We start from the raw sequence: 53,520 nt of genomic DNA on the forward strand, positions 1-53,520 counted from the left end.
TGTTCTCCGGCCCGGTGAACGGCTGGATCGCCGGACCGCTCGCGGTGGCCCTGGTGGGTGCGGCCGTGGTGTGGCGGGAGGCGGACGAGGCGCAGCGCCGCCGCTGGCGGGACGGCGCCCGGTCCGGGTTCATCGGCACCGGGCGGACCACCGTGGTGCGCGTGCTCGCGGGCGTCGCGCTGGTCGCCATCGGCATCGGCGTGCTGCTGGTCAACAGCTACGGCATCGACCAGCTCCGGTTCGCGCTGCTGGCCGTGGTCGCCACGCTCGGCGGCGTCGCGGTGCTGACCGTGCCGCTGTGGGTCAAGCTGATCAACGACCTGGGCGAGGAGCGGCGGGCCCGCATCCGCACCGAGGAGCGCGCCGAGATCGCCGCCCACCTGCACGACTCGGTGCTCCAGACGCTCGCGCTGATCCAGAAGCAGGCCGAGCGGCCCCGCGAGGTCAAGCGCCTGGCGCGCGGCCAGGAGCGGCAGCTGCGCGAGTGGCTGTACGGCAGGGTCGTGGAGGAGAACAACCTGCCCACCACCCTGTCCGCCGCGATCGCCAAGGCCTCCGGCGAGGTGGAGGACGCGTTCGCGCTGGCCGTGCAGCAGGTGGTGGTCGGCGACTGCGAGCTGGACCCCAACCTGCACGCGCTGGTCCAGGCGTCCCGCGAGGCGATGGTCAACGCGGCCAAGCACGCGGGCGTCGCGGAGATCAGCGTCTACGGCGAGGTCGAGCCCGATCGGGTGACGGTGTTCGTGCGCGACCGGGGCAAGGGCTTCGACCCGGAGACCGTGCCGGAGGACCGGCATGGCCTCGCGGACTCGATCCGGGGGAGGATGGACCGGCACGGCGGCGAGGTCCGCGTCCGCACCGCGCCGGGTGAGGGCACGGAGGTGCAGCTGATGATGCCGAGGAAGACAGCGGACAAGTGAGGGACGGGGGCCGAACCGTGGCCGTACGGGTGTTCCTGGTCGACGACCACGCGCTGTTCCGCGCGGGTGTGCGGGCGGAGCTGGAGTCGATCACCGACGAGATCGAGGTGGTCGGCGAGGCGGGCTCGGTCGGCGAGGCCGTCGCGGGCATCGCCCACCACCGCCCGGACGTGGTGCTGCTGGACGTGCACATGCCCGACGGCGGCGGCGCGGAGGTGCTGCGGCAGGTCCGCACCTCGCTGCCCGAGGTGGTGTTCCTGGCGCTGTCGGTGTCGGACGCGGCCGAGGACGTCATCGCGGTCATCCGCGCGGGCGCGCGGGGGTACGTGACGAAGACCATCTCCAGCCAGGAGCTGGTGAAGGCGGTCGTGCGGGTCGCGGAGGGCGACGCGGTGTTCAGCCCGCGCCTGGCCGGGTTCGTGCTGGACGCGTTCGCCGACCGGCCCGGCGCGGCCCCGATCAGCGACCCGGAGCTGGACCTGCTGACGCCGCGCGAGCGGGACGTGCTGCGGCTGCTGGCCCGCGGCTACGCGTACAAGGAGATCGCGTCCGAGCTGTTCATCTCGGTGAAGACGGTCGAGACGCACGTGTCGAGCGTGCTGCGCAAGACGCAGCTGTCCAACCGGTACGAGCTGTCCCGCTGGGCGTCGGACCGCAGGCTCGTCTGACGGAGGGCTCGTCCGACGGCGGGTTCGTCCGGCCGCGGGTTCGTCCGACGGCGGGTTCGTCCGACGGCGGGTTCGTCCGGGGTCAGCTCGCCGGGGCGGTCGCGCCGGGCAGCTCGTCGGCCGCCACGATCCGCGGTCGGCCCTCGTAGTGCTCGACCCGCAGCAGGTAGTTCCCGTTGGTCGTCTCACCGCCGCGCACGAACGTCACCGCGACGTGCACCCAGACCCGCGCGCCCTCGGCCCGGGTCTGGACCGGCGTCGCCCGCACGTCGTCGTACTGGCCCCAGAACGCCAGGTACTCCTCCAGCGACTGGCTGTAGGTCGGGGTGAGGTTGTCGTAGGCGACCCGCGGGTTCTCCGGCAGCAGGTCGTAGTGCCCCCTGACGAGCGCCTCCGCGTCCTGGGCGCTCACCGGGGTGGGAGCGGTGGTCTGCGGCTGCCGGGCGCCCTGGGCGCCGCTGTCGGACCCGTCGGGCAGCAGGGACACGGCCGCGACCGACCCCGCCGCCGCGACCAGCACGATCGCCGCCACCAGCGGGGCGAGCCACCGGCGCCGGCGCCCGACCGGGCCCTCCTCCGAGGCGGGCCGCTCCTCCGGCTGCTCACCGGGCGGTTCCGGCCGTTCCGGCTGTTCCGGTCGCTCCGGCTGCTCCGCCGCGAGTTCGGCGAGCAGCGCCACGGCCTCCTCCGCCGTGGGGCGGCGGTCCGGGTCCGTGGCGAGCATCCTGGTCAGCAGGTCGGTGAGCGGGCCCGACCGGGTGGGCGGCTGGACCTTGCCCGCGGCGGCCCGGTACAGCAGGCCGAAGCTGTTGTCGGAGGTGCCGTACGGCGACCGGCCCTCGGCCGCCGCGTACAGCGTCGCGCCGAGGGAGAACACGTCGGAGGCGCCGCTCGGCTGCTCTCCGCGCGCGACCTCGGGCGCGAGGTACGCCGGGGTGCCGGTGATCATGCCGCTGTCGGTGAGCGTGCCGTCCCCCGCGGCGCGCGAGATGCCGAAGTCGGTGAGCTTCACCGTGCCGTCGTGGCCGATGAGCACGTTCGACGGTTTCACGTCCCGGTGCACGATGCCCGCCGCGTGGGCCGCGGCGAGCGCTGCGGCGACCTGGCCGCCGATCCGGGCCGCCTCGTCCGGTTCCACCCTGCCCCGCTCCGCCAGGAGGGCGGACAGGCTCCGCGAGGGCAGGTGCTCCATGACCAGCCAGGGCCGGTCGTCCTCCACCACCACGTCGAAGACCGAGATCGCCCCCGGGTGGTGCAACCGGGCCGCGTTGCGCGCCTCGCGCATGGCCCGCGCCCTGGCCGTCGCGGCCTCCTCGGGCGTCAGGTCCGGCAGGCGCAGCTGCTTCACGGCCACCTCGCGGTCCAGGAGTTCGTCCCGGGCCCGCCAGACGACGCCCATGGCGCCGCTGCCGATCCGCTCGACCAGCGCGTACCGACCGCCCACCGTCCCCCCGGCCCCCGTCACAGCTTCAGAGGGTAGGCGACGGGCGGGTTGGCGCCGCCGTCAGTTGGTCGAGACGAGCTTGGCCAGCTCGCGGTCGAAGTCGATCCACAGGTCCTCCTCGCCGGGCTGGACCACGTCGTAGGTCAGGTCCAGGAACTCGGCGATGTGCTCGGCCTCGGCGGACAGGATGGCGAAGCCGGTCGGCGCGTTCAGCTCCAGCAGGACGCGCTCCGGGTCGTCGGCGGCCGGGCGGATGAGGATGTCGCCCTCGCCGGACGGCGTCAGCAGGCCGTCGGCGAGCAGGTCGCGGGCGAAGATCCACTCCACCTTGCCCTGGCCGGTGTGGAACAGCACGGCGACCGCGTACGGGTCCTCCGGCTCGTAGTGCAGCTCGGCCTGGACGGGCGCCGGGGCCACTCCCGGGACGAGGAGGTGGAACGTCGTCGTGGTGGTGATGCTCTCGTTGCTCATGGCTGTGGGGTTCCCTCCTGGTTCGAGTCCTTTCATCTGAGGAGACGTCCGAAAGTGCGTTCCAGGACGCGTATCGCCTGAACACCACGCGATCGGGGGAGACCTGCGTCGCAATACCACCCGTTTGCCCAGGAGCGATGTCTCAACAGGTCCGTACCGGCGGGTAACCCAGTGTTATCGCAGGTCACTTGAGCGTAGTTAGAGTGACCGGGGTCACCGGCGCGACGGCCGGAACGGGCCGCCGGCGGGTCAGCGCGACGCCCGCGAGGACCACCACCATGCCGATCACCACCCGGATGCCGATCTCCTCGCCCAGGAACGCCGCGCCGAGCAGCACGGAGACCACGGGCAGCAGGTAGCCGACGGTCGTGGCGTTGGTCGGGCCCTCGTCCTCGATGATCCGGTAGTTCAGCACGAACGCGACGCCCGTGCCGAGCACGCCCAGGATCGACACGGCCACGACCGGCCCCCAGGACAGGTGCACCGGCTGGAGGCCGCCGGCGGGCACCACGAGCGCGGTCAGGCCCGCCGCGCCGACGAGCTGCGTCGAGGAGATCTGGATGGGGGTCAGGCCGCGCCCGGAGATCGTGCGGCCGATGTAGGTGTAGCAGACCGCGTAGGACGCGGCGGCGAGCAGGCAGGCCAGCGCGCCCCAGCTCGCCAGGCCGGCGCGCTCCCACGGCGCGAAGATCAGCAGCACGCCGACGAACCCGAGCACCAGGCCGACCAGCCGGGCCGGGTCGCGCTGCCGCTCGGTGCCCAGCACCAGGCCCAGGACCAGCGCCCACAGCGGCGTGGTGGCGTTGAGCACCCCGGCGACGCCGGAGTCGACGGTCTGCTCGCCCACCGCGAACAGGGCGAACGGCACGACGCTGCCGAACACGGCGGCGACCAGCAGGTGGAGCCAGGAGCGGCGGTCGCGCGGCAGCCGCTGCCCGCTCACCCGCAGCACCGCCACGAGCACCAGCGCGCCCAGGAGGCTGCGCGCGAAGGCGATCTGCACGGGGGAGAGGCCGGTGAGCGCGATCTTGATCCACAAGAAGCTCGACCCCCACAGCAGGGCGAGCACACCCATCCTGACCAGCGTGCCTGAACTGTTCACGGTCATACACTGAGCCAGGCGAAGTATCAGGACAAGTGAATAGAACTGCACGACCTTTAAGCAGAGCTGTAAGGTTCGGTCATGTTGGACGTGCGACGCATGCAGGTGCTCCGGGCCGTGGTGACCACCGGCTCCATCACCGCCGCGGCGGTCAACCTGGGCTACACGCCCTCGGCGGTGAGCCAGCAGGTCGCGGCCCTGGAGAAGCAGGCGGGCCTGCCGCTGCTCGACCGCGTCGGGCGCGGCGTCCGGCCCACCGCCGCGGGCAGGCTGCTCACCGAGCACGCCGCCCGCATCACCGACCGGCTGGCCGAGGCCGAGGCCGAGCTGGCCGACCTGCGCGCGGGCCGCACCGGGCGGCTGCGCGTGCGCTACTTCGCCACCGCGGGCGCGGCGCTCGTGCCGCCCGCCGTGGCCGCGTTCCGCGAGCGGCACGCCGACGTGGGGCTCGACCTCAAGCTCACCGAGCCCGACGACCCGATGGTGGAGCTCCAGGCGGGCCGCGCCGACGTGGCCCTCGTCGTCCGCGGGCGGGACACCGAGCCGCCGCGCGGGGTGCGCGTCGTGCACCTGCTCGACGACCCTTACGTGGCGGTGCTGCCGCGCGGCCACGAGCTGGCCCGCAAGCGCGTGCTGGACCTCGCGGACCTGTCCGGGCAGCCGTGGGTGGACTCGGTGGTCACGCCCGGCGCGTGCCGGGACATCGTGCTCGACGCCTGCGCGGCGGCCGGGTTCGCGCCGAACGCCGTCGTCGAGGCCGACGACTACCCGACCGCGCAGGGGTTCGTCGCCGCCGGGCTCGGCGTCACCATCGTGCCCAAGCTCAGCCTCGACGTGGTGCACCCCGGCGTGGTCGTGCGCAAGCTGCGCCACCCGGAGCCGACCAGGACCATCGGCGCCGCCGTGCGCGAGGACGGCGCGGGCGGCCCCGCGGCGGCCAGCCTGCTGGCCGCGCTGCGGGACGCCGCGAACCGCTGAGGGAACCCATCGGGGGGAACCCGCCGGGGGTTCCGGGACCGCCGCAGGGCTACGGCTTGCCCAGGTTCTGCTCGCTCTCGATGAAGAGGCTCTGCTGCGCCCACTGGAGCACGATGAGCTTCTTCTCCTCGCTGGTCGTGCCGTCCTTCATGTGGAAGGTGACGTCGATCACGTAGGCGAAGTCCTCGTTGTACTCGACCTCGTCCAGCTCGACCGACTCGACCCGGTCCCACCAGTTCTTGTAGCTCTCGAACCCGCCCTGCGCGCCCTGCAGGGACGGCGCCAGGCGCGCCCAGCCGTCCTCCAGGTTGCCCGGCACCAGCTCGTAGTAGTCGCGGACGGCCTGCTCCTGCTGCTGGCGCGTCGGCGTGGAGGTGTAGGTGGCGGGCGGCCCGACCGACTTCTTCGTCTGCGTCGTCGACGGCTCGCCGCCCGCGGCCTGCGCCGTGGTGGTGACCGTGACGTCCGCGGCCTGGTCGGACGGGTTCTCCCCGTTGTCGGAGAACACGCTGGCGAGCATGATGCCCACCACGGCCGCGCCCGCGATCGCCAGCGCCGTGATCACGGCCGACCGCTTGTTCTTCAGCTGGCCCGACCCGCCGGGGCGGGACGAGGCCACGGGTCTGCGCGGCCGGTCCTGGACGGCGGCCGGCCGCTGTTGCTGAGCCGGCACCGGCGCCACGCGCGTCGCCGGGTGGTTCGCCTGCCGGCCGCCCTGGTTGGCCGGGGCCACCGGGGGCATCGCCCTGGTCTGCGCGGGCGCCTGCACCGGCGCGCCCTGCCACGACGGCGGGTGCGTCTGCGGCAGCGGCACCGGGAAGTCCGGCGCGGCCCGGCCGGCGGCCACCGCGGCCAGCGCCTCGCGCGCCTCCGCCATGGTCGGCCGGTCCTCCGGCTCGGCGCGCAGCAGGCGCATCAGCAGCGCGGTCAGCGGGCCCGCCTGCTTGGGCGGCACCACCTTGCCCGACGCGACCTGGTGCAGCAGCGCGATGGTGTTCTCGTTGAGGCCGAACGGCGGCGCGCCCTCAACCGCCGCGTACAGCGTCGAGCCGAGCGAGAACACGTCCGACGGCGGGCCCGGGTCGTAGCCCTTGGCCACCTCGGGCGCCAGGTAGGCGGGCGTGCCCGCGAGCATCCCGGTCGCGGTGACCGTGACGTCGCCGGTGGCCCGGGAGATGCCGAAGTCGGTGATCTTCACCGTGCCGTCGTTGCCGAGCAGGATGTTGCCCGGCTTGATGTCGCGGTGCACGATGCCCGCGTTGTGGGCGGCGGCCAGCGCCGAGGCCACCTGCGAGCCGATGGAGGCGACGTCCCGGGGCGGCAGCGTGCCGCGCTCCGAGAGCGCCGTGGACAGGCTCTTGGACGGCAGGTACTCCATCACCAGCCAGGGCTGGCCGTCGTCCTCCGCCACGTCGTACACGGCGATCGCGTGCGGGTGTTGGAGGCGGGCCGCGATCCGGCCCTCCCGCATCGCCCGGCGCTTCGCCTCGTCGGTGTCGGACTCGGCGAGTCCGGGCTGAAGCAGCAGCTGCTTCACGGCCACGGTCCGGTGCAGGCGCTCGTCGTGCGCCTGCCAGACGATGCCCATCGCTCCGCTGCCGATCCGCTGGCCGAGGCGGTAGCGGCCGGCGACCAGGCGGCCATCGTCGGTCACGGCGTGCTCCCAGTTAGCTGCTAGGGATCTTCAGTGGCGAAGTGCAGGACGCCACTAGGACAAAGACGTTGCATCACCCGATCGGGTTCGACGCCCACCTTACGAGGTTCACTGCTGTTCCGGTGCAGTGGTGGTCGTGGTGGTCGTCGTGACCGGCGTGGTGGTGGCCGGCGGCCGGGTCGTCGTGGTGGTGGTCGTGGTCGTGGTGGTGGGCTCCGGCGGCTCGGTCGTGGTGGTGGGCTCGGGCTCCGGCACGGTGGTCGTCACCTCGACGGTGACCGTCTCCGTCTGGACGGTGGTGGTCACCTGGGGCGGGGTGGTCGTCGTGGTCGGCACGGGCCTGGACGAGCTGCTCGGGTCCGTGGCCGGCGTCGACGGGTTCCGGTTGTCGAACACGTCCAGCGCCACCAGCAGGATGCCGAGCAGCAGGATCACGCCCAGGACCACGGCGGTGATCACCAGCGGCCTGGTGCCGCCCTTGTCGGGCGCGGGCGCGACCGCGGGCATGGCGCCCGTGCGCGGGCCCACCGTGCGCGGGCCCACCGTGCGCGGGCCGGGCCGCACCACGCGGGTGCGGTCGGGGTCCACCACGGTCGTGGCGCCCGCGCCGACGACCGGCGCGATGGCGGTCGCGGTGCTCGCCGGCAGACCGGTGAGGCTCGGGTTCCGGCCCTGCGCCACCGCGTTGAGCAGGTCCCGGGCCTGGGCCATGGTGGGCCGGTCGGCCGGGTCGTAGTTCAGCAGGCGCAGCAGCACGTCGGTCAGCGGGTGGTCGACCGTCGGCGGGTTGATCCGGCCCGCGGCGACCGCGTGCAGGACGCCCAGCGTGTTGTCCGACAGCCCGAACGGCGGCTCGCCCTCGACCGCCGCGTACAGCGTCGAGCCGAGCGAGAACACGTCCGAGGCGGGCGTCGGGTCCTGGCCGCGGGCGATCTCCGGCGCCAGGTAGGCGGGCGTGCCCGCGATCAGCCCGGTCTTGGTGACCGTGACGTCGTCGCTGGCCCGCGAGATGCCGAAGTCGGTGATCTTGACCAGGCCGTTGTCGGCGAGCAGCACGTTGCCGGGCTTGACGTCCCGGTGCACGATCCCGGCGGCGTGGGCGGCGGCCAGCGCGGCGGCGGCCTGCCCGCCGATCTGCGCCACCTCCACCGGGTCGAGCGGGCCGTGCTCGGCCATCGTGTCGGCCAGGCTGTAGGACGGCAGGTACTCCATGACCAGGCACGGAGCGCCGTTCTCCTCCACCACGTCGTAGACCGCGATGGCGTTCGGGTGGTGCAGCTTGGCGGCGATGCGGCCCTCGCGCATGGCGCGCTGGATCGCCTCGTCCTGCTCGCGCTCGTCCAGGCTGGGTTGGAGCAGGAGCTGCTTGATGGCCACGATGCGGCCCAGGCGCTCGTCCTGGGCGCGCCACACGACGCCCATCGCGCCGCTGCCGATCCGGTCCAGGAAACGGTAGCGGTCGGCGATGACGCGACCGTCGTTGCTCACCGGACCACCTCGCTGGGGCGCTGCGTGACCGCGGCAATGGCAGCTGGTCTCACGCTCGGGCTCCTCGTCGTGCGGATCGGTGCGCGGAACAGGCTAGGCCACCGCTCGCCCGCAGAGCCTACCCCGGCCCGGACTGCCGCTTGGGCACCGTTGTGCAGGTCACGTGAGCCGAGGGGTGACCTGGAAGGGATACCCGATACCGACCCGGAACGGCACCCATTCGAGTGAAGATCACGGGTATTGCGGCCGAACGGCCCAATCCCGGCGCGTCCTCCGCCCGGGCACCGCGTGTCCTCCGCTCCGGCATCGCGAGCCCTCCGCTCCGGACGGGCGCCCCGACCGGTCGGGGCGTTCAGCTCGACGGGGCGAAGAAGTCGAACCCGCCGATCGGCTCCAGGATCCCGCCGAGGTCCAGGCCGATCCCGAGGCCCGGGGCGGGCTGCTCGGACGACGGGGGCGGCGTGCTCGGGTCCGTGGAGGACGGCGCCGACGGCGCGGACGACCTGGACGTCGAGGGCTTGGAGGAGGACGACGGCGGTGGCGGCGGGGTGCTGGTGTCGACGGGCGGCGGCGTCGTGGTGCTCGTGCTCGGCGGGGTCGTGGTGGTCTGCTCCGCCGTGGTGCTCGGTGCCTGCGCGGTGGTGTTCGGCGCCTGCGGGGCGGGGGCCTGGGCCTGCCGCTGCTGCGGCTGGTTGGCGCGCGGCGCGCGCTGCTGGGTGGTCTGCTCCGGCGCGGCGGTCGTCGTCTCCGCCTCCGCCTGCCGGACCTCCTGCTGCTTGGTCGCGGCGGTGAGGTCCTTGGTCAGCGTGTTGGTGGCCCGCGCGGCCTGCCGGGCGTCGAAGCGCACCTCGGCGAGCGGCCGCTCGTCCGGGGAGGACACCAGGCTCGACGCGGTGAACGCGACCGCGCCGGCGAGCACCACGCCGCCACCGGCCATCGCGACGAGCTTCGGCACGGGCAGCCCGCCGCCGCGCTCCTCCTCGCCGGCGCGCCCCTCGCGGCGCAGCAGCTCGGTGATGTGCAGTTCGCGACCCGAGAGGTTGGCGGCCGGCTTGAACCGCACCGTCTCCGGCTCCACCTCGGTGATCCTCGGGATGGGCTGCGTCTCCGCCTCGCGCCTGGCGATCAGGTCGGCGACCGACAGCTGCTCCGTCGAGCCATCCCGTCGACGGCGTTTGTCGTCGTTCGACACCGCTGGACACCTTTCCCGGGGAGTGCGTTGCGCTACTGACCGGGATCATGGATACCGAATCGTGACCGAGTTTGTAACCCCTTCGGGGGAAGTTTGGAATAGAAACACAGTTGACATAGACGTTCTGTCATGAGACGAGCGCGCAAAGTAACGCAAAGTCAATTCCGCTGAGCGGACAGGACCTCGGTGCCGACGATGCGCGGGACGGTCGTGTCGGACAGCCGGAACACCTGCTCGACCCGCATCCACCGGCCGGTGCGCTCCTGCATCGACACCACCGCGAGCACGGTGCCGTCCTCCTGGAGCGTGGTCGACTCGATGGTGATCGCCTGCACGCGGCCCCACGCCGCCGCGAACTCGCGGGCGTCCTCGCCCACCAGCTCCGGCGACAGCAGCCGCGCGGCCTCGGCGGGCCTGGCGGGCAGCATCTCGTAGAACCGCCGCACCACGTCCACCCGCGGCTTCGGCCCGGGGCGGGGCTCGACGGGCATCACCACGGCGTCGCCGACCTGCGAGTCGACCTGCGCGTCGAGGGCCGGCGGCGCGATCGCCCGGTCCACCGCGGCCGGGTCGACCAGGCCGCCCAGCTCCGCCGACAGCAGGTCCGGGCGCAGCGCCGAGACCCCGTCGAGCCGCGACGGCGCCTCGACGGACGGCGGTGGCGGACCGGCGTCGCGCCGGCCCGCCAGGACCGACGCCGCCACCACGGTCGCCAGCAGCACGACCACCCCGGTGGTCACGCCCGCGAGCTTCGCCGCCCGCTTGGGCGGCTGCCGCGCCGGTGACGCCGGCGGTCGTTCCGCGAGCAGGTCGCGCACCAGCTCGTGCGCGGCGGTCCGCTCCCGGGACCGGAGGCGCAACGGCGTCGGCTGCTGCCTGATCAGCTCGGCCACGCTCACCGAGCCCGCGCGGTTGTGCCTGTGACCGCTCGTCGTAAGGCGCTGCACTGGCGACTCCCTCGCTGTCTCGTCGCCAGCACTCGTACCGTCTTCGACCAGCGGAAAGCCAGCTCCAGCCAGGACTTCACCCGTTCGTGGCGACCAGTGGTCAACCACGCCATTCGATCGGGTGAACGACTACGGAATGACGTACCGCTTCACGTTCGCGAACGACCGCTGGACGGTCTCCGCGGGCCGTTCGGCATTGATCAGAGGTTCACCCGTGGTAGTGAACTCCAGCTGTCGCTCCTCGGTGACCTTGGCGCCGTCCTTCCGCGTCACCTGCAAGGTGCTGAGCGTGACGCCCTTCGTCGGGTCCACCTGGATGGCGGTCACCTCGATCAGCGACACGTCGGCGAACTGCTGCGCCAACAGCTCCTCGGCGCCGGGTCGGAAGGAGTCCGACACCATCGCCATCGCGGTGCCGCTGTCGAGCACCGCCGCCTCGTAGAACTTCTCCGTGCGCGTGGCGATCGCCGCGCCGTCCACCAGCGGCGGTCCGTCGCCGCGCGGGACGGTGGTGACCTCCGGCAACCCGGTCCGCGCGGCCGGGCCGGTGGTGGCGGGGCCGGCGGTGGCGGGACCGGCGGGCTCCTCCGGCGACTCGCCGCCGGCGGCCCGGCGCTCGGCCTCGGGCGCCCGCAGCTCCTCGGGCTCGTCCACGCGCTCGGGCACGCGGGTGTTCGGCGCGGGGGTGCCGGGGGTGTGCGGCGCGGGGGTGGCCCGCGGCGGGGGGGTCTCGGTGGCGAACCCGGGCAGCAGCGGCACGCCGGTCGGGTAGCCCGGCAGCCCGACGCGCTCCGCCGGCTCGCCCGTGCCGACCAGCTTGGACGCCGCCAGGGCCAGGCCGACCAGCACGCCCGCCGAGGACAGGACCGCGAACCAGGCGGCCCGCTTCCACGTCCCGGGCGGCGTCGCCGAGGCGGGCACCAGGCCGATGTTGAACTTGCGCAACCCCACCGCGTCGCTGTCCGTGAACGGGTCGTGGGCTCGCGGCGCGGGCGGGGACGGGTGGCCCGCGCGCCGCACGGGCGAGGCCGGCTGCCGGGACGGTCGCGACGGCGGCTGCGGTGCCGGCGGTTGTGGTGCCGGCGGCTGTGCCGGTCGGGGCTGCGGTGGTTGGGGCAGCGGTGGTTGGAACAGCGGTGGCCGGGGCGGTTGCTGCTGCGAGGGCCGGGGGAGCGGTGGCTGCGAGGACCGGGGCAGCGGCTGCTGTTGCCGCGGTGGTTGCGGTGGCGGTGTTCGCGGGGGTGGTTGGGGCAGCGGCGGCTGCTGCTGCCACCGCGACCGCTGCGGCGGCGGCAGTGACCTCGACGGCGGCGGCTGCTGCGGCACCTGCTGCTGCGGCACCTGCTGCGGCGGCACTCGCCGTGACGGCGCCCGCGACGCCGGCGAGCGGTCGTGCTCGCCCCCCGCGGGCAGCCGGGTCGCCGCCCCGCTGTCCCGCCGATGCCGCTCCGGTTCCCCGATCTCCATGCGTGTGGATCCCTCCACCCCGCCCTCACGACCCTCGCGACTCCGCACCTGTTGGGCTCAAGTGGCGCGGGGTGGGGGTGGGACGTCGAGGGGCCCCGCGGCTACCTCAGAGTAGGCGGAGGGGCCACGGCGGACCGGCCAAATCAGCCTCGCGTGGGCAAGTGGTACTCGGAAGAGTGAATCTTCAGCTTCCGCTGTCCAGCCGCTTGCGCGTGCCCTGGAGCGAGTTGGCGGCGGCCAGGCCGGCGCCACCCGCGATCAGCGCGCCGATGATGTCGCCGGACACCCCGCCGCCCGCCGTGATCAGCAGACCCACGAGGGCGATGATCGTCGTCACCCCGGCGAGGGTCCACCGGCTGCGCACGTACTGGACGATGGGCGCGCCCGCGGCGCGCTTGGACTTGGCAGCCGAGCCGAGCATCGCGAGGTAGCCGTCGTGCGCCAGCGTGGCCAGCACACCCACGATCGCGATCAGGCTCGTGATGAGACCGATGACCATGGCAACAGTGTGCCCAGGCTCAAACCCGCTGGACCATGGGTGATCGCCCTGATATCCACCCCGGGTGGAGGTCTTCTGGCACGACGCCTGCCTTGAGCACGACACCGGCACGGGGCTGTGGGAGCTGCCCGGCCGGTGGGACTGGCTCGACGTCGCCGAACCGCACCCGGAGAACGCCGCCCGGCTGCGCACGTTCCGGCACGCCCTGCGGCACGGCCCGGTCGCGCCGCACCTGACCTGGTCGGCCGGGCGGTTCGCGGACGAGGAGGAGCTGGCCCGCGTCCACACCCCCGACTACCTGGCCCGCCTGCGCGAGGCGTGCCGGGAGCGCACGAACGTCGAGGTCAACACGGTCGTCGGCCTCGGCTCGTGGGACGCGATCCGCGCCGCCGCGGGCACCGCCCTGGCGGCCTGGGAGGCGGTCGCCGCCGGCCGCACCCGCCTGGCCTACGCCCTGGTCCGCCCGCCCGGCCACCACGCCCAGCCGGACCTGCCGGACGGGTACTGCCTGGTCAACAACGCCGCGCTGGTCGCCGAGACCGCCCGGCGCGCGGGCCGGCGGGTCGCGGTCCTGGACTGGGACGTGCACCACGGCAACGGCACCCAGGAGGTCTTCCGCGCCGACCCGGACGTGCTCACCGTGTCCGTGCACATGCGCCACGGCCCGTGGGGCGCCAACCACGCGCAGACCGGCGCGCCCGACGAGAGCGACCGGGCCAACGTCAACGTCGAGCTGTCCCTCGGCGCGGGCGACCTCGCCTACCGGCGGGCGCTGGAGGAGGTCGCGTTCCCGGCCCTGGCCGAGTTCGGCGCGGACTTCCTGGTGTGCGCCTCCGGCTTCGACGGCTCGGCGTTCGACCCGAACGGCAGGCACAACCTGACCGCCGGCGGCTACCGGTGGATCGGCGGGGCGGTGTCGGGGCTCGGCCTGCCGACCGTGCTCACGCAGGAGGGCGGCTACCTGCGCGGCTACTCCGCCCTGTGCCTGCACGCCCTGGTGGAGGGCCTGCTCGGGCTGGAGCTGCTGGAGGACCCGCTCGCCTACGTGCCCGACGACACCCAGCTGGTGGACGCGGACCTGGCCCGGGCCAGGTCCGCGCTCACCGACTGGGCGTTCGCGGCTAGCGCCCCAGCGCGCCGCGACCGAGCTTGAGCAGGATCAGGGCCAGGTCCCGGCCCTCGGGGCCCAGCTCGCGGTAGCGGTTGAGCACGTCCAGCTCGCGGTTGTGCACGATCTTCGTGCCGCCGGCGGCCATCCGCGCGGCGCCGATCAGCTTGGAGACCTCGATCCGCCGCTTGACCAGCCGCAGCAGCTCGGCGTCCAGGTGGTCGATCTCCTGGCGCAACGCGTCGATGTCCTGGGCGGTGTCGGTGCTGTTCATCGTGGAGACCTCTCGGGGTGGTCTGCGGAGTCCCGGCCCCGGCAGCGACGAAGCCCCGGGTCCGAGGACTCCGGGGCTTCGTGGTGGCTTGGTCGCGCTAGCGGTCCACGGGAGCCGGAGTCCGGTTCCCGTAGAAAAAGTAGAAGTTGGCCGCGAGCACGACCACATCATGCCACAGCCACCGGGCTGTCGGGGGCAACGGGTAACGTGGACAGGCGATGAGCGCCTTGTTCGACTTGCCCTCAAGTCCCCCCTCCTCCCGCACCGCGCGGCTGCTCGACGACCTCAACCCGTCCCAGCGCCGGGCCGTCGAGCACGCGGGCACGCCGCTGCTGGTCGTCGCGGGTGCGGGGTCCGGCAAGACCCGCGTGCTCACCCGCCGCATCGCCCACCTCCTCGCCGAGCGGGGGGTGCACCCCGGCGAGGTCATGGCGATCACGTTCACCAACAAGGCCGCCGCCGAGATGAAGGAGCGCGTGGCCGACCTGGTGGGCCCGCGCGCCCGCTCGATGTGGGTGTCCACGTTCCACTCGATGTGCGTCCGGCTCATGCGCCGCGAGGCCAAGACCCTCGGCATGTCGTCCAACTTCTCGATCTACGACTCGGACGACACGCGCCGGCTGATCACGCTGGTGGCCCGCGACCTGGACCTCGACCCGAAGCGCTACCCGGCCCGCACGCTGGCCGTCCACATCTCGAACCTGAAGAACGAGCTGGTGGACGCCGCGACCGCGAAGGACCGGGCCGCCAACGACCTGGAGCGCCGCGTCGCCGAGGTCTACGAGAGCTACCAGCGCAGGCTCGTCGAGTCGAACTCGCTGGACTTCGACGACCTCATCATGCGGACGGTCGAGCTGCTCCAGGACCACCCGGACGTGGCGGAGCACTACCACCGCCGGTTCCGGCACGTGCTGGTCGACGAGTACCAGGACACCAACCACGCGCAGTACACGCTGGTCCGGGAACTGGTCGGCACCGGCGCGGACGGCGTCCCGCCCGGCGAGCTGTGCGTGGTGGGCGACGCCGACCAGTCGATCTACGCCTTCCGCGGCGCGACCATCCGCAACATCGTGGAGTTCGAGCGGGACTACCCGCAGGCCACCACGATCCTGCTGGAGCAGAACTACCGGTCCACGCAGACCATCCTGAGCGCCGCGAACGCGGTCATCTCGCGCAACCCGGACCGGCGCGACAAGCGGCTGTGGAGCGACCTGGGCGACGGCGAGAAGATCGTCGGCTACGTCGCGGACAACGAGCACGACGAGGCGCAGTTCGTCGCCAACGAGATCGACCGGCTGGTCGACTCCGGCGAGGCGAACAACGGCGAGATCGCCGTGTTCTACCGGACCAACAACCAGTCGCGCGTGTTCGAGGAGATCTTCATCCGCCTCGGCCTGCCCTACCGGGTCGTCGGCGGCGTGCGGTTCTACGAGCGGCGCGAGGTGCGGGACGCGCTGGCGTACCTGCGGGCGCTGGCCAACCCGGACGACACGGTCTCGCTGCGGCGCATCCTCAACGTGCCCAAGCGCGGCATCGGCGACCGCGCGGAGGCGTGCGTGGCCGCCCACGCCGAGCGGGAGCGGGTCGGCTTCGCGGTGGCGCTGCGCGACGCGGTGGCGGGCAAGGTGCCGCTGCTCAACCCGCGGTCGCGCAACGCGATCGCCGGGTTCGTCGAGCTGATGGACGAGCTGGGGCAGCTGGTCGAGCGCGGCGACGACGTGGCGGACGTGCTGGAGGCGGTGCTGGAGAAGACCGCCTACCGGGCCGAGCTTGAGGCCAGCGACGACCCCCAGGACCACTCCCGCGTGGAGAACCTGAACGAGCTGGTGACGGTGGCCCGCGAGTTCACCGACCTGGGCGCGGCGGTGCCGGTGCCGGAGGAGGACGAGGGGCTGCCCGCGGAGGGCTCGCTGGCGGCGTTCCTGGAGCGGGTGTCGCTGGTCGCCGACGCGGACTCGGTGCCGGACGCGGAGTCCGACGGCGTGGTCACGCTGATGACCCTGCACACCGCGAAGGGCCTGGAGTACCCGGTCGTGTTCTGCACGGGCTGGGAGGACGGCGTCTTCCCGCACATGCGGGCGCTGGGCGACCCGGTGGAGCTGGCCGAGGAGCGCCGGCTGGCGTACGTGGGCATCACGCGGGCGCAGCAGCGGCTGTACCTGTCGCGGGCGCTGGTGCGCTCGGCGTGGGGGCAGCCGGCGGCGAACCCGGCGTCGCGGTTCCTCGACGAGATCCCGGCCGACCTGGTCGAGTGGCGGCGGCTGGAGCCGAAGCGCTCGGCGCCGTCCGCGCCCACGTCGTGGGGCCGCTCGGCGACGTCGTCGCGGCCCGCGCCGTCGAACGCGCAGTGGAAGGACACGCCCGCGATCAAGCTGGACGTGGGCGACCGGGTGAGCCACGACAAGTACGGGCTGGGGCGCGTGGTGGCCGTGGACGGCTCCGGGCCGCGCGCCACGGCGACGATCGACTTCGGCGGGGCCGGGACGGTCCGGCTGATGCTCATCGGCGGGGTGCCGCTCGTGAAGCTCTGAGGAGCTCGGGCGGGCCGGTGGCCGGGCTCGGTGGCCCGGGTTGGCGGCTGAAGGGCTGGTTCGCAGGGCTGGGTCCGCAGGGCCTGATCGCCCTCGTTCGGGTCGGTTTTTCACTTGTTCGGGTTGAGCCGGATTCCGGGGCAACCCGGATCAACCGTGCGCGTCTTTAGGGGTGCCACAAGCGGGATGGCCGGGCGTTCGGGGCGTTCGGTGATCGGGGAGCCGCTGTCGTGGTGAGGGGGAACGCGGGACCCGTGTCGGGGCGGCTACCGCAGCGGGGATCACGGGTGGGACCACGGTGGGGATCACCAGGGGGCGGTTCCACGAGGGGTGGGCCGGGTCGCTTCGGCGGCCCGGTTTCTCCCGTTCGGCCGGCCCGGTTTCCTGGGTAGCCCGGTTTCCCGGTCGGCCCGGTTTCCGCGTGGCCCGGTTTCCCGCGTGGCCCGGCTTCTTGGCCGGCCCGGCTTTCGGGGTGACCCGGCTTTGGGGGCGGCCCCGCTGCTCGCGCCGGCACCCGGTCCTTGTTTCCGCAGCTCCGCCCGGCGACGTCCGGGAATTGTCGGTGCTCGGGTGTTTGATCCACACCTGAGCGGACGACGTGGAGGTGCGCGGTGTGGACGAGGTCTTGGCCCGGCTCTTGGACGAGCGCGTGGAGGGCTACCTGGACGCGGTTGACCGACTGGGTGCGCGCGGTGGTGCGCTGGGCTTGGAGGCCCGGCGGTTGGCCGCGGCGTGGCGGGCTCTGTTGCGCGTGCACCGGCGCACGCCCGCCGGACGGTGCCGGCGGTGCGCCGAGCGCGGTCGCATGTGCGCGGTGTGGCGGGTGGCCTGCGCCTACTTCGTGCACCGGCACCCACTCGACCGCTGGGTCGCGACGCCCGGCCGCGGTGCCGACCACGATGTCGACCGCGGCGCCGGGGCGTTCGACCGCGAGGTCAGAGGGTGATGCCCTTGGAGTTCAACCAGTTCATCGGGTTGATCTTGCGGCTGCCCGCGTCCCAGACCTCGAAGTGCAGGTGCGGACCGGTGGAGAAGCCGCGGTTGCCCATCCGGGCGATCTGCTCGCCCGCCTTGACCCGCTGACCCCTTTCCACCGAGTAGGTGTCCACGTGCCCGTAGACGGTGACCGTGCCGTCGGCGTGCTCGACCTTGACCCACAGGCCAAAACCGCTTGCCGGACCGGCCTCGATCACGACACCATCTGCGGCGGCGAGGATCGGCGTGCCGATGGGGCCCGCGATGTCGATGCCGTAGTGCATGGTGCCCCAGCGACCGCCGAAGCCGGAGGAGAAGACCCCTGCGGCGGGGCGGGCGAACTTGGGGCGCGCCGCCTCGGCGGCGGCGGCCTCGCGGTCCTGGGTGATCTGCTGGCTCTTGACGAGCTTCTGCGCCTCGGCGGCCGCGTCGACCGTCTTCGCGACGGGGAGGACCTGCGGAGCGGCGGGGGCGGTGCCGCCGACGCCGAACGCGGCGGCGCCCTCGGCGGCGTTCGCGAGGGGGGTCACCTCGTCCGAGGTGCTCGGCGAGTCGGAGCCCAGCGCGTGGAGCGTCTGCCCGGCGCCTGCGGCGGCGAAGGCGCCGACGGCGACCGCGGCGACCATGATCCGTCCGCGCAGCGCCGAAGGCGGCGGCGGGAGCCGGTGCGTGGCCACCGCACGCGTCGAGGCGTGTTCCACTGCCTCTTCGAGCGCGATCGAGCTCGTATGGCCGCCGGGGGAGCGGTGTCGAGACAAAACCTGACCTTCCGTCTTCGGGGAGTCCGGTCGGACACCGGGCGGGGGATCCCGGGTGAGCCGGTCGGGGTACCGACTCGTTGTCCTGGTTGTGACCAGACCGTGACAACGGACCCGGGGACAGTAACGGGGCGGAGCCCTTAAGGGCAATCCCCGGTGCCGATCTCTACCGATTAGCGGTCAGGTGGACTACTCGGCATACGGCCGGTGACTTTAGGTCATGACAGCGCTACTAAACCCCGAGCGTGCAGGCACGATGGGGTGATTGTGGTTGTCACGCGAACGTGTGATGGCGCTCACAATGAGGTGGGGGTGGTGCTGCCAAATCGTGAGGGGAAGGTGACCTGAATCACGTATCCGGTGCTCCGGGGCGACCAACACCGAGTGCTCCAACCGGGTGGCGCGGCGGCCGCTCGCCGAGGAGGCGTGCGCTGCTCTGCCGCGAGGGGCGTGTGACGCCCTGCGGTGTGGTGCCCCGGTGTGTAGTGACCCCGGTGTGTAGTGACCCCGGCTCTGTAGTGACCCCGGTCTGTGGTGACCCGGTTGTGCGCCCCGGTCTGTCGTGCCCGCTTCGTCCTGCCCCGAAGTCCCGCCTCCGCAGCACCCCCGACAGCACTGCGAAGGCGGATGCGTCGTCCCCGTATGCCGTGCACCGGCACGATCGGGGTGCCCGTCCGGTTCGCGGCCGAAACGGGCGGGCGCCGGCGCGGCGTCGCGCCGTGGCGGCTCCGGATGGCCCTCGACCGGCAATTGCTGATTGGCAACTGCTGGTGGGCGGGTGCCGGCGCGTGGTCGGCGCCCTGGGCCTCACCAGGCGGAACGGTGGTTCGAACAACACCCCCAGGTCTTCGAACGCTCCCCCGAGCGCTGCCACCCCGGGCCGGCTCCTGCCCCGACCAGTCGCTGTCCCGGATCCACCCATACGAGTGAATGAGGTGGCAGGCGGTCCAACCCGTGGAGGCGCGCGGTCTATTCCCGGGGGCACGTCGCCTGGGGTTTGCCGGGGTCAGGCCCCGCTCGAACGCCCGCGCGGGCCCCGTTCCGCCTTTGCTAGCGTCCGACCGGTGATCCGATCCGGAACCGCTGAACCGGTCACCCCGACGCTCACGAGGCTCCGGGCGGCGGTGGGGCTCGCCGCGCTGGGCTCGGTGCTCGCGGCGGTGGCCCCGGTCGTGGGGGTGGTCGAGGACTCCGCTCCTCCCGCGTTCACCGCCTGGCCGCTGCTGGCGGTCCTCGCCCTGGCGCCCGTCGCCCTGTCCGCCGCCCTGCTGGCGCGCGGCCAGGAGACGACCTCGGCGGCCGTGCTCGTCGCGCCCGCCGTGTTCGGGGTCGGTCGCCTGCTCAACGACCTCCAGGTCGTGGTCGACGCCGTCGACACCTCGCGCCCCGAGCTGTTCCTCCCGACCGACCTCGGGCCGTTGACCCCGGCGGTCGGCGCGTGGCTGCTCGTCGCCGGCCACGTGCTGGTGGTCGCGGGCGGCGCGGTGGCCGCGACCACCCTGGTCGAACCGGACGTGCGCAGCGAGCGCGCGGGGTTCGTCCTGCCGGCCACGGCGGGTCTGGTCGCGGCGGTCGGCCTGTTCACGGCTCCGTTCACCTCCACCGACGCCTTCATCCCGGCGCGCGGCCCGTTCGAGTCGGCGGTCCTGCCGATGGTCGGCGGCCTCCTGCTCACGGTCGCGGCGCCCGTCCTGGCGGTGCTGGCGGCGAGCGCCACCACGCAGGAGGTCCGCCGGGGCGGCCTGCTCGGCCTCGCGGCGGTCCTGGTCGCGGTGGCGCTCCCGCCCGTGGTGACGGGCTTCGCCGTGGACCGGGTGGGGTTCGCGCCCGGTCCGTTCCTGGTGCTGGCCGCCGCCGTGGCGCTGGCCTGGCCGCAGTCCGCCAAGGCGGAGGGCGGCGAAGGGGTCCACGAGCCCGAGCTGCCCGGTCCGCGCCGCCTGCACGTCATCACCGCCGGCCTGGGGCTGGTCGCCGCGGTCGCGGCCCTCGCGGGCGCCCTCACCGACCAGCTCGTGCTGCCCGAGGGGCTGTCGGCCCCGACGGACTACGCCACCCGCCTGCTCTGGCCGGCCGCGGTCGTCACCGGTGGCCTGGCCGTGGCCCTGCTGGCGAGGGCGCCGGTCCGGCCGACGCTCGCCGTCGCGCTGGCCACCGTTCCACTGGCGGCCGCGGGCGCGCTCGACGCCGTTTTCGCCGCCACGCAGGTCGAGACCGTCGAGCCGGGGCCGGGGGTGTGGTTCACGGTCCTCGCGGTGGTCGCGGCCGGGGCCGCGGGTCTCACGGCGGCGTTGGCGGGGTCGGTCGAGCGGGACGAGGCGGGTTCGGCGGTCGGCGAACCGCCGTTGCCGCTGATCGCCGGGACGCTGATCGCCGTCCTGCTGGCGCTGGGCGCGTTCGGCCTGCCGGTGCTGCGGGCCGAGGACTACGTGCCGGTCGGGGCGTTCAGCTTCCAGGCCGGGGCCTGGGGGCTGCTGCTCGCGGTGGTGTGGGTGGTCGTCGCGGCCGGGATCGCCTTGAAGGCCCGGCCGAACCAGGGCGCCGGGTTGTTGTTGGGCGCGTCCCTGGTGACGGCGGTGCGGGCGCTGGAGTACCCGTTGACGGCGGGGAGGGCGGTCGACGCCGCTCCCGGGCCCGGGCTCTGGTTGGCCGCCGGGGCCGCGGTCGCGTTCCTGGTGTCGGCGGCGCTCCGCACGGCTCGTTGAGCGCAAAAGACAAGAAGTAGGGGAAAACGGTCATTCGCCGCTGGGCAGGCCATGCGGGAGGACACGAGCGGGGCTCGTCGTTTGCGCCGGCGCGCGTCGTGCTGAATCGGTGTGGTGATCGACCTCACCACCTCTATGACCGACTTCACGGGCGTGGGGTGCGGAGTAGTCCTGGCAGGTCGATAGTGTTCTGCGCAGCCGCGTCGAGCCGGTCCCCCACGGCTATGCCGGCGTTCCAGGTGATGCCTGGTACGTGGTGCACCAGGCACCAGCCTGGAGCGCCGGACCTTCGAGGACCGCACCAGCGAGGACGCGGTGTCCGACACCGACGTCGCAGGAGACCCGAGTGGACCTGTACGAGTACCAGGCGAAGGACCTCTTCGCCGCCCACGACGTCCCGGTACTGCCGGGCGACGTGGCCAGCACCCCCGCCGAAGCGAAGGCGATCGCTGAGCGCTTCGGTCAGACCGTCGTGGTCAAGGCCCAGGTCAAGACGGGTGGCCGGGGCAAGGCGGGTGGCGTCAAGCTCGCCGAGAACCCCGATGAGACCGAGACCAAGGCCGAGGCGATCCTCGGTCTGGACATCAAGGGTCACGTGGTGCACCGCGTGCTCGTGACCCCCGCCTCCGACATCGCGGAGGAGTACTACTTCTCCTTCCTGTTGGACCGGGCGAACCGGACGTTCCTCGCGATGGCCTCCGTCGAGGGCGGCATGGACATCGAAGAGGTCGCGGCGACCAAGCCCGAGGCCCTGGCCAAGGTGCCCGTCGACGCCATCAAGGGCGTGGACCGCGCCAAGGCCGACGAGATCGTGGCGGCGGCGAAGTTCCCCGCCGAGGTGGCCGACCAGGTCGCCGACGTGATCGTCAAGCTGTGGGACACCTTCGTGTCCGAGGACGCCACGCTGGTCGAGGTCAACCCGCTGGTCCGCGACCCCGAGGGCAAGATCGTCGCCCTCGACGGCAAGGTCACGCTCGACGAGAACGCCGGCTTCCGCCACCCGGAGCACGAGGCGCTGGTCGACAAGCAGGCCGAGGACCCGCTGGAGGCCAAGGCCAAGGAGAAGGGCCTCAACTACGTCAAGCTGGACGGCCAGGTCGGCATCATCGGCAACGGCGCCGGCCTCGTGATGTCCACCCTCGACGTGGTCGCCTACGCCGGCGAGAAGCACAGCGGGGTCAAGCCCGCGAACTTCCTCGACATCGGCGGCGGCGCGTCCGCCGAGGTCATGGCCAACGGCCTGGAGATCATCCTGAACGACCCGGACGTCCGGTCCGTGTTCGTCAACGTCTTCGGCGGCATCACCGCTTGCGACGCGGTCGCCAACGGCATCGTCAAGGCCCTGGAGATCCTGGGCGACGAGGCCTCCAAGCCGCTGGTCGTCCGCCTCGACGGCAACAACGTGGAGGAGGGCCGCCGGATCCTGGCCGAGGCCGACCACCCGCTGGTGACCGTGGTGGACACTATGGACAACGCGGCCGACAAGGCCGCCGAGCTCGCGGCTGCGGGGGTCTGACGATGGCTATCTTCATCAACAAGGACAGCAAGGTCATCGTCCAGGGCATGACCGGCGCCGAGGGCACCAAGCACACCAAGCGCATGCTGGCCTCCGGCACCACCATCGTCGGCGGCGTCAACCCGCGCAAGGCGGGCCAGAAGGTCGACTTCGACGGCCACGTGCTGCCGGTGTTCGGCACCGTGTCCGAGGCCATGGAGGCCACCGGCGCCGACGTGACCGTGATCTTCGTGCCGCCGGCGTTCGCCAAGGCCGCCGCGATCGAGGCGATCGACGCGGGCATCGGCCTGGCCGTCGTGATCACCGAGGGCATCCCGGTGCACGACACCGCCGCGTTCTGGGCCCACGCCGTCGCCACCGGCAACAAGACCCGGATCATCGGCCCGAACTGCCCGGGCCTGATCAGCCCCGGCCAGTCCAACGCGGGCATCATCCCGGCCAACATCTCGGGCGCCGGCAAGATCGGCCTGGTGTCGAAGTCCGGCACGCTGACCTACCAGATGATGTACGAGCTGCGGGACTTCGGTTTCTCCACCGCCATCGGCATCGGCGGCGACCCGATCATCGGCACCACCCACATCGACGCGCTGGCGGCCTTCGAGGCCGACCCGGACACCGCGGCGATCGTGATGATCGGCGAGATCGGCGGCGACGCCGAGGAGCGGGCCGCGGCCTACATCAAGGAGAACGTCACCAAGCCGGTCGTCGGCTACGTGGCGGGCTTCACCGCCCCCGAGGGCAAGACCATGGGCCACGCGGGCGCGATCGTGTCCGGCTCGGCCGGCACCGCGCAGGCGAAGAAGGAGGCCCTGGAGGCCGCCGGCGTCAAGGTCGGCAAGACGCCGTCCGAGACCGCCGCCCTGATGCGCGAGATCATGCAGTCGATCGGCTGACATTCGCTCGTTCGTGGCAGACACTGGAGGCCACCTCCCGAGGGGAGGTGGCCTCCAGTGCGTACAAGAGCGCATCCGGGGGAACCACAGGAGTCCGGTCGTCGTCGGAGAGTGCGCATCGGCTAGCGTTCTGTCGACGACCTGATCAGTCCAGCAGTTGGAGGAGACACCACCATGTCCCAGCCGTACGGCGCCCCTCAGCAGCAGCCGGGACCGGCGCAGCCGGCGGTGGGCGTCAACCTGAACCTCATCCTCCCGCTGGTCGCCGCGGGCCTGGGCCTGATCGCCTACCTGCTGGCGTTCGCGGACGACGTCGCCTCGTCGCAGATCCAGTTCCTGCTGGCCGCCGCGGTGCTGGCGGGCCTGTCCGTGCTGCCGAAGGCGCCGAGGCTGCTGCCCGCGGCCGCCGTGCTCGCCGCGGTCACCACGCTGCTCCTGCTCCAGGACATCGTGAAGACCGAGGCCGACGTCGAGGGCATGCAGATCGTGCTGCTGATCGTCGCGCTGCTCCAGACCGCCGCCGTCATCGTCGCGGTCCTGCTGGACGCGGGCGTGGTGAAGCTCCAGCCGAAGCCCGCGAACCCGTACGGCCAGCAGCCGGGCGGCTGGAACCCGCAGTCCGGCGCGTTCCCGCAGCAGGGCCAGCACCCGCAGCAGTTCGGCCCGCCGTCCGGCCAGTTCGGCCAGCAGGCGCCGCCGCAGCAGCAGCAGGGCCAGCAGCCCAACCAGCCGCAGCCGACCTCGTACATGCCGCAGCCCGGCCAGTTCAACCAGCCGCAGCCCGGCCAGGGCACCCCGCCCAGCGGGTTCGGCGGCCCCCAGCAGCAGGGCTGACCAGGCGTGGGAGGGGTGGCACCGGGACACCGGGGCCGCCCCTCCTCGCATGTCCGGCGTGCCTCACCCGAACGGCTCATCACGACTGCGACAGTGGACAGGTGCCGGTGCTGCAGACGACTTCCCACGGCGCGGTGACCGACTCCGTGCGCCCGCCCGAGTTCTCCCGCGCGGAACGGGTGCGGGTGCTCGCCACGACCGCCGCGGGCTCCGTGGTCGTCGGCTACGCCGCGGTCGCCGCGCTGCTCGCGCTGATCTCCTCCACCGCCGCGCACGCGTCCTTCTCCACCACCGGGGTGCTGACCGCGGCCGCGCCCGGCTGGCTGGCCGCGCACCACGTGCCGCTGCGGTTCGACGGCGGCCAGCTCGGCCTGCTGCCGCTGCTGCCGACCGCGCTGGTGATGCTGCTGGTGTACCGGGCGGCGGCGGGCACGGCCGACCGGTTGGGCCTGTTCGAGCCGCTCCAGGCGCGGTCGGTGGTGTTCAGCATCGCCGGCGCGCACGCCGCGGTCGGCGCGGTGATCTCGTTCCTGATGGGCGACGAGGGGCCGGTGCGCGCCACACCCGCGGTGGCGTTCTTCGGCTGCGCGGCGGTGTCCGGGCTGGCGGCGGTGGCGGGCGTGGCGCAGCGCTGCGGCCTGGTGGAGGTCGTGTTCGAGCGCGTCGACCCGGTGGCCCGGCGCGGCCTGCGCACGGGCGCGCTGGTGCTGTTCGCGCTGGCGGCGGCCGGTGCGCTGGTGCTGGCGCTGGGCCTGGCGCTCTCCTGGACCACCACCGCGTCGCTGTTCGACCAGAGCGGCGGCACCATCGGCACGGGCCTCGGGATCTGGCTGATGTGCCTGGCCTACCTGCCGAACGCCGTGGTGGGCGCCCTGTCGTACGTCGTGGGCGCCGGGTTCTCCATCGGCCCGGTCGTGGTGACGCCACTGGAGTTCACCGGCGGCGCGGTGCCCGCCGTGCCGCTGCTGGCCGCGCTGCCCGAGGAGCAGGTGGCCTGGCTGCCGCTGGTGCTCGTGCTGCCCGGGGCGGTCGGCGTGCTGGCCGGGTTCACCCTGCGCGACGCCGCCCCGGCGCCCCGGTCGCGGGTGCGGGCGGTGCTGGTCGCGGCGATCACGGCGGGCGTGGGCGCGCTGGTGCTGGCCGCGGTGGCGGGTGGTCCGCTGGGCGGTGGGGTGTTCGACCCGGTGACCGTGCCGGCCGGGTTGCTGGCCGTGCTGACGGTGGGGTGGGTCGCGGTGCCGGGCGGGGTCGTCGCCTGGTTCTCCGGGCCGCGCCCGCCGCGCGAGGTGGAGCCGGCGCCGGTGCTGGAGCCCGCGGTGGAGGACGCCGCCGAGGACGAGGTGGTCGAAGCGGGCGACGAGGAAGAGGAGTACGACGAGGACTACGCCGACGACGAGTACGGCGACGAGGACTTGGAGTACGACGACGAGGACTACGACGACGAGTACGAGGAGGACGGCGCCGAGGAGGACGGTGTCGAGGAGGACGGCGCCGAAGTCGATCCGGACGAGGTCCTCGCCGACGATGACGACGACGCTGACCGCGCCGGTTCCGGCTCGGACCCCGGTCCCCGCTCCGATCCCGAGGACGGCTCGGAAGACGACCCGGAGGACGACCCGGAGCGTGCCGAACCCGTCTCCGGCGAGTCGGGCGACCGCGACCCGGACCTGCCCGCCGAGCCCCGGTGACCACCGCCTAGGCTGCTCTTGAGCTGCTGTGACAGTCCCCAGCAAGGAGAGCACGCTGAGCGCCGCGACCACACTCCGGCTTCCCGTCCCCGCCAGGGTCGTCGTCCTCGTCTCCGGTTCCGGCACCCTGATGCAGGCGTTGCTGGACGCGACGGCCGACCCCGGCTACCCGGTCCGGGTGGTCGCCGTCGGCGCGGACCGCGACGGGATCGCCGGCCTGGACCGCGCCGAGCGCGCGGGCGTCCCGACCTTCTCGGTGAAGCTGCGCGACCACGCCGACCGCGCCGCCTGGGACGTCGCGCTGGCCGACGCCGTCGAGGCGCACCGGCCCGACCTGGTCGTGTCGGCCGGGTTCATGAAGATCCTCGGACCTGCCTTCCTGGCCCGCTTCGGCGGCCGGATGGTCAACACCCACCCCGCGCTGCTGCCCGCCTTCCCCGGCGCGCACGGCGTCCGCGACGCCCTCGACTACGGCGTGAAGGTGACCGGCGCGACCGTGCACCTGGTGGACGGCGGCGTGGACACCGGGCCGATCCTGGCCCAGGAGGCGGTGGTCGTCACCGATGACGACGACATCGAAAGCCTGCACGAGCGCATCAAGGTGGTGGAGCGGCGGCTGCTCGTCGACGTGGTCGCCCGCCTGGCCCGCGAGGGCTGCACCGTGGACGGACGAAAGGTGAGCATCCCGTGACCACTCCTGCCGAGAGGCGACCGGTTCGTCGGGCCCTGATCGGGGTGTCCGACAAGTCGGGGCTGCTGGAACTGGCCACCGGCCTGAACGCGGCCGGGGTCGAGATCGTCTCCACCGGCGGGACGGCGCGGACCCTCGCCGACGCGGGCATCCCGGTGACGCCGGTGGAGAGCGTGACCGGCTTCCCCGAGGTGCTCGACGGCCGGGTCAAGACGCTGCACCCCGGTGTGCACGCGGGCCTGCTCGCCGACACCCGGCGCGAGGCGCACCTGGAAACCCTGCGTGAGCTGGGCATCGCGCCGTTCGACCTGCTCGTGGTGAACCTCTACCCGTTCGCGCAGACCGTCGCCTCCGGCGCGTCACCGGACGAGTGCGTGGAGCAGATCGACATCGGCGGGCCCGCCATGGTGCGCGCGTCGGCGAAGAACCACGCGAGCGTGGCGGTCGTGGTCGACCCGGCCCGGTACGAGTGGGTGCTGGAGCAGGTCCGGGCGGGCGGCTTCACGCTCGCCGACCGGCAGGGGCTGGCCGTGGACGCGTTCCGGCACACCGCGTCCTACGACGTGGCCGTGGCGTCGTACCTGGGCAGCGTCGTGGCCCCGGACGACGAGGGCTCCGGCTTCCCCGGCTGGGTCGGCGCGACGTGGCAACGCAAGCAGGTGCTGCGCTACGGCGAGAACCCGCACCAGCGGGCCGCGCTCTACACCGCCGGCGACGGTCGTCCCGGCCTGGCCACCGCCGAGCAGCTGCACGGCAAGGAGATGTCCTACAACAACTTCGTCGACGCGGACGCCGCGTGGCGGGCGGCGTGGGACCACGAGCTGCCGTGCGTGGCGATCATCAAGCACGCCAACCCGTGCGGCATCGCCGTGTCCGACCTGGACGGTGCGGGCGCGGTCGCCGAGGCGCACCGCAAGGCCCACGCGTGCGACCCGGTGAGCGCGTTCGGCGGCGTGATCGCGACCAACCGCGAGGTCACCGTGGAGATGGCCGAGCAGGTCGCGGAGATCTTCACCGAGGTGATCATCGCCCCGGCCTACGCCGACGGCGCGGTGGACGTGCTGACGCGCAAGAAGAACATCCGCATCCTGGTCGCGCCGGAGCCGGTGCGCGGCGGCGTGGAGACGCGCGCGGTGTCCGGCGGGCTGCTGCTCCAGACCGCGGACACCATCGAGGCCGAGGGCGACGACCCGGCCAAGTGGACGCTGGCGTGCGGCGAGCCGCTGGACGAGCAGGGCCTGGCCGACCTGGCGTTCGCCTGGCGGTCGTGCCGCGCGGTGAAGTCCAACGCGATCCTGCTGGCGTCCGGCGGTGCCACGGTCGGCGTCGGCATGGGCCAGGTCAACCGCGTGGACGCCGCCCGGTTGGCGGTCACCCGTGCAGGTGACCGGGTCCGGGGCGCGATGGGCGCGTCCGACGCTTTCTTCCCGTTCCCGGACGGCCTGGAGGTGCTGCTGGAGGCCGGCGTGCGAGCCGTCGTGCAGCCCGGCGGCTCGGTCCGCGACGCCGAGGTCATCGCGGCGGCCGAGGCGGCCGGCGCGACGGTGTACCTGACCGGTACGCGGCACTTCGCGCACTGATCGTCGCGGTGGGGGCTCCTCTGGTCGGGGAGCCCTCACCGGCGTGAAACCCTTGCCCCGCCCCGAACGCGTGATGTTCGGGGCGGGTTTTTCCTGCGGGGGAGCTGTTTTGCTTTGCAGGCGTTGAGGCGCTTCGAGGCACTCCGCCCTCCAGTTGCCCGCAGCCCTGCTGCCCTGCCTCCGCCGCTTACCCTTGCGCTCTGCCCTTGCCGCTCTGCCCTTGCCGCCCTGCCGCTGTAGACCTTGCTGCCCGTTGCTCGGATCGGGGTGTTCTTCCTTCCCCACCAAGGTTTGTCGCTGACCGTCGGGGTATCCCCGCTCCCGGGCGCATCAGCTCGACAGGCGCGAAAAGTACGCCGACCACTCGATCGTGGGCATTGACACCAGGTGGTCACCCCGCGATATGATCACAACGTCGTTCGAACACATGTTCGACAGACAGGTCGCCGAACTTCCCACGGCGGTCCGCGCACAGGGGTGCGCGCGGATCAGTGGGAGGAGGGGCGGGTGTCCAGGTCGGCAACGGCGACGCTGTCCGCGCTCGGGGTAGGCGCGGCAAGCGAGTTGACCGCGGCACCGGTCCAAGCTCTGCCAGTTCGCGGGGAACTGGCAGAGCTCCTCCCGTGGGGCGGCCTGAGGCGGGGCAGCACGGTGTCGGTGCGCGGGACGACATCGTTGCTGCTCACGCTGATGGCTGCGGCGACAGCGGAAGGTTGTTGGGCAGCCGTGGTCGGCCTGCCGGGATGCGGGGTGCTCGCGGCGGCCGAGTCGGGGGTGGCTGTCCACCGACTCGCCCTGGTCCCTCGTCCTGGGAGGGATCGGAGCGAGGTCGAGAAGACGGTAGCCGCCCTGCTGGACGGCTTCGACCTGGTCTCGGTGGCCACCCCGGTCACCGGCGCCACGGCCCGCAAGCTCTCGGCGAGGGCCAGGAACCGCAAAGCGGTGCTGCTGCCGTTCGCCACCCCGTGGCCGGGCGCGGACGTGGAGCTGAGCGCCACCCCGGACCGGTGGACGGGCCTCGCACGAGGCCACGGCGTGCTGACCAGCCGAACCGCCACGGTGCGCGCAACAGGCCGAGGCGCAGCCGCCCGACCAAGACAAACCCGCCTGCTCCTCTCCGGCACGCCGAGTCCTGGAACACCAAGCCCCGGCGCACCAAGCCTTGGCACGCCGAGCCCTGATGCGCCGAGCCCTGGTGCGCCGAGCCCTGGTGCGCCGAGCCCTGGTGCGTCGAGCCCTGGTGCGTCGAGCCCCGGCCCGCCCAGCCTTGGCACGCCCACCCCTGGTGCGCCTATCTCCGGCAAGCCCAGCTCTGGCACGTCTATCCCTGGCACGCCCAGCCTCGGCGAGCCCAACTCCGCCAAGACCTCGGCACCACACCCAGCCCAAGCACCTCCGGTGCGTCCTCGACCTCGCCCTCGTCCTGAAGCACCGCCCTCGACCCCCGGCCTAATGCGCATCCTGCCGACAGGCTCATCCCTAGCCCTGGCCACAACTCCGATCCGGCGCGGATCAACCCCAACCCCAGCCCTGGCTCGGATTCCAACCCCAGCCTTGGCTCGGACTCTGACCCCAGTCCTGGCTCGGACTCTGACCCCCGTTCCGGCCGCGGCTACGCACCCGGCCCCGGTCCCGGCCCCGGCTCGGGCTCTGACCTCAGTTCCGGCCCTGGCTCCGCCCTCGGCCCCGACCTCGGTTCGGGTTCGGGCTCTGCTCTCAGTTCCGGCCCCGGCCCCGGCCCCTGTTCGGGTTCGGGGCCGGGCTCTGACCTTGGTCTCGGCTCCGGTGCCCGCAACAGCGTCATAACCAGCCACCTCCCTCCTTTCCCTCTCCTCTCTCCCTTCTCTTCCTTCTCCCTCTCCCAGCCTTGAACCGACCGTCAGGGGTGAACCGTTGTACACGCTCGCCGTCTGGTGTCCTGATTGGCCGGTGGTGGCTGCTTCCGCCGAAGCCGCTCTGCTGCCGCACGTGCCCGCCGCCGTTGTGCGGTCGGGTGAGGTCGTCGCCTGTTCCGCGGTCGCTCGGGCCGAGGGGGTGCGGCGGGGGTTGCGCGTGCGCGCGGCCCAGGGGCGGTGTCCCGAGTTGGTCGTCTTCGACCACGACGAGGCGCGCGACGCCCGGCTCTTCGAACCGGTCGCGGAGGCGGTGGAGGGGTTGGCGCCCGGTGTCGAGGTGGTGCGGCCGGGACTGGTCGTGGTCGGGGCGCGGGGGCCGGTCGGGTACTGCGGTTCTGCGGAGCGGGCCGCTGAGCGGATCGTCGACCAGGTTGCCGTGCGCGCCGGGGTCGAGGTTCAGGTCGGGTTCGCGGACGGGGTGTTCGCGGCGACCCTCGCGGCGCACCGCGGTGTGGTCGTGCCGCCTGGCGGGACCCGGGAGTTCCTGGCGCCACTGGGCATCCACGAACTCGACCAGCCCGCCGACCACCGAGAGGACCGGGCGGAGCTGGTGGACCTGTTGCGCCGGCTCGGGTTGCGCACGCTCGGCGCGTTCGCCGCCCTGCCCGAGCGCGATGTCGCCAACCGCTTCGGGCATCGGGGCGTGCTGGCGCACCGGTTGGCCGCAGGTCGGGAGGAGCGGCCGCCGGCGCGGCGTCGGCCGCTGCCCGAGCTGGGCGTCGCCCGGGTGCTCGACCCGCCCGTCGACCGGGTCGACGTGGCGGCGTTCGCGGCCAGGGGGCTCGCCGAGAGCCTGCACGCCCGGCTCGCGGACCGCGGCCAGGCCTGCACGCGCCTCGCCATCCGGGCCACCACCGAGGACGGCGAGGAGCTGTGCCGGGTGTGGCGTTGCGCCGACCCGCTCACCCCGCAGGGCATCGCGGACCGGGTGCGCTGGCAGCTCGACGGCTGGCTCACGCGCAACCGGTTCGAGTCCGGTGTCAGCCTGCTCCAGCTCGACCCGGAGGAGGTCGTCGACGGCGCGGCCCTCCAGCTCGGCCTGTGGCCGGGCGCGGGTCGGGACCGGGGTGAGGCCGCTGAACGCGCGGCGCGGGCGATGGTGCACGTCCAGGGCCTGCTCGGGCCGGGCGCCGTGCTCACGCCGGTGCTCGGTGGCGGGTGCGGACCGGGTGAGCGGGTGCGGCTGGTGCCGTGGGGCGATGAGCGCACGCCCGCGTTCGACCCGGACCGGCCGTGGCCGGGGCAGCTGCCCGCGCCGTCGCCGGCGACGGTGTTCACCGAGCCCGAACCGGTGGCGCTGCTGGACTCCTCGGGCGCGGACGTCGTGGTCACCGGCTACGCCGAGCTGGTCGTCGAGCCGCACCGGATCGTGCACGCCGGGCGGGCGCGGCAGGTCGTGGCGTGGTCGGGGCCGTGGCCGGTGGACGAGCGCTGGTGGGACGAGGCGACGGCGCTGCGCGCGGCGCGGCTCCAGGTCCTCGGTGCCGCGCCGGACGGTGAAGAGCTGGCGTTCCTGCTGATCCGCACCGGCGGGAAGTGGGCGGTGGAAGGGGTGTACGACTGATGGGCGCTGACTTTCCCGAACCGGACGGTCGGGTCGACCGGGGGCCGGCCGACTGGCCGGGGTGGTTCGCCGTGCCAGAGCAGCGCGGCGGACCGGCGTACCCGGCGAACTCCGGCCGGACGCCGCCGCACGTCCCGCCCCGGTCCGCGCGGTCATCGGCCGAACGGGCGTTCCCGCTGGTCCCCCTGCCCCGGCGGGCGCCGGACGACCTGGTCTGATGGGGTGGAACAACCCGCCGGTCCGGTGGGCCGGGCTGGAACGCGCGCTGTCCGGCGAACCCCGGCCGACCGACGGCGGCGACAGCCCCGCGTGGACGCGCCGACGTGAGCGCTACGAGGCGCCGCCCGACCTCGCGGTCAAGGTCGACGAGCTGGGCGCGACCCGCTCGCGCGTGCCCTACGTCGAGCTGCACTGCCACTCCAACTTCAGCTTCCTCGACGGCGCGAGCCACCCGGAGGAACTGGTGGAGGCGGCGCACCAGCTCGACCTCGACGGCCTCGCGCTGACCGACCACGACGGCGTGTACGGCGTGGTGCGCTTCGCCGAGGCGGCGAAGGAGCTGGGCGTGCGCACGGTGTTCGGCGCCGAGCTGGGCGTCGGGCTGTCCGCGCCGCGGAGCGGTCAACCCGACCCGGGGGGCGAGCACCTGCTGCTGCTGGCGGCCAACCGCGACGGCTACCACGCGCTGTGCCGCACGATCACCACCGGCCAGCTCGCGGACGGCGGCGAGAAGGGCCGGCCGGTCTACGACCCGGAGCAGGTCGTCGCCGACACCCGGGACGACTGCGTCGTGCTCACCGGCTGCCGCAAGGGCGCGGTGCGCCGGGCGTTGGCGCGCGAAGGGCCCGAGGCGGCGTTCGCGCGGCTGCGCGACCTGGTCGACCGGTACGGCGCGGACCGGGTGTTCGTCGAGCTGACCGACCACGGCTACCCCGAGGACGGCCCGCGCAACGACCTGCTGTGGGCGATGGCCCACGACCTGGGTCTGCCGACCGTGGCGACGAACGCCGTCCACTACGCCGTGCCCGCGCGCGGTCGGCTGGCCGCGGCCATGGCGGCCGTGCGGGCGCGGCGCAGCCTGGACGAGCTGACCGGTTGGCTGCCTCCCGGCCGCACCGCGTACCTGCGGTCGGGGCAGGAGATGGCCCGCCGGTTCGCCCGGTTCCCGGGCGCCGTGCACCGCGCGGCCGTGCTCGGCCTCCAGTGCCAGTTCGACCTGCGCCTCATCGCCCCGCGACTGCCTCCGTTCGACGTGCCGGCCGGTCACGACGAGAACAGCCACCTGCGCGAGCTGACCTACGCGGGCGCCGCCCACCGCTACCGGTCGATCGGCGAGAACCCCAGGGCGTACCGGCAGCTCGAGCACGAGCTGAGGATCATCGAGGAGTTGGGCTTCCCCGGCTACTTCCTCGTCGTGCACGACATCGTCGACTTCTGCCGCCGCAACGGCATCCTCTGCCAGGGCCGGGGCTCGGCCGCGAACTCCGCCGTCTGCTACGCGCTGGGCATCACCAACGTCGACGCCGTCCGCTACGACCTCCTCTTCGAGCGCTTCCTGGCCCCCGCCCGCGACGGGCCGCCCGACATCGACCTCGACATCGAGTCGGACCGCCGCGAGGAGGCCATCCAGTACGTCTACCGCAAGTACGGCCGCCGGCACGCCGCCCAGGTCGCGAACGTCATCACCTACCGGGGCCGGTCGGCGATCCGCGACGTGGCGCGGGCGCTCGGCTGCTCCACCGGCCAGCAGGACGCGTGGAGCAAGCGGATCGACCGCTGGGGCCCGCTGCGGTCCGCGGTGGAGGAGGGCGGCATCCCGCGCCCGGTGCTGGAGCTGGCCGCGCAACTGGAGGGGGTCCCGCGCCACCTGGGCATCCACTCCGGCGGCATGGTCATCTGCGACCGGCCGGTCAGTGAGGTGTGCCCGGTCGAGCGGGGCCGGATGGCCGACCGCACGGTGCTCCAGTGGGACAAGGACGATTGCGCCTCCATCGGGTTGGTGAAGTTCGACCTGCTCGGCCTCGGCATGCTGTCGGCCCTGCGTCACGCCATCGACCTGGTGCGCGAGCACGAGGGCGTGGAGGTGGACATCGGCAACCTCGACCTGCGGGACGGGCGCGTCTACGAGATGCTGCGGCGCGCCGACTCCGTCGGGGTGTTCCAGGTGGAGAGCCGCGCCCAGATGGCCACCCTGCCCCGGCTCAAGCCGAAGGAGTTCTACGACCTGGTGGTCGAGGTCGCCCTGATCCGACCCGGTCCCATCCAGGGCGGGTCGGTGCACCCCTACATCCGCCGCCGCAACGGGCAGGAGGAGTGGGACTACGACCACCCGCTGCTGGAAGGCGCGCTCAAGAAGACCCTCGGCGTGCCGCTGTTCCAGGAACAGCTCATGCAGATCGCCGTCGACGTGGCCGACTTCAGCCCCGCCGAGGCCGACGAACTGCGGCGCGCCATGGGCGCCAAGCGCTCCACGTACCGCATGGAACGCCTCCGCGAGCGCTTCCACCGGGGCGCCAAGGCCAACGGCGTCGGTGCGGAGGCGGCCGAGCGGATCTACGCGAAGCTGTTGGCGTTCGCCAACTTCGGCTTCCCGGAGAGCCACGCGCTCAGCTTCGCGCACCTCGTGTTCGTCAGCTCCTGGTTCAAGCTCCACCACCCGGCCGCCTTCTGCGCGGCCCTGCTCCGTGCTCAGCCCATGGGCTTCTACTCCCCTCAATCACTGGTCGCCGACGCCCGCCGCCACGGCGTGCGGGTGCTCGGCCCCGACGTCAACGCGAGCCTCCCGCACGCCACCCTCGAACCGGTGGACGGCGAGCAGGCGGTGCGCATCGGCCTCGCCGGCATCCGGACCATCGGCCCCGAGGTCGCCGAAGCCGTTGTCGCGGAACGGGAGTCGGGCCCGTTCCGTGACATGGCGGACTTCGGCGCCCGCGTCCACCTGACCACCGCCCAGGTCGAGGCCCTGGCCACCGCGGGCGCGTTCGGCTGCTTCGGCCTGGACCGGCGAGCGGCCCTGTGGGCGGCGGGAGCCGTCGCGAAGATCCGCCCCGACCGGCTGCCCGGCACCGCCGTCGGCACGGAGGCCCCACCCCTGCCCGGCATGGACGAGGTGGAACTGGCCGTCGCCGACGTCTGGGCGATGGGCCTGTCCCCGAGCAGCTTCCCGACCGAGTTCGTGCGCGACCGCCTGACCGGCCTCGGCGCCCTGGCCACCGCCGACCTGGCCGGGGTCCCGAACGGCACCAGGGTCCTGGTCGGAGGCGCCGTGACGCACCGCCAGCGCCCGGCCACCGCGGGCGGCGTCACGTTCCTCAACATCGAGGACGAGACCGGCATGGTCAACGTCGTGTGCACCCCGGGCCTGTGGGCCCGCTACCGCCGGGTCGCCCGGATGAGCCCCGCGCTGCTCGTCCGGGGTGTGGTGGAGTCGGCGGAAGGCGTCATCAGCATCCGCGCCGAACGCTTGCAACAACTGGACCTGCGCATCCCCTCCCGCTCTCGCGACTTCCGGTGACTGGTGGTTGGCGCCCCGTTGCCGGTGTGGGGGCTCGAAATCGACTGCCGATCCTCGTTGGAATGAAAGGCTGCCGGCAGGAGTCGTGCCACCGGTGTTCGCTTCACCCTTGGTGGCGCAACGAGAGCTATTGGCCGACGAATGCCGCATCTCCGGTGCAGCGCACCGTGGATCCGCCGTCGTTGAGGTAATCGTCGTTGATCCAGCCCTGCTCGCTCGGGGCATCAGCGTTCTGGACGTACGTCCAGGTGTCGGATCCGTTGATGTCCAGGGCCCAGCAGTGGTAGTCGAGCGACTCGAGGTATAAGGCCATCCCCCCGTTCGTCGCGCATCGCGTGCTGGAGCCGATGCGCATGTACGTCGGTGAATGCTCTCGTTTGACCCAGTGGTGGTTGGTGGTGTCGGCATCTGCCGGCGCGGCCCTCCCGCAGTACCAGTGGAGGGCGCCGACGTCGTCCCCTTGTGCCGCACCCGCGGGCACGGCCGCGAGCGCACCGCTGAGCGCCGCGAGCGCGGTAACTCCAACCGCTACCACACCTCTGAATTTACGCATGTGCAGTTTGCGCATCGTCATAACTCCTCGATCGGACCGGCGGATCGGGTTGACGGATCGGGTCGGCGCTTGGCATTCGGGCTGCGCCTCGGAGCGAGGCGCGGCACTGGGCGTAGCGCCGTGACGTTCTCCGGTGCCGATAGCCTCCGGTTCCAATTTGTCGTGGACTGGCTCCAAGATATGCGGTCGACTGTGTGAACTCCTTGCAAGATTCCTGCAGGGCGCAGCTCGGACCGCTGAGCCTGATGGCGGAGTCACTGCCGAACGTGGGGATGCCGTGGTGTTGCGCCTGCTGGGAGAAGTGAGGGGCGAGGTCGACGGGCTGTCGATGGGTTTGGGCACACTCAAGCAGCGGTGTGTCCTGGCCGTGCTCGCGGTCGACGTCGGGCGGGCCGTGACGGTAGACCGGTTGGTTGAGCGGATCATCGGGCACGGAATTCGACATCTGTCCCTGGACGTGCTGTCCGACGCCGAGGCCCGCGCCCGCACCTGTCCCTGGCCGCGCTGGCCGGGCGGGCTGGTTGGGGCAGGCGAGGTTGGGCTGGGACAGGTTGGTGGAAACCGGTTGGCGTGGGCGGCGAGGTGTTGGTCAGGCGGGTGTGGGTCAGGCGGGTGTGGTCGGTCGGTTCATGCGTTCTCTTCCCTGGTGTACGTCGTGAACACGACGCCCGTGTCGAAGGTTCTCGTCGACGCCTTGGTGAAGCGGGCCGTGGGGGAGTCGCCGGCGAACAGCGGGATGCCCTTGCCCAACACGATCGGGTGGATCTTCAGCACCAGTTCGTCGATCTCCGGCAGGAGGGTGGCGGCCAGCCTTCCCCCGCCGCACAGCCAGATGCCCAGGCCGGGCTCCGACTTCAGGTCGCGGACCGCGGCCAGGGGGTCCGCCACCACCTCTACGTCGGGCGGGGTCGAGATGAGCCTGTTCGACGCCACGTACTGCCTCAGGTGTGGGTACGGGCTCGGTAGCCCTCCTGGTACCTGGTAGGTGGCCCGGCCCATCAGGATCGTGTCGAAGTTCTTGTTGGGCGCGTCGATGCCCATCGCCTCCCGGGCCTGGGCGGGCAGGGCGTCGGGGTACTCCTCGAAGAGCGCGGTCATGTGGTCGCCCTCGAACAGGAAGTCGTCGACGCCTCCGGTCTGGTCGGCGATGAAGCCGTCGAGGGAGGTGGCGATGAAGTAGGTCAGGGTTCGCATGGTGCTTCTCCTCGATTCGGTGGTGGAACCACTCTGGTTGTAGTGCTTCGACTGTAGTACTCTGTTTGTAGTGGTTGTCAAGGGAGGGATATGTCGAGTAACCCGACCAGGCGAATGGCGCTGGTGAACGCGGCCATCGAGGTGCTGGCGCGCGAGGGCGCGAGGGGGCTGACGTTCCGGGCGGTGGACGCGGAGGCGGGCGTCCCGAACGGCACCGCCTCGAACTACTTCGCGAACCGCGACGACCTGTTGCGGCAGGTCGGCGAGCACATCCACGTCCGGTTGACCCCGGACGCGATCAGGTTGGCCGAGACGATGTCGGACCCGCCGGACAAGAGCCTGGTGGTCCGCCTGCTCCAGGAGATGCTGGGCCGGCTCCAGGCCGACCGGACCGGTTACCTCGCGCTGCTGGAGCTGCGGTTGGAGGCGACCAGGCGCCCTGAGCTGCAAGCCGCGCTGACGAGGACGATCAGCGAGAGCCTGGAGCGGGACGTCCGGTTCCACCTGGACGCGGGGCTGCCGGGGGACCGGACCACGGTGGTGTCGCTGTACCTGGCGATGACCGGTCTGATGGTGGAGCGGCTGACCCTGCCGGAGGTGCTACCCGAGGACCAGGTGACCGACCTGATCACCGCGCTGGTCGAACGCACCGGCAAGTGACGGCGCCGTGGGCCGGGCATGGCGCCGTGGGCGGGGCGCGGCGCCGTGGACCGGGCACGGCGCTGAGAGGGCGGCGCTGAGAGGGCGGCGCTGAGAGGGCGGCGCTGAGAGGGCTACCGGAACGAGGGACTGCCGGGAGTGGGGGAGCGCCGGGGTGGTGCTCGCGGTGGGCGCTAGTAGCGGTCCAGTGGTCCGCCGATGATCGTCATCGCCACGGCGATGACCGCGAAGCCCAGCCCGGAGTACAGCAGCGCGTCCACGCTGCGCCCCCGGATCGCGATCAGACCGGCCTGCTCGTCGGTCACCAGCACCCGCAGCAGCGCCGCGACCAGCAGCGCGACACCGATCAGCACCGCGCCCTGCCGCCAGTGGTACTGCACGATCCGCAGGAAACCCAACCCGGCCACACCCAGCACCAGCGCGAACGGCAGGTGCCTGCCCGCCGCCGACCGCCAGCGCTGCTCCGGCAACAGCTCCACCGCTTCTCCGCCCCTAGGCCGTCGCGAGGTCGCGCTCGGCCGCCTCGACCGTGTTGGTCAACAGCATGGCGATGGTCATCGGGCCCGCGCCACCCGGGATCGGTGCGAGGAACCCGGCCACTTCCGCCACGTCCGGGTGAACATCGCCGACCAGGCCGGCGTCCGTGCGGGTGATGCCGACGTCCACGACGGCCGCGCCCGGCTTGACCATGTCCGCCGTGATCAGGCCCGGGCTGCCCGCGCCCGCGACCACGATGTCCGCCCGCCGCACCTCGGCGGCCAGGTCCTTGGTGCCGGTGTGGCACAGCGTCACCGTGGCGTTCTCGGAACGGCGGGTCAGCAGCAGGCCGATGGGCCGGCCGACCGTCACGCCGCGACCGACCACGGTCACGTTCGCGCCCGCCAGCGGCACGTCGTAGCGGCGCAGCAGCTCCACCACGCCGCGCGGCGTGGCGGGCAGCGGCGCCTCGTCGCCGAGCACGAGCTTGCCCAGGTTGACCGGGTGCAGGCCGTCGCCGTCCTTGCGCGGGTCGATGCGCTCCAGGATCGCGTTCGCGTCCAGGTGCTTCGGCAGCGGCAGCTGCACGATGTACGCGGTGCACGCCGGGTCGGCGTTGAGCTCGTCGATGACCTGTTCGAGCTGTTCCTGCGTGGTGTCCGCGGGCAGGTCGCGGCGGATCGAGGTGATGCCGACCTGCTCGCACGCCTTGTGCTTGCCGCGCACGTACGAGTGCGAGCCGGGGTCGTCGCCGACCAGCACGGTGGCCAGCCCGACCGGGACACCGCGCTCGCCCAGCGCGGCGACCCGCGCGCGCAGGTCCTCGAAGATCGCGTCCCTGGTGGCCCTGCCGTTGAGGATCGTCGCAGTCACGTGCCTCATCCTCTCATCACCGCCGGCCGGGCAGCGCGGCGACCACCACCGCAAGCAGCGTCAACACCGTGCCGACCACGGTCCAGGCGGACAGCCGCTCGCCCGCGGCCGGTGCGATCACGTCCACCGCGAGCGCGCCGACGAGCTGGCCCGCCACCTGGCACAGCCCGACCAGCAGCACGCCCAGCCACCGCACCGCGAGCACGGCCGAGCCGATGGTGAAGATGCCCAGCGCGCCGCCCGCGTAGAACCAGGGCTCGGCGGGCGCGGCGTCGGGCAGCCCGCGCACCGCCACGTCCACCGCGCACACCACCAGCAGCACCGCCGTGCCGGTGCCGAAGTTGACCAGCGTGGTCACCCGCGTGCTGCCCGCCGCCTCGCGGACCAGCCCGTTCACCGCGCTCTGCCAGCCCAGGCCGATCCCGGCCAGCGCGGGCAGCAGGGCCAGCCACAGCGCGGCCGGGTCGCCGAGCTCGTCCGACACCGCCACCCCGACCGCCACCACGGCCAGCGCGGCGCCCAGCACGCGCGGCCCGGTCAACGGCACCCGGCCGGCCGGGCCCATCCCCGCCCGGTCCACCAGCAGGCTGCTCACCGCCTGCGCGGCGACCGCGGCCACGGTGAACACGGCCACGCCCAGCGCCGCGACCGTCAACCCCTGCGTGGACACGAAGAACGCGCCGCACGCCCCGCCGACGCACTGCCACCAGCGGATCCGCCCGCCGCGCAGCGCGTCCCGCAGCCGGGCCAGCCCGGCCCGCCCGGCGGCCGTCGTCGGCACGAACAGCAGCAACAGCGCCAGCCCGCCCCCGAACGACACCAGCGCGGCCAGGAACCCGTCCTCGAACACGTGCCCCAGCTCGCCGTTCAACCTGCCCTGCAGGGCCAGGAACGCCCCGCCGACGAACGAGACCAGCGCACCGACCAGTCGAACCCGCTCACCCAACCGGAACAGCGCTCCGTCCCCGCACCCGGCTCGCGAGCACCGCGGCCAGCAGCGCCGCCGCCGTGCTCGCGCCGGCCGCCGCGGCCGGTCCGGAGTGGTCGAGCAGCGACCCCGCCAGCGGCAGCGCCAGCGCCGAGCCCGCCGTGGTGAACGTGGTCATCCAGCCGAACGCCTCGGTCTTCCGCTCGTCCGGCGCGAGGTCGCTGATCCGCTCGTTGCCCGCCGCGATGGCCGGGGCGATCGCCATGCCGCCGACCCCCAGCACCAGGCCGACCAACCACGGCGACGACGGCTCCAGCACCGGCGGCAGCACCAGCACCAGGGGCGCCACGCCCAGCGCCAGCAGCAGCACCCGCCGCGCGTACCGGGCCTGCCCGCTCAACCCGCCCGCGATGAGCCCGCCGGCCACCGAGCCGACGCCCCACACCGCCGCGAGCACCCCGGCCAGTCCCGGCGAACCCCGGTCACGGGCCCAGGCGATGATCACCAGGTCGATCGCCACCATCGACGCGACCATGCACAGCGCGCTCGCCAGCGCCAACACCAGCGGTGCGTTCACCAGCAGCGTCCGACCGCCGGGCACCGACTCCCGCGCCACCGGCTCGTCCAGTCCCGCCCGGCGCACCGCCGCGCCGAACCCGAGCGCGCCCAGCACCGCCAGCGCACCGCACAGCCACAGCGCGGCCCGCGGGTCCCACACCGCCACCACGACCGCGGCCAGCGCCGGGCCCACGATGTACATGACCTCCTGCAGGGACGCCTCGACCGTGAACACCGCCTGCCGCGCGCCGCCGGTGGCCAGGCGCGGGAAGGCGGCCCGGGTCATCGCCGTCACCGGAGGGGTGAACAGGCCGGTCAGGAACGCGACGGCCGCCGCCACCGGCCACGCCGGGCCGGGCAGCACCCCCGGCAGCAGGCCGAGCACCGCGATGCCGACGCCGTAACCGGAGGCGGTCACCAGCAGCAGCCGACCGGCCGGACTTCGGTCTGCCGCACGTCCGCGCAGCGGCCCCGCCACCCCGATGCCGAGCGTCAGGGCGGCGCCGACGACGCCCGCGAGCGCGTACGACCCGGTCCAGCCGGCTATCAGGAAGGACACGGCCAGCGGCGTCGCCGTCAGGTGCAGGCGACCCACCAGCGACCACAGCAGCAGCCACGGCAGGTGCGGTACCCCGGCGAGTTCTCGGTACGGACGCAGCACGGTGACACACTCTGCCCCCTGCCGCCGACAACACGGACGGAATATCCGTGGAACCCGCAGGGCTCCGTTAGCGTCAGCACCTCTGCACGCTGCACACGAGGGGACAGCTGTGACCGATCCGACCGGGCGACGAGCTGAGCTGGAGGCGCGCAACGCCGCCATGCGCGAGCAGGTGGACTCCCTCCTGGGCGAGTTGCGCAAGAAGACCTCCGAGCTGCGCGAGACGCAGGAGCGGGCCATGGCGATCACGGCGACCGCGGCCTCCCCGGACGGTTCGGTGCGCGCCACGGTCGACTCGGCGGGCGCGCTGACCAAGCTGGAGTTCTCGGCGAACGCGTTCGACCGCACCACCCCCGACCGGCTGGCCCGGCTCACCACCGAAACCGTGTCGCAGGCCGTCGCCAAGGCGCGGACCGAGCTGAACGAAGTGCTGGCCCCCGCTCAGCAGGGACCGAGCATCGACCTGTCCGAGATGCTGCCCGGCGTGCCGTCGCTCTCGGACCTCATCCCCAAGCCGCCCGTCGTGCCGCAGGACCGGGAGCCGAAACGCTGGCCCGCGCCCGACGAGGACGACGGCAACAGCGTCATGGACAGGAGTGGCTGGTGAGCGGGTACGACGTCGATGTCCCCGGTTTGCGTCGCGGCGCCGCCCAGTTCGGCGGGGCGGGTGACTCGCTGAACGACGTGCTCCAGGCGCTGAACTCGGCGCTGCGGGCCGAGGGCCAGTGCTGGGGCGGTGACGAGTCCGGGCAGGCGTTCGCGCAGAAGTACGTGCCCAACTCGCAGGCGACGCTGGAGGCGTTCGGGGCGCTCGCGCAGGCCCTGGGCGACATCGGCACGGGCGTGGCGCAGTCCGCCGACGCGTACGAGGGCTCCGACCAGGGCAACGCGACCGGGATTTCCCGGGTCTACTGAGGGGGACTGGGTGGGCATCGAGATCCCGGGCGAGGTCACCTGGCTCTTCCCGATCGTGGTCGGGCAGAGCTGGCCGGAGGGCGACGAGGATGCGCTGAGGCGCATGGCCGATGCCTACCGGACCGCCGCGCAGGGCGTGAAGGCCGTCATCGACGAGGGCAACGGCGCCGCGTCGACGGTGTACGCCAGCCAGACCGGCGAGGCGGTCCAGCGGTTCGAGGAGTACTGGCGGAAGTTCTCCGGCGGGGACGACTCCTACCTGCCGAAGCTGGCGAAGATCTGCGAGCAGCTGGCGGAGAGCTGCGACAACACCGCGCTGGAGGTGGAGTACACCAAGCTGTCGATCATCGCGTCGCTGATCGCGCTGGCGATCGAGATCGCCGCGCTGATCGCCGCGGCGTTCGGCACGTTCGGCGCGACGACCGCGGGCATCCCCATCGCGCAGCAGGCCACCCGGCTGGTCGTGCAGTTCACGTTCCGGCAGCTCGTCCTGGCGATCCTGCGGGAAGTCGCGATCTCGGTCGGCATCGACGCGGCGATCCAGCTCGTGCAGGTGGCGCGCGGCGACCGGACGTCGTGGGACTGGGGCAAGACGACCGAGGCGGCCGTTTCCGGTGTGGTGTCCGGCCTGGTCGGCGGCGTGTCCGGCGGCCTGAAGCTCGAAGGCGGCGGGCTGCCGGGGCAGATCGCCGCCGGCGCCGGCCGCGGTGCGGTCGAGGGCATGGTGTCCACGGTCGGCACGGCCGCCGTGCTCGGACAGGACATCTCCGCGCGGGACGTGCTGATGGGCGCGTCCGCCGGCGCCGTGTCCGGCGGGATCGGCGGGGCCAGGGACGGGCTGTCGGTCGAGCCGCCGCGGGTGACCGCCGGTGGTCCGGACGGCGGGCCGCCGAACCTGGGACCGGTGCCGCCGCCGCCCTCCGTGGGCGGTCCCGCGGCCGGTGGGCCGACGCCCGGGTCGCCCGCCGCGGCGCCCGGTGGGCCCTCGGTGCCCCAGGACGGGTTGGACCGGTTGCCCGGTGGGACGACGACGTCCTCCTCGGTCGCGGCGCCGCCCGCGCCCGGTCCGGTGGTGGGCGCGCCGCCCTCGCTCGGCGACTCCTCTCCCGGCGGGGGTGCTCCGGCTTCGCCCTCGGCGTTCAGCGGGGCGCCCGGTGGGCGGTCCGGTGGTGCTTCGGTGCCGACCTCGCCCGGTGGGGGCGGTGCTTCCTCGATCGGCAGTCGGCTCGGTGGCGGGGCGCCCGCCGGTGGTGGGATCCCCGGTGGCGGGGTGCCCGGTGGCGGAGTGCCCGGCGGTGCCGCGCCTGCTCCCGGTGGGACCGCGGGTCGGACGCCCGGTGGGGTGCCGGCCGGTGGGTCGGTGCCCGGTGGGTCGGCTTTCACGCCTGGTCAGGGCGGGGCCGGGACGCCCGGGGGGCCTGGGGCGCGGCCTGGTGGGCCGGTGATCGGTGGGCCTGCGGCTGGTGGGTCGGTGATCGGTGGTCCCACGCCTGGCGGCTCGACTCCGGGTGGGTCGACTGCTGGTGGTTCCACGCCTGGTGGGGCGGCTCCCGGTGGCTCGACTGCTGGTGGGGAAACCGGTGGTAGGACGCCTTCCGGTGGCGCGCCCTCGGGTGGGGCGACGCCCGGTGGACCCGCGGCGGGCGGCCCGGCCCTTGGCGGCTCCGCCCTCAGCGGCTCGACCCCTGGTGGCTCGACGGCGAACGGTTCGACGCCTGGTGGGGCGACGCCGGCCGGCTCTGCTCCTGCCGGTTCGACTCCTGGCGGTTCGACGCCGGTCGGTTCTGCTCCGGCCGGCTCTGCTCCTGGTGGGGCGACTCCGGGCGGCGTGACTCCTGGTGCGGGCGGCCCTGTGCCCGGCGGCTCGACGCCTGGCGGAGTGCCCGGTGCCGGAATGCCTGCCGGGGGAGTTCCCCCCACTGGTCCGGTGCCGACCGGTGGCCCCACGCCCGGTGCCGCACCCACCACCGGTGCCGCCCCGGCAGCGCCTCCGACCGGGAACGCGGCTCCCGCGACCGGCGGACCTGCTCCCTCGACCGGCGCCGCGCCCGGTTCCGGTGCGCCGATGGCCGGTGGCGCCGGGGCGTTCGCGCCTCCTCCTGGCGGGGTTCCCGCAGGTGGTGGCGGTGGCGGTGGCGGGCGTGGTCCTGTCGCGCCGGTCTCCGGCGGGTACTTCGACGACTCCGCCTCCGGCGGCAGCCACGACGTCGGCGGGACGGACGCGGTCAGCGCCAGTTCGCTGACCGGCGCGCCCACCCAGCCGTTCCGGGACGTCGCGCCGACGTCCCTGCCCGAGCAGCGCGGTCCGGTCCAGCCGCCGGCCGCCCAGTCCCCGATTCCGCCGCAATCGGGTGGTTTCGGGCCTCAGCCCGGTGGTTTTGGACCTCAGCCCGGCTACGGGGCGCAGCAGCCGGGTGGCTTCGGGCCGACCGGTCAGCAACCCGCCTCGCCGGTCCGCCCTGACGGCGCCTCGCCGGCCCGCACCCCGGAGCCGACCCGCGCCCCGGAACCCACGTCGCGCCCGGTCTCGCCCCGTGCCGACGCCGGTCCGGCGGCCCCTCCGCGCCCGGACGCGCCGGCTGCCCCGCCGCGCGCCGACGGTCCCGCGCACCGGGGCACGGACACCCCGGCTCCCGCGCCGGCCTCGGACGGCCCGGCGCCCGCCTCCCGCGGCACGGACGGGCCCACCCCGCCCGTTGACGGTCCCGCGCCGACCGACGGTCCCGCGCCGACCGACGGTCCCGCGCCGACCGACGGCCCGGCACCTGCGGACGGCCCGAACACCGACGGCACGAACCCCGACGGCACCGCGCCCGACGGTCCCGCCGACCTCGTCGGCGACCCCGGTGACGAGCACTCCCCGGCCTCCAGCCACGAGTGGCCCACGGACACCACGCCCACCGACACCACGCCCACCGACCCGGCCACGGCCACGGGCACCGCCGACCCGGCCCCCGCCACCGACCCGTTCCCCAACAAGAACACCTGGGGCCAACCGGCGGGCGTCGTCCCGGGCTACTCCCACGACGGCCCCTACCACTCGGTCCACGACAGCACGGGCCCCGCGGACCAGTCCGTCGGCACCTACGACCAGCGCGCCGCCGCCCTCGTGGAACCCGACTACCAGCCCTACGGCCCCCACGGGAACTACGAGGACTTCAAGCAGGCGCACTCCAAGCCCGACGGCAGCATCGACTGGCCGCCGAACCAGGGCGCGGACGGCCCGCGCGTGGTCGTCGAGCTGCCCGCGGGCACCGTGCTCGACCGGTTCGGCCACCCCGGCGGGGACTTCCTCTCGCCGCTGCGCCCGGACGGCCAGGCGTACGGCTTCGGCGAGCGCGCGATCATGCCGGACAGCCTCGGCAAGGGCTACCACGTCTACGTCCTGGACGCCCCGCTCACCGTCGAGCTGTCCCGGGTCGCCCCGGCGTTCGACCAGGACGGCGGCGCGCGGCAGCTCCAGCCCGTCGCCACCCCGGACCTCGTCGACCCGAACACGGGCAGGATGAGCGTCCAGCGACTGATCGACCTGGGCATCCTGCACGAGGTCGACGTGCCGCCGGCGGACGGGCGCGTGCTCGCACCCGACTTCGGCACGTTCGACCGCGACGGCAACGTCGTCCGGCCCGACACCGCCACGGTGGCCGACGCCCGGGACGGCGCGTTCGACGACCACACACCGGCCGACCCGCCGACCGGAGTGCCGAACCCGGACCTGGGCCCCGTCGCCCACCAGGGCCCGATCCCGCTCGGCGAGGTGTCCCAGCGCGTCGACCAGGCCATCCGCAACAGCCAGGTCACCGACGCGGGCGTCGCCCTGCACACCGAGGACCGGCTGCGCGACCTGTCCGGCCGCATCCCGGGCAGCGACGACCACGTGGTCCTCGACGTCCACACCGACGGCGACGGCGTCCGTATCGGCGACACCCACTACACCCGCGCCGAGCTGGTCGAGCTGATCAGCAACCACCCGGACCTGGCGGGCAGGCCGCTCGTGTTCGTCGGCTGCGACGCGGGCGCGGGCGGGGACGGCAGCCTCGCCGCGCACGTCGCCCGCGAGACCGGTCAGCGCGTCATCGCGCCGGACACCCTCGCGTGGTCCGACCGGCACGGCAACGTCTACGCCAGCTCGCCCACCGAGACCGGCGGGCCGAAGATCCCGCCGGACGGCGGCTGGCACGCGTTCGAGCCCGACGGCACCTCCACCCCGGTCGGCGAGCACGGCATGCCGCCGGGCCACGAGCCCAAGGGCGACCTGGCGGGCGACGACCAGGCCCACCGGGGCCGCCAGGACATCGAGCCGCAGGTCCAGCAGCCGTGGGAGGCGCCGCAGACCGCGCACGAGCGCGAGGTCCGCCTGCGCGACGACGAGTCGTACTTCCGCAGCGGCCAGGACCTGCCGCCGAACACCAGGATCACGGTCCTGGGCGAGGACGGCGCGCCGCGCACCACGATCCACGTCGACGCGGACGGCCGGGTCCACGTGGACGCGATCGCGCCCAACACCCGCCACGGCGACAACCCCGAGGTCAAGCACCCCGCGCCGAACGCCCACTACCGCGTCGAGGTCGGCCACCGGCACGACGTGTTCGTGGCCAACCCGGACGGCACGCGGGCCACCACCCAGGACACCGTCAGGATCGGCGACCGGGTCGTCCCGATCGAGCGCGCCGTGCCGATCGAGCCGGTCCCCGTGCCCGCCAACGGCCGCCAGGTCGTCGACGCGAACCACCCGCTGTCGCCGAAGCCGGGCGAGGCGTTCACCGCCCGCACCGACCTGCCGCCGGACACGCGCCTGGAGGTCTACGGCACCGACGGCGCCTACCGGGGCACGGTCCAGACCGACGCCGCGGGCCTGCCCAGGTGGGTCGAGGCACCGGACCACCTGGCCGACGGCACCCGCAACCCCGAGGTGACGGGCGACGGCCGCGGCGTGAACTACAACGTCGACCGCGGCCCGCTGCACCAGGAGTTCACCACCGACGCGAACGGCCACCCGCAGGTCGCCGTCGAGCGCACCGAGCCGACCACGACCAGGCAGGCCCCGGTCACCGACCTCCGGCAGGGCGAGCCGTTCAGCACGCCCGGCCAGCTGCACGACCCGAGCACCGAGTACGTCGTCTCCGACGAGCACGGCCAGCACCGGGGCCGGTTCCTCACCGACGAGTCCGGCCACGTCGTGTTCGAGGACACCCACTCCGGCCAGCGCAGCCGGGTGAACAACGAGATCACGCAGGCCCCGGCGCACGCGCAGATCACCTCCGACGGCTTCTACGGCCTGGGCAAGGCCGAGCAGCCGGCCCAGGCGTGGCCCGCCCCGGCCAACGGCGAGGTCCGGCTCGCCGTGGAGCGCACCAGGGTCAACGGCGAGTGGCAGTACTCGGTGGCGGTCGTCAGCGGCGACACCAGCGGCTGGACGCAGCAGCAGCGCGACTCCGCGCTGCGCCCGTACGACAACAAGAACCCGTTCTCGGCGCGCGCGGACCTGCCGCCCAACACCCGGTTCGTGCTGGACGACCACAAGGGCCAGGGCTACGGCACCTTCCAGACCGGCGCCGACGGCGCCACCTCGCACATCCACACGTTCCGCCCGTTCAGCCCCGACCTGAACAACCCGCTGCCCAACGCGGTGCTGGTCGCGGACGGCGACGCGTGGCGGGGCCGCACCAACGGCGACGGCGAGACGGTCGCCACGACCGGCAGACCGGACCTGTCCTCGGGCGGCGCGATCCGCCGGGACAACGCCGCGCAGCTGGAGGTCGGCACCCACGGCGAGGTGGACTCGAACGGCCGCAAGCTGTCCGACGGCGGCCACCACCAGGGCAACGAGACCGGCGGGCCCGGCGAGGCGGCCAACCAGTCGAGCCAGCAGCGCGACCAGAACCAGGGCAACGAGCGCCCGGCGTTCGTCACGGAGGAGACCTGGCACCGCATGGAACGGGACCGCGCGGCGTTCATGAAGTCCGGCGGTACGGTCGAGATCATCGACACGTTCGCACTGCGTGACCCCCTCCAGCGGCACCCGCACACGTACCAGACCCGCTGGCGCGTGACGCTCGACGACGGCACGACCGAGATCTACGTCAGGAGCTACCCGAATGAGCACAACGCAGCCCTCTGGCCGGCCGACTTCTGAGCAGCGCCACGACGAGCTGCTCCAGCACATCGGCGGCCTGCTGCTGGACGCTGCTCCGGAGGGGTTCCGGCGGATCGACGTGCTGGTGCGGATGACGGTGGCCGTGCAGGACGTGGCGATGACGGTGTACATGCCGGACCGGACCACCCCCGAGGTGTTCCCGCCGGAGGGGCTGACCGCGGCGTTCCAGGAGATGCGCCAGGTGCTGCACCAGCCGGGTCGCGGCACGTGGTTCTCGGCCCGGTGCGTGGTCAACGCGCCGGTCCGCATCGACATCACCTACAACTTCGACCACGACCCGCTGTTCGACCCGCCGGTCCCGGCCGCCGACTTCGCCCGGGACCTCCAGGTCTTCCCCCGCGACGACGCCTACACGCCCGACTGGCTGCGCGCCAAGCTCGTCGAGGCGAGCACCGAGGAGCAGAACGCATGACCGCCCCGCAGTTGGACGTCGAGGACCAGAACGCGATCCTCGGCTCGGTCACCACCCTGCTCGTGCAGCGCCTGCCGGGTGACTGGGAGCAGCTGTGGGTGGACTTCCGGATGGTCGGCGGCCACGTGGAGGCGGAGGTCTCCGGGCTGACCATGTACGGCTCGTCGTTCGCGTGGGAGCTGCCGGCGGAGGCGCTGCCGTTCTTCGTGCAGCTGCGCGACGGCATGGCGCGGCCGGGCCGGGGCACGTGGTTCTCGATGAAGTTCCACCTGGTGCACCCGGACACGTACTCGGCGGAGTTCGACCGGGACCACGAGCCGGACTGGACCCGGCCGCCCTCCCGCGAGCACCACCTGGAGGAGCTGAGGACCTACCCGCGCGACGACGACGCGCTGCCCGGGTGGCTGCGGGAACGCGCGGGCCTGGCCGAGCCCGCCCGGGTCGACGTCGCGCAGATCGACCCCGGGCTGATCTTCGCCGCGCCCGTGTTCGACGGGACCGAGGGCGTCGTGCGCGACCGGCCCGCCGTGCACCCGCAGGAGCTGGACGACGTGCTGGCCTACCTGGAGGGCGCGCCGGTCGTGCTGGCCGCCCGCTCCTACGGCCGGGACGTGTTCCGGCCGGACGCGACGCCCGCCGTGCCGCTGTCCTTCCACACCGACGGCAGGTGGGTGTGGCCCGGCGCGGTGGCGTACTACCTGCGCCACCACCACGTGCCGCCCGTGCCGCAGCTCGTGCAGCACCTCCGCGACAACGACTTCACCGTGCCCGAGGTGTCACCGGAGGCCGAGCGCGCCGCGACCGCGGTGGCCACCGGGCAGCAGCCGGGCGCGGAGCTGCCCGAGTACCGGCCGCGTGAGGTCTCCGAGGCCGACCGGCGGGCGTTGGAGCAGCTCAAGGCCCGCCTCGACCACTTCGGCGTCGGCGAGCACGAGTACGGCATCGTCGAACCGAAGCCGGACGCGCTGGTGCTCGAACCCGCGCCCGGCCGGTCGGGCTGGCAGGTGCAGTTCTGGGACGGCGGCCGCGGCCCGAGCGGCAGGCCGCGCGTGTACGAGCACGCCGTGGACGCGGCGAAGGTGCTGCTGGCCGAGCTGCTGTGGCGCCCGGACCTGGACCAGGCGCGAGCCGCCGGGCAGGCCGCCCGGCCCGAGGCGGTGCGGCCGGTGCCCGACATCCAGCCGCTGCCCGACGAACCGCCGCTGTCGCTGTTCCGCGACCGCGAGCCCGTGGTGCTGACGGCGGGCGCGGAGGTGGACCGGTTCGGCTCGGAGTCCGGCAACCTCGTCTACGCGGCGGGCACCATGTTCGGCAACCGGTCGTTGCCACCGGATTGGCTGAACCGCCGCTACCACGTGTACCGGGTGCAGAAGCCGGTGGCCGCGCTGATGGGTGTCGCGGTGCCGTGGTTCGGGCAGGCCGGCGGCGGCACGGGGTACTTCCTCGCCTCGTCGGTGGCCGACCTGCTGGCCGACGGGAGCCTGGTCGAGGTGCCGGAGGTGACCACCCAGCCACCGCCGCCGAGGGCCTAGCGCGCGCATTGGTCCGTTCGGCCCAGCGGGGTGCCGTGCGGGCACGGTGAGTCGCGGGGGAAGATGGTGCACGTGTCCGAGCTGAAGCCGCTGAACCCGACCGAGCAGGATGCGCTGGTCAAGCAGATCGGCCTCACGCTGATGCGGGCCGCTCCCGAGGAGTGGCGCCACGTGACGGCGGAGTACCGCGCGACCGGTCGGTACTCGGAGTTGACCGCCGAGGTCCGGTCGACCGACGGCAACCTGCGCGCGTGGTCACCGCCTCAGGAGGTGGCGAACCTGTTCGCGCGGCTGCGCGCGGGCATGTACCGGGAGGGTCGCGGGAGCTGGTCCAACGCCCGCTACCAGCTGGACCACCCGTCCAGCTACAACCTGGACTTCGACCGCAACGAGCCGTCGTGGCAGACCCCGCCGCCGCCCCAGGCGTACCTGGACGAGATGCGGTTCTTCCCGCGCACGGACGAGAACGTGCCCGACTGGCTGCGCCGCAGGCTCCAGCAGGCGCCGCCACCGCCGCCGCGCGCGTTCCGGACGGCCCGCGTGTTCGACGGCGCGGGTCCCGGCGGCCGGCCGTCGGTGAACCGCCCGCCGGTGGCCGACGACGACCGCGACCTGCTGCTGAGCTACCTGGACCGGGCGCCGGTCGCGGTGGTGGGGCGCGGGTTCGACGCGGACGTGCTGAACCCGGACGCGCCGCAGGTGGTGCCGGTGGCGTTCCAGACCGACGGGCACTGGATCTGGCCCGCCGCGGTCGGCTACTACCTGCGCGCCTACGGCGTGCCGCCGGAGCCGGAGCTGGTGGAGCGGGCCAAGGCGCAGGACTTCGTGCTGCCGGAGGTGACCGAGGAGGCGCGCGTCGCCGCCGCGGCCAACCTGGGCGCGCCGGCCGCGCCGCAGGGCACCGCGCTGCCGGTGGCCGAGCCGCCGGAGCCTGCCGAGGTGGGCGCGACGGTCGTGGCGGCGCTGCCGGAGCTGCCGACCGAGCCGGGCGGCCGGGCCGGGGGCGAGGAGGCGGCGGACCGGGCCGACGCGAAGTCGGAGCCGATCGAGTACGGGCAGGAGGGGCCGCCGTACCGGGTGCGGTTCGAGGAGGACGGCCCGGTCATCGACGACCGGTACCGGCGCGAGTCGTACGTGGAGGGCATGGACCTGTTCGCGCCCGCCCAGTACGAGCGGGAGTCGGGCGACACGCAGGCGTGGAGCCCGTTCTCGGAGGAGGAGCCGGAGCCCGTGCGGACCGGGAAGGCCGCCGAGGTCGAGGCGGCGCCCGCCGAGTCCCCCGCGCGTGAGTCCTCCGTGCGCGAGGCCCCTGTGCATGAGTCCTCCGTGCGTGAGTCCTCCGTGCGTGAGTCCTCCGTGCGCGAGGACCCGGCGGACGAGCCGGTGGCCGAGGCGCCCGCCCCCGCGCCCGACGAGGTGACGGCCGAGTTCGAGGTCGACCAGGAGCTGTACGACCGGGGCCGCGCCGAGCACGACGACGAGCCGTTCGACGAGCCGGGCGCACCGCCCGCCGACCGGCGTGACTTCGACGAGCGCGCCGAGGAGCAGCCCGGTCGGTTCGCCGAGACCTCGCCCGCCCCGCACGCGGAGCAGGACGCGGACCGGTTCGCGACCCAGGAGGTCGAGCGGTTCACCGACGACCGGTTCGCGGAGCCGGAGCCGGACCGCTTCGCGGCGCAGGAGGCGGACGAGTTCGCCGACCAGTCCCGCGACCGCTTCCCCGACGAGCCGGACCGCTTCGCCGCGCAGGAGCAGGACAGGTTCGCGGACCAGGCCCCCGACCCGTCGCCGGGCCAGTTCACGACCCAGGAGCCGCCGTTCGCGGACCGGGAGCAGCAGGACCGGTTCGCCGCGCAGGACTCGGACCGCTTCGCCGTCCCGGCGCCGGAGCAGTTCACGTCGCAGGACTCGGACCGCTTCGCCACCCCGGCGCCCGACCAGTTCGCCGCGCAGGAGCCGGACCGCTTCGCCACCGAAGCCCCGGACCAGTTCGCGGACCGGGAACGCGACCGGTTCGCCGCGCAGGACTCGGACCGCTTCGCCGTCCCGACCCCGGACCAGTTCGCCCCCCAGCCGCCGGACCAGTTCGCCGCTCCGTCCCCGGACCAGTTCACGGCTCAGCCGGCTGACCAGTTCACGGCTCAGTCGCCCGACCGGTCCGACCGGTCCGACCGGCCTGACCGGTTCGCCGAGGTCGGCCCCGCGTCCGGGCCCACCCCCGCACCCGCACCCGCGTCCGCACCCCCGCCTCCACCCTCGTCCCCACCCGCTCAGCCGTTCCGCGAGGCGACGCCCACCCCGCCACCTCCGCCCCCCGCCGTGGTCGAGCCCCGCCAGGTCACGCCGGAGGAGGAGCGTGAGCTGGCCGGCATCCGCCGCGCGCTCGACGAGCTGGACGTGCCGCCCGCCGCGTACCGGTTCGGCGGCGAGCCCGCCGACCGCACGTGGCTGCTGCGCACCGAGGGCCAGGACTGGGAGGTGTCGTGGTTCGACCACGGCCCCACCAACCCGGTCCGCTTCGACCGCGTCGAGGACGCCGCCGCCTACCTGGTCGGCAAGCTGGTCCTCACCCACCGCCGCGCGCCGCGCCCGAACCCGCTGCCGCCGCCCCCACCGCCGATGCCGCCCCAGCAGCGCCCGCGGCCGCCGATGAACAACGGGTTCCGGGAGGAGCCGCCGCGTCGTCCCGGGCCGCCCGTGCCGCGCCCGCAGGTCGAGCCGCCGGCCCAGCCCGCCGCCGCGCAGCAGCCGGAGGGCAAGCCGACGCGCTCGTGGCCGATCAACCCGATGAACGGCGAACCGCCGCTCACCCTGTTCCGGCACAAGAAGATGGTCGAGCTGCCCGCGGGCGTGGAGGTCGACCGCTTCGGCGACGGCACGGGCAACCTGGTCTACGCGGCCGGCACCCCGTTCCCGCAGCGCTCGCTCGTCCCGTCGTGGGTGAACCGGCCGTACCGGGTGTACCGGCTGCGCCGCCCGGTCGAGGTGCTGACCGGCGTGGCCGTGCCGTGGTTCGAGCAGCCGGGCGGCGGCACCGCGTACCTGCTGCCCAAGGCGGTCGACGACATGATCGCCGACGGCGTCCTGGTCGAGGTGGCCAACCAGGAGGCCCCGCTCCACTGACCCGAACGCACAACTCGGGTGTCCCGGACGTACGACTCACCCGACCTGAACGTACGACTCGCGGTGTCCGACCGGAGGACACGCGCGAAGCCCGGCGTGTCGTCCAGTCGGACATCGCGTGTCG

Annotated in this window: 41 protein-coding genes (1 of these 41 cut by a window edge); 24 read left to right on the top strand and 17 right to left on the bottom strand. The window is 73.5% G+C overall.

Annotated features, from left to right (window positions below):
- On the top strand, positions 1–920 hold the 3' portion of the coding sequence (locus tag ACFV4N_RS03770; RefSeq protein WP_499670951.1) for an ATP-binding protein. It extends 313 nt beyond the left edge of the window; only the last 920 of its 1,233 coding nucleotides appear in the window; the start codon falls outside the window, past its left edge; it ends in the stop codon at positions 918–920.
- A 17-nt stretch (positions 921–937) separates the two neighbouring features.
- Positions 938–1,588 (top strand): response regulator, encoded by a 651-nt coding sequence (locus tag ACFV4N_RS03775; protein WP_499670952.1) that lies wholly within the window; start codon positions 938–940, stop codon positions 1,586–1,588.
- A gap of 82 nt (positions 1,589–1,670) precedes the next feature.
- On the opposite strand, the gene ACFV4N_RS03780 is transcribed toward ACFV4N_RS03775, so the two are convergent.
- From ACFV4N_RS03780 to ACFV4N_RS03790, 3 genes are all read right to left on the bottom strand, one after another.
- Entirely contained in the window at positions 1,671–3,053 is a 1,383-nt protein-coding gene (locus tag ACFV4N_RS03780) for a serine/threonine-protein kinase (RefSeq protein ID WP_499670953.1), read from the bottom strand.
- A 39-nt stretch (positions 3,054–3,092) separates the two neighbouring features.
- Positions 3,093–3,503, bottom strand: coding sequence for an SsgA family sporulation/cell division regulator (locus ACFV4N_RS03785; protein WP_499670954.1), 411 nt, complete (start codon positions 3,501–3,503; stop codon positions 3,093–3,095).
- Between the two features lie 184 nt (positions 3,504–3,687).
- A complete protein-coding gene (locus ACFV4N_RS03790; RefSeq protein ID WP_499670955.1) occupies positions 3,688–4,611 on the bottom strand; it encodes a DMT family transporter in 924 nt (307 codons plus the stop codon).
- Between the two features lie 75 nt (positions 4,612–4,686).
- Between ACFV4N_RS03790 and ACFV4N_RS03795 the strand changes: the two genes are divergently transcribed.
- On the top strand, positions 4,687–5,583 hold the full coding sequence (locus ACFV4N_RS03795; RefSeq protein WP_499670956.1) for a LysR family transcriptional regulator: 897 nt from the start codon (positions 4,687–4,689) through the stop codon (positions 5,581–5,583).
- Between the two features lie 49 nt (positions 5,584–5,632).
- Here the strand turns inward: ACFV4N_RS03795 and ACFV4N_RS03800 are convergent, their stop codons facing one another.
- The 6 genes from ACFV4N_RS03800 to ACFV4N_RS03825 form a co-directional block, all read right to left on the bottom strand.
- Positions 5,633–7,237, bottom strand: a complete 1,605-nt coding sequence (locus tag ACFV4N_RS03800) for a serine/threonine-protein kinase (protein WP_499670957.1) — start codon at positions 7,235–7,237, stop codon at positions 5,633–5,635.
- A 108-nt stretch (positions 7,238–7,345) separates the two neighbouring features.
- Positions 7,346–8,725, bottom strand: a complete 1,380-nt coding sequence (locus ACFV4N_RS03805; protein WP_499670958.1) for a serine/threonine-protein kinase — start codon at positions 8,723–8,725, stop codon at positions 7,346–7,348.
- A gap of 352 nt (positions 8,726–9,077) precedes the next feature.
- A complete protein-coding gene (locus ACFV4N_RS03810) occupies positions 9,078–9,917 on the bottom strand; it encodes a hypothetical protein (protein ID WP_499670959.1) in 840 nt (279 codons plus the stop codon).
- Between the two features lie 158 nt (positions 9,918–10,075).
- Complete coding sequence (locus tag ACFV4N_RS03815) at positions 10,076–10,864, bottom strand: hypothetical protein (protein WP_499670960.1); 789 nt, start codon at positions 10,862–10,864, stop codon at positions 10,076–10,078.
- Positions 10,865–10,993: 129 nt separating this feature from the next.
- Positions 10,994–12,331 (bottom strand): hypothetical protein, encoded by a 1,338-nt coding sequence (locus ACFV4N_RS03820; RefSeq protein ID WP_499670961.1) that lies wholly within the window; start codon positions 12,329–12,331, stop codon positions 10,994–10,996.
- A 184-nt stretch (positions 12,332–12,515) separates the two neighbouring features.
- Positions 12,516–12,830: a hypothetical protein gene (locus ACFV4N_RS03825; RefSeq protein ID WP_499670962.1), complete on the bottom strand. Its 315-nt coding sequence runs from the start codon at positions 12,828–12,830 to the stop codon at positions 12,516–12,518.
- 64 nt (positions 12,831–12,894) lie between these two features.
- On the opposite strand from ACFV4N_RS03825, the gene ACFV4N_RS03830 reads away from it, so the two are divergent.
- Positions 12,895–13,983, top strand: a complete 1,089-nt coding sequence (locus ACFV4N_RS03830; RefSeq protein ID WP_499670963.1) for an arginase family protein — start codon at positions 12,895–12,897, stop codon at positions 13,981–13,983.
- On the opposite strand, the gene ACFV4N_RS03835 is transcribed toward ACFV4N_RS03830, so the two are convergent.
- A complete protein-coding gene (locus ACFV4N_RS03835) occupies positions 13,952–14,212 on the bottom strand; it encodes a chorismate mutase (protein WP_499670964.1) in 261 nt (86 codons plus the stop codon). The two genes, ACFV4N_RS03830 and ACFV4N_RS03835, sit on opposite strands and share 32 nt — an antisense overlap.
- A 218-nt stretch (positions 14,213–14,430) precedes the next feature.
- Between ACFV4N_RS03835 and pcrA the strand changes: the two genes are divergently transcribed.
- Positions 14,431–16,743, top strand: a complete 2,313-nt coding sequence (gene pcrA, locus ACFV4N_RS03840) for a DNA helicase PcrA (RefSeq protein WP_499670965.1) — start codon at positions 14,431–14,433, stop codon at positions 16,741–16,743.
- Positions 16,744–17,356: 613 nt separating this feature from the next.
- Positions 17,357–17,689 (top strand): hypothetical protein, encoded by a 333-nt coding sequence (locus ACFV4N_RS03845; protein WP_499670966.1) that lies wholly within the window; start codon positions 17,357–17,359, stop codon positions 17,687–17,689.
- Here ACFV4N_RS03845 and ACFV4N_RS03850 read toward each other — a convergent pair.
- Complete coding sequence (locus ACFV4N_RS03850; protein ID WP_499670967.1) at positions 17,679–18,344, bottom strand: M23 family metallopeptidase; 666 nt, start codon at positions 18,342–18,344, stop codon at positions 17,679–17,681. The two genes, ACFV4N_RS03845 and ACFV4N_RS03850, sit on opposite strands and share 11 nt — an antisense overlap.
- Positions 18,345–19,540: 1,196 nt before the next feature.
- Between ACFV4N_RS03850 and ACFV4N_RS03855 the strand changes: the two genes are divergently transcribed.
- The 11 genes from ACFV4N_RS03855 (at position 19,541) to ACFV4N_RS03905 (ending at position 35,353) form a co-directional block, all read left to right on the top strand.
- On the top strand, positions 19,541–21,178 hold the full coding sequence (locus ACFV4N_RS03855; protein ID WP_499670968.1) for a hypothetical protein: 1,638 nt from the start codon (positions 19,541–19,543) through the stop codon (positions 21,176–21,178).
- A gap of 346 nt (positions 21,179–21,524) precedes the next feature.
- Positions 21,525–22,694, top strand: coding sequence for an ADP-forming succinate--CoA ligase subunit beta (gene sucC / locus ACFV4N_RS03860; RefSeq protein WP_499670969.1), 1,170 nt, complete (start codon positions 21,525–21,527; stop codon positions 22,692–22,694).
- Between the two features lie 2 nt (positions 22,695–22,696).
- Entirely contained in the window at positions 22,697–23,587 is an 891-nt protein-coding gene (sucD, locus tag ACFV4N_RS03865) for a succinate--CoA ligase subunit alpha (RefSeq protein ID WP_499670970.1), read from the top strand.
- 174 nt (positions 23,588–23,761) lie between these two features.
- Positions 23,762–24,421: a DUF5336 domain-containing protein gene (locus ACFV4N_RS03870; RefSeq protein ID WP_499670971.1), complete on the top strand. Its 660-nt coding sequence runs from the start codon at positions 23,762–23,764 to the stop codon at positions 24,419–24,421.
- Positions 24,422–24,522: 101 nt separating this feature from the next.
- Positions 24,523–26,109: a cell division protein PerM gene (locus ACFV4N_RS03875; protein WP_499670972.1), complete on the top strand. Its 1,587-nt coding sequence runs from the start codon at positions 24,523–24,525 to the stop codon at positions 26,107–26,109.
- Positions 26,110–26,164: 55 nt separating this feature from the next.
- Complete coding sequence (gene purN / locus ACFV4N_RS03880) at positions 26,165–26,800, top strand: phosphoribosylglycinamide formyltransferase (RefSeq protein WP_499670994.1); 636 nt, start codon at positions 26,165–26,167, stop codon at positions 26,798–26,800.
- The gene (gene purH, locus ACFV4N_RS03885; protein WP_499670973.1) at positions 26,797–28,380 is read left to right on the top strand and encodes a bifunctional phosphoribosylaminoimidazolecarboxamide formyltransferase/IMP cyclohydrolase; all 1,584 of its coding nucleotides are present in this window, start codon (positions 26,797–26,799) and stop codon (positions 28,378–28,380) included. The genes purN and purH overlap by 4 nt, the downstream gene beginning before the upstream one ends.
- Before the next feature lie 507 nt (positions 28,381–28,887).
- Complete coding sequence (gene imuA', locus ACFV4N_RS03890; RefSeq protein ID WP_499670974.1) at positions 28,888–30,186, top strand: DnaE2-dependent mutagenesis accessory factor ImuA'; 1,299 nt, start codon at positions 28,888–28,890, stop codon at positions 30,184–30,186.
- 87 nt (positions 30,187–30,273) lie between these two features.
- A complete protein-coding gene (locus tag ACFV4N_RS03895) occupies positions 30,274–31,839 on the top strand; it encodes a DNA polymerase Y family protein (protein ID WP_499670975.1) in 1,566 nt (521 codons plus the stop codon).
- The gene (locus ACFV4N_RS03900) at positions 31,839–32,057 is read left to right on the top strand and encodes a hypothetical protein (RefSeq protein ID WP_499670976.1); all 219 of its coding nucleotides are present in this window, start codon (positions 31,839–31,841) and stop codon (positions 32,055–32,057) included. The genes ACFV4N_RS03895 and ACFV4N_RS03900 overlap by 1 nt, the downstream gene beginning before the upstream one ends.
- Positions 32,057–35,353 carry an error-prone DNA polymerase gene (locus tag ACFV4N_RS03905; protein ID WP_499670977.1) on the top strand — a complete coding sequence of 1,099 codons (3,297 nt, stop codon included), beginning with the start codon at positions 32,057–32,059 and terminating at the stop codon, positions 35,351–35,353. The genes ACFV4N_RS03900 and ACFV4N_RS03905 overlap by 1 nt, the downstream gene beginning before the upstream one ends.
- A gap of 127 nt (positions 35,354–35,480) precedes the next feature.
- Here ACFV4N_RS03905 and ACFV4N_RS03910 read toward each other — a convergent pair whose 3' ends face one another.
- On the bottom strand, positions 35,481–35,921 hold the full coding sequence (locus ACFV4N_RS03910) for a hypothetical protein (RefSeq protein ID WP_499670978.1): 441 nt from the start codon (positions 35,919–35,921) through the stop codon (positions 35,481–35,483).
- A 612-nt stretch (positions 35,922–36,533) separates the two neighbouring features.
- Complete coding sequence (locus ACFV4N_RS03915; RefSeq protein ID WP_499670979.1) at positions 36,534–37,100, bottom strand: dihydrofolate reductase family protein; 567 nt, start codon at positions 37,098–37,100, stop codon at positions 36,534–36,536.
- 90 nt (positions 37,101–37,190) lie between these two features.
- On the opposite strand from ACFV4N_RS03915, the gene ACFV4N_RS03920 reads away from it, so the two are divergent.
- The gene (locus ACFV4N_RS03920; protein ID WP_499670980.1) at positions 37,191–37,760 is read left to right on the top strand and encodes a TetR/AcrR family transcriptional regulator; all 570 of its coding nucleotides are present in this window, start codon (positions 37,191–37,193) and stop codon (positions 37,758–37,760) included.
- A 173-nt stretch (positions 37,761–37,933) separates the two neighbouring features.
- Here ACFV4N_RS03920 and ACFV4N_RS03925 read toward each other — a convergent pair whose 3' ends face one another.
- From ACFV4N_RS03925 to ACFV4N_RS03940, 4 genes are read right to left on the bottom strand one after another with little or no spacing between them, the layout of a single operon-like run.
- The gene (locus tag ACFV4N_RS03925) at positions 37,934–38,230 is read right to left on the bottom strand and encodes a DUF3017 domain-containing protein (protein WP_499670995.1); all 297 of its coding nucleotides are present in this window, start codon (positions 38,228–38,230) and stop codon (positions 37,934–37,936) included.
- 22 nt (positions 38,231–38,252) lie between these two features.
- Positions 38,253–39,110, bottom strand: a complete 858-nt coding sequence (locus tag ACFV4N_RS03930) for a bifunctional methylenetetrahydrofolate dehydrogenase/methenyltetrahydrofolate cyclohydrolase (protein ID WP_499670981.1) — start codon at positions 39,108–39,110, stop codon at positions 38,253–38,255.
- Between the two features lie 16 nt (positions 39,111–39,126).
- Positions 39,127–40,056: a DMT family transporter gene (locus tag ACFV4N_RS03935; RefSeq protein ID WP_499670982.1), complete on the bottom strand. Its 930-nt coding sequence runs from the start codon at positions 40,054–40,056 to the stop codon at positions 39,127–39,129.
- Positions 40,049–41,257, bottom strand: coding sequence for an MFS transporter (locus ACFV4N_RS03940; protein WP_499670983.1), 1,209 nt, complete (start codon positions 41,255–41,257; stop codon positions 40,049–40,051). The genes ACFV4N_RS03935 and ACFV4N_RS03940 overlap by 8 nt, the downstream gene beginning before the upstream one ends.
- 109 nt (positions 41,258–41,366) lie before the next feature.
- On the opposite strand from ACFV4N_RS03940, the gene ACFV4N_RS03945 reads away from it, so the two are divergent.
- The 6 genes from ACFV4N_RS03945 (at position 41,367) to ACFV4N_RS03970 (ending at position 53,396) form a co-directional block, all read left to right on the top strand.
- Positions 41,367–41,864, top strand: coding sequence for a YbaB/EbfC family nucleoid-associated protein (locus ACFV4N_RS03945; protein ID WP_499670984.1), 498 nt, complete (start codon positions 41,367–41,369; stop codon positions 41,862–41,864).
- Positions 41,861–42,172 (top strand): WXG100 family type VII secretion target, encoded by a 312-nt coding sequence (locus ACFV4N_RS03950; protein ID WP_499670985.1) that lies wholly within the window; start codon positions 41,861–41,863, stop codon positions 42,170–42,172. Before ACFV4N_RS03945 ends, ACFV4N_RS03950 begins: the two co-directional genes overlap by 4 nt.
- Before the next feature lie 10 nt (positions 42,173–42,182).
- Positions 42,183–48,308 carry a WXG100-like domain-containing protein gene (locus ACFV4N_RS03955; protein ID WP_499670986.1) on the top strand — a complete coding sequence of 2,042 codons (6,126 nt, stop codon included), beginning with the start codon at positions 42,183–42,185 and terminating at the stop codon, positions 48,306–48,308.
- Positions 48,271–48,741, top strand: coding sequence for a hypothetical protein (locus ACFV4N_RS03960; RefSeq protein ID WP_499670987.1), 471 nt, complete (start codon positions 48,271–48,273; stop codon positions 48,739–48,741). The genes ACFV4N_RS03955 and ACFV4N_RS03960 overlap by 38 nt, the downstream gene beginning before the upstream one ends.
- The gene (locus ACFV4N_RS03965; protein WP_499670988.1) at positions 48,738–50,273 is read left to right on the top strand and encodes a TNT domain-containing protein; all 1,536 of its coding nucleotides are present in this window, start codon (positions 48,738–48,740) and stop codon (positions 50,271–50,273) included. Before ACFV4N_RS03960 ends, ACFV4N_RS03965 begins: the two co-directional genes overlap by 4 nt.
- A 72-nt stretch (positions 50,274–50,345) precedes the next feature.
- The gene (locus ACFV4N_RS03970) at positions 50,346–53,396 is read left to right on the top strand and encodes a glycohydrolase toxin TNT-related protein (RefSeq protein WP_499670989.1); all 3,051 of its coding nucleotides are present in this window, start codon (positions 50,346–50,348) and stop codon (positions 53,394–53,396) included.
- The last annotated feature ends 124 nt before the right edge of the window (positions 53,397–53,520 follow it).

Origin of the sequence: Actinosynnema sp. NPDC059797 (genome assembly GCF_042732085.1) — a bacterium.
Taxonomy (GTDB): Bacteria; Actinomycetota; Actinomycetes; order Mycobacteriales; family Pseudonocardiaceae; genus Actinosynnema.

Coding starts and splice junctions, on each gene's coding strand:
- ACFV4N_RS03785 (WP_499670954.1), bottom strand. CDS start 3,503: ATGAGCAACGAGAGCATCACCACCACGACGACGTTCCACCTCCTCGTC.
- ACFV4N_RS03790 (WP_499670955.1), bottom strand. CDS start 4,611: ATGACCGTGAACAGTTCAGGCACGCTGGTCAGGATGGGTGTGCTCGCC.
- ACFV4N_RS03795 (WP_499670956.1), top strand. CDS start 4,687: ATGTTGGACGTGCGACGCATGCAGGTGCTCCGGGCCGTGGTGACCACC.
- ACFV4N_RS03820 (WP_499670961.1), bottom strand. CDS start 12,331: ATGGAGATCGGGGAACCGGAGCGGCATCGGCGGGACAGCGGGGCGGCG.
- ACFV4N_RS03825 (WP_499670962.1), bottom strand. CDS start 12,830: ATGGTCATCGGTCTCATCACGAGCCTGATCGCGATCGTGGGTGTGCTG.
- ACFV4N_RS03835 (WP_499670964.1), bottom strand. CDS start 14,212: ATGAACAGCACCGACACCGCCCAGGACATCGACGCGTTGCGCCAGGAG.
- pcrA (WP_499670965.1), top strand. CDS start 14,431: ATGAGCGCCTTGTTCGACTTGCCCTCAAGTCCCCCCTCCTCCCGCACC.
- ACFV4N_RS03850 (WP_499670967.1), bottom strand. CDS start 18,344: ATGGTCGCCGCGGTCGCCGTCGGCGCCTTCGCCGCCGCAGGCGCCGGG.
- sucD (WP_499670970.1), top strand. CDS start 22,697: ATGGCTATCTTCATCAACAAGGACAGCAAGGTCATCGTCCAGGGCATG.
- ACFV4N_RS03870 (WP_499670971.1), top strand. CDS start 23,762: ATGTCCCAGCCGTACGGCGCCCCTCAGCAGCAGCCGGGACCGGCGCAG.
- ACFV4N_RS03900 (WP_499670976.1), top strand. CDS start 31,839: ATGGGCGCTGACTTTCCCGAACCGGACGGTCGGGTCGACCGGGGGCCG.
- ACFV4N_RS03905 (WP_499670977.1), top strand. CDS start 32,057: ATGGGGTGGAACAACCCGCCGGTCCGGTGGGCCGGGCTGGAACGCGCG.
- ACFV4N_RS03910 (WP_499670978.1), bottom strand. CDS start 35,921: ATGCGCAAACTGCACATGCGTAAATTCAGAGGTGTGGTAGCGGTTGGA.
- ACFV4N_RS03915 (WP_499670979.1), bottom strand. CDS start 37,100: ATGCGAACCCTGACCTACTTCATCGCCACCTCCCTCGACGGCTTCATC.
- ACFV4N_RS03920 (WP_499670980.1), top strand. CDS start 37,191: ATGTCGAGTAACCCGACCAGGCGAATGGCGCTGGTGAACGCGGCCATC.
- ACFV4N_RS03960 (WP_499670987.1), top strand. CDS start 48,271: ATGAGCACAACGCAGCCCTCTGGCCGGCCGACTTCTGAGCAGCGCCAC.
- ACFV4N_RS03965 (WP_499670988.1), top strand. CDS start 48,738: ATGACCGCCCCGCAGTTGGACGTCGAGGACCAGAACGCGATCCTCGGC.